At 64.0% G+C, this 57,671-nt stretch carries 42 protein-coding genes and 3 pseudogenes (1 of these 45 running past the window's edge); 9 read left to right on the top strand and 36 right to left on the bottom strand.

All coding sequences use genetic code 11. The features are described 5' to 3' along the window. Positions 1-718: the 5' portion of a peptidylprolyl isomerase gene (locus H3V53_RS24930; RefSeq protein ID WP_054917263.1), read on the bottom strand. It extends 674 nt beyond the left edge of the window; 718 of the gene's 1,392 nt are visible here — the first part of the coding sequence; its start codon is at positions 716-718; its stop codon lies off the left edge, out of view. 68 nt (positions 719-786) lie between these two features. Then, a complete protein-coding gene (locus tag H3V53_RS24925) occupies positions 787-3,156 on the bottom strand; it encodes an LPS assembly protein LptD (protein WP_054917265.1) in 2,370 nt (789 codons plus the stop codon). Between the two features lie 225 nt (positions 3,157-3,381). Here H3V53_RS24925 and H3V53_RS24920 point away from each other — a divergent pair, with 225 nt between their 5' ends. Together H3V53_RS24920 and murU are read left to right on the top strand one after the other, a co-directional pair. Then, positions 3,382-4,470, top strand: coding sequence for an aminoglycoside phosphotransferase family protein (locus H3V53_RS24920; RefSeq protein WP_336600232.1), 1,089 nt, complete (start codon positions 3,382-3,384; stop codon positions 4,468-4,470). A 24-nt stretch (positions 4,471-4,494) separates the two neighbouring features. After that, a complete protein-coding gene (gene murU, locus H3V53_RS24915) occupies positions 4,495-5,193 on the top strand; it encodes an N-acetylmuramate alpha-1-phosphate uridylyltransferase MurU (RefSeq protein WP_336600240.1) in 699 nt (232 codons plus the stop codon). Between the two features lie 43 nt (positions 5,194-5,236). Here murU and H3V53_RS24910 read toward each other — a convergent pair whose 3' ends face one another. Continuing rightward, entirely contained in the window at positions 5,237-7,129 is a 1,893-nt protein-coding gene (locus H3V53_RS24910; protein ID WP_336600231.1) for an ABCB family ABC transporter ATP-binding protein/permease, read from the bottom strand. A gap of 286 nt (positions 7,130-7,415) precedes the next feature. On the opposite strand from H3V53_RS24910, the gene H3V53_RS24905 reads away from it, so the two are divergent. Beyond that, positions 7,416-7,811: a hotdog domain-containing protein gene (locus H3V53_RS24905; RefSeq protein ID WP_054917269.1), complete on the top strand. Its 396-nt coding sequence runs from the start codon at positions 7,416-7,418 to the stop codon at positions 7,809-7,811. A 51-nt stretch (positions 7,812-7,862) separates the two neighbouring features. Here H3V53_RS24905 and H3V53_RS24900 read toward each other — a convergent pair. Together H3V53_RS24900 and H3V53_RS24895 are read right to left on the bottom strand one after the other, a co-directional pair. After that, positions 7,863-10,990, bottom strand: a pseudogene (locus tag H3V53_RS24900) (sensor domain-containing protein). Between the two features lie 170 nt (positions 10,991-11,160). After that, positions 11,161-11,637 (bottom strand): nitrate reductase associated protein, encoded by a 477-nt coding sequence (locus H3V53_RS24895; RefSeq protein WP_336600230.1) that lies wholly within the window; start codon positions 11,635-11,637, stop codon positions 11,161-11,163. Between the two features lie 115 nt (positions 11,638-11,752). Here H3V53_RS24895 and fdhD point away from each other — a divergent pair, with 115 nt between their 5' ends. Continuing rightward, the gene (gene fdhD, locus H3V53_RS24890; RefSeq protein ID WP_054917315.1) at positions 11,753-12,574 is read left to right on the top strand and encodes a formate dehydrogenase accessory sulfurtransferase FdhD; all 822 of its coding nucleotides are present in this window, start codon (positions 11,753-11,755) and stop codon (positions 12,572-12,574) included. Positions 12,575-12,616: 42 nt separating this feature from the next. On the opposite strand, the gene H3V53_RS24885 is transcribed toward fdhD, so the two are convergent. From H3V53_RS24885 to H3V53_RS24800, 18 genes and pseudogenes are all read right to left on the bottom strand, one after another. Beyond that, positions 12,617-13,381: an enoyl-CoA hydratase gene (locus H3V53_RS24885; protein WP_336600229.1), complete on the bottom strand. Its 765-nt coding sequence runs from the start codon at positions 13,379-13,381 to the stop codon at positions 12,617-12,619. A 308-nt stretch (positions 13,382-13,689) separates the two neighbouring features. Continuing rightward, positions 13,690-14,889, bottom strand: a complete 1,200-nt coding sequence (locus tag H3V53_RS24880; RefSeq protein ID WP_336600228.1) for an acetyl-CoA C-acyltransferase — start codon at positions 14,887-14,889, stop codon at positions 13,690-13,692. Between the two features lie 23 nt (positions 14,890-14,912). Then, on the bottom strand, positions 14,913-17,348 hold the full coding sequence (locus tag H3V53_RS24875; protein ID WP_336600227.1) for a 3-hydroxyacyl-CoA dehydrogenase/enoyl-CoA hydratase family protein: 2,436 nt from the start codon (positions 17,346-17,348) through the stop codon (positions 14,913-14,915). 131 nt (positions 17,349-17,479) lie between these two features. Continuing rightward, positions 17,480-19,267, bottom strand: a complete 1,788-nt coding sequence (locus H3V53_RS24870) for an acyl-CoA dehydrogenase C-terminal domain-containing protein (RefSeq protein WP_336600226.1) — start codon at positions 19,265-19,267, stop codon at positions 17,480-17,482. 64 nt (positions 19,268-19,331) lie between these two features. Next, positions 19,332-19,937 carry a TetR/AcrR family transcriptional regulator gene (locus H3V53_RS24865; protein WP_336600225.1) on the bottom strand — a complete coding sequence of 202 codons (606 nt, stop codon included), beginning with the start codon at positions 19,935-19,937 and terminating at the stop codon, positions 19,332-19,334. A gap of 228 nt (positions 19,938-20,165) precedes the next feature. Further along, complete coding sequence (locus H3V53_RS24860; protein WP_336600224.1) at positions 20,166-21,428, bottom strand: phospholipase D-like domain-containing protein; 1,263 nt, start codon at positions 21,426-21,428, stop codon at positions 20,166-20,168. Then, positions 21,425-21,901 carry a dihydroneopterin triphosphate diphosphatase gene (gene nudB, locus H3V53_RS24855; protein WP_336600223.1) on the bottom strand — a complete coding sequence of 159 codons (477 nt, stop codon included), beginning with the start codon at positions 21,899-21,901 and terminating at the stop codon, positions 21,425-21,427. Before nudB ends, H3V53_RS24860 begins: the two co-directional genes overlap by 4 nt. Positions 21,902-22,078: 177 nt before the next feature. Further along, positions 22,079-23,883 (bottom strand): annotated as a pseudogene (aspS, locus tag H3V53_RS24850) (aspartate--tRNA ligase). A gap of 72 nt (positions 23,884-23,955) precedes the next feature. Next, positions 23,956-24,582 (bottom strand): DUF502 domain-containing protein, encoded by a 627-nt coding sequence (locus H3V53_RS24845; RefSeq protein ID WP_336600222.1) that lies wholly within the window; start codon positions 24,580-24,582, stop codon positions 23,956-23,958. Between the two features lie 99 nt (positions 24,583-24,681). Further along, entirely contained in the window at positions 24,682-25,047 is a 366-nt protein-coding gene (locus H3V53_RS24840; RefSeq protein WP_336600221.1) for an FmdB family zinc ribbon protein, read from the bottom strand. Between the two features lie 138 nt (positions 25,048-25,185). Continuing rightward, the gene (locus tag H3V53_RS24835) at positions 25,186-25,827 is read right to left on the bottom strand and encodes a class I SAM-dependent methyltransferase (protein ID WP_336600220.1); all 642 of its coding nucleotides are present in this window, start codon (positions 25,825-25,827) and stop codon (positions 25,186-25,188) included. A gap of 22 nt (positions 25,828-25,849) precedes the next feature. Next, complete coding sequence (gene ubiB, locus H3V53_RS24830; protein WP_054917284.1) at positions 25,850-27,433, bottom strand: ubiquinone biosynthesis regulatory protein kinase UbiB; 1,584 nt, start codon at positions 27,431-27,433, stop codon at positions 25,850-25,852. Positions 27,434-27,448: 15 nt separating this feature from the next. Continuing rightward, entirely contained in the window at positions 27,449-28,093 is a 645-nt protein-coding gene (locus H3V53_RS24825) for a ubiquinone biosynthesis accessory factor UbiJ (RefSeq protein WP_336600219.1), read from the bottom strand. Between the two features lie 108 nt (positions 28,094-28,201). Next, positions 28,202-29,200: a TIM44-like domain-containing protein gene (locus H3V53_RS24820; RefSeq protein ID WP_054917286.1), complete on the bottom strand. Its 999-nt coding sequence runs from the start codon at positions 29,198-29,200 to the stop codon at positions 28,202-28,204. Between the two features lie 37 nt (positions 29,201-29,237). Next, the gene (ubiE, locus tag H3V53_RS24815; protein WP_054917288.1) at positions 29,238-29,969 is read right to left on the bottom strand and encodes a bifunctional demethylmenaquinone methyltransferase/2-methoxy-6-polyprenyl-1,4-benzoquinol methylase UbiE; all 732 of its coding nucleotides are present in this window, start codon (positions 29,967-29,969) and stop codon (positions 29,238-29,240) included. Positions 29,970-30,054: 85 nt separating this feature from the next. Further along, the gene (locus H3V53_RS24810; RefSeq protein WP_054917289.1) at positions 30,055-30,468 is read right to left on the bottom strand and encodes a gamma-butyrobetaine hydroxylase-like domain-containing protein; all 414 of its coding nucleotides are present in this window, start codon (positions 30,466-30,468) and stop codon (positions 30,055-30,057) included. A gap of 7 nt (positions 30,469-30,475) precedes the next feature. Then, positions 30,476-30,904 carry an HIT domain-containing protein gene (locus H3V53_RS24805; protein WP_054917290.1) on the bottom strand — a complete coding sequence of 143 codons (429 nt, stop codon included), beginning with the start codon at positions 30,902-30,904 and terminating at the stop codon, positions 30,476-30,478. Positions 30,905-30,936: 32 nt separating this feature from the next. Next, entirely contained in the window at positions 30,937-35,055 is a 4,119-nt protein-coding gene (locus tag H3V53_RS24800) for an FAD/FMN-binding oxidoreductase (protein ID WP_336600218.1), read from the bottom strand. Between the two features lie 613 nt (positions 35,056-35,668). Between H3V53_RS24800 and ilvA the strand changes: the two genes are divergently transcribed. Genes ilvA through queF form a run of 3 tightly spaced genes read left to right on the top strand, consistent with a single transcriptional unit; the run spans position 35,669 to position 38,928 of the window. Continuing rightward, on the top strand, positions 35,669-37,192 hold the full coding sequence (gene ilvA / locus H3V53_RS24795) for a threonine ammonia-lyase, biosynthetic (protein WP_054917293.1): 1,524 nt from the start codon (positions 35,669-35,671) through the stop codon (positions 37,190-37,192). 12 nt (positions 37,193-37,204) lie between these two features. Then, positions 37,205-38,107, top strand: a complete 903-nt coding sequence (locus H3V53_RS24790) for a 5'-nucleotidase (RefSeq protein WP_336600217.1) — start codon at positions 37,205-37,207, stop codon at positions 38,105-38,107. Continuing rightward, entirely contained in the window at positions 38,104-38,928 is an 825-nt protein-coding gene (gene queF / locus H3V53_RS24785) for an NADPH-dependent 7-cyano-7-deazaguanine reductase QueF (protein ID WP_336600216.1), read from the top strand. The genes H3V53_RS24790 and queF overlap by 4 nt, the downstream gene beginning before the upstream one ends. 702 nt (positions 38,929-39,630) lie before the next feature. On the opposite strand, the gene H3V53_RS24780 is transcribed toward queF, so the two are convergent. The 3 genes from H3V53_RS24780 to H3V53_RS24770 are packed head-to-tail and all read right to left on the bottom strand — an operon-like array spanning position 39,631 to position 42,451. Next, positions 39,631-40,017, bottom strand: a complete 387-nt coding sequence (locus H3V53_RS24780; RefSeq protein ID WP_054917298.1) for a Rid family hydrolase — start codon at positions 40,015-40,017, stop codon at positions 39,631-39,633. 52 nt (positions 40,018-40,069) lie between these two features. Further along, a complete protein-coding gene (locus tag H3V53_RS24775) occupies positions 40,070-41,557 on the bottom strand; it encodes an N-acyl-D-amino-acid deacylase family protein (protein ID WP_336600215.1) in 1,488 nt (495 codons plus the stop codon). A 3-nt stretch (positions 41,558-41,560) separates the two neighbouring features. Continuing rightward, positions 41,561-42,451, bottom strand: a complete 891-nt coding sequence (locus H3V53_RS24770; protein WP_336600214.1) for a MurR/RpiR family transcriptional regulator — start codon at positions 42,449-42,451, stop codon at positions 41,561-41,563. Positions 42,452-42,593: 142 nt separating this feature from the next. On the opposite strand from H3V53_RS24770, the gene H3V53_RS24765 reads away from it, so the two are divergent. Continuing rightward, entirely contained in the window at positions 42,594-43,871 is a 1,278-nt protein-coding gene (locus tag H3V53_RS24765) for an alanine racemase (protein WP_054917326.1), read from the top strand. A gap of 73 nt (positions 43,872-43,944) precedes the next feature. On the opposite strand, the gene H3V53_RS24760 is transcribed toward H3V53_RS24765, so the two are convergent. Together H3V53_RS24760 and H3V53_RS24755 are read right to left on the bottom strand one after the other, a co-directional pair. Then, positions 43,945-44,409, bottom strand: coding sequence for a MarR family winged helix-turn-helix transcriptional regulator (locus tag H3V53_RS24760; RefSeq protein WP_336600213.1), 465 nt, complete (start codon positions 44,407-44,409; stop codon positions 43,945-43,947). Between the two features lie 35 nt (positions 44,410-44,444). Next, positions 44,445-46,040 (bottom strand): MFS transporter, encoded by a 1,596-nt coding sequence (locus tag H3V53_RS24755; RefSeq protein ID WP_336600212.1) that lies wholly within the window; start codon positions 46,038-46,040, stop codon positions 44,445-44,447. A gap of 142 nt (positions 46,041-46,182) precedes the next feature. Here H3V53_RS24755 and H3V53_RS24750 point away from each other — a divergent pair, with 142 nt between their 5' ends. Further along, the gene (locus H3V53_RS24750; protein ID WP_336600211.1) at positions 46,183-47,025 is read left to right on the top strand and encodes an EcsC family protein; all 843 of its coding nucleotides are present in this window, start codon (positions 46,183-46,185) and stop codon (positions 47,023-47,025) included. Here H3V53_RS24750 and H3V53_RS24745 read toward each other — a convergent pair. The 8 genes and pseudogenes from H3V53_RS24745 to H3V53_RS24710 all read right to left on the bottom strand — a co-directional run. Continuing rightward, positions 46,995-47,945 carry an alpha/beta hydrolase gene (locus H3V53_RS24745; protein WP_336600210.1) on the bottom strand — a complete coding sequence of 317 codons (951 nt, stop codon included), beginning with the start codon at positions 47,943-47,945 and terminating at the stop codon, positions 46,995-46,997. The two genes, H3V53_RS24750 and H3V53_RS24745, sit on opposite strands and share 31 nt — an antisense overlap. A gap of 168 nt (positions 47,946-48,113) precedes the next feature. Further along, positions 48,114-48,548 carry a CHRD domain-containing protein gene (locus tag H3V53_RS24740; RefSeq protein ID WP_336600209.1) on the bottom strand — a complete coding sequence of 145 codons (435 nt, stop codon included), beginning with the start codon at positions 48,546-48,548 and terminating at the stop codon, positions 48,114-48,116. A 184-nt stretch (positions 48,549-48,732) separates the two neighbouring features. Beyond that, positions 48,733-53,116: pseudogene (locus H3V53_RS24735) on the bottom strand (ATP-binding protein). 85 nt (positions 53,117-53,201) lie between these two features. After that, a complete protein-coding gene (locus H3V53_RS24730; protein WP_336600208.1) occupies positions 53,202-53,948 on the bottom strand; it encodes an aquaporin in 747 nt (248 codons plus the stop codon). 185 nt (positions 53,949-54,133) lie between these two features. Next, positions 54,134-54,775, bottom strand: coding sequence for a response regulator transcription factor (locus H3V53_RS24725; protein WP_336600207.1), 642 nt, complete (start codon positions 54,773-54,775; stop codon positions 54,134-54,136). A gap of 64 nt (positions 54,776-54,839) precedes the next feature. Further along, positions 54,840-55,550 (bottom strand): response regulator, encoded by a 711-nt coding sequence (locus tag H3V53_RS24720; protein WP_419539570.1) that lies wholly within the window; start codon positions 55,548-55,550, stop codon positions 54,840-54,842. A 116-nt stretch (positions 55,551-55,666) separates the two neighbouring features. Then, positions 55,667-56,320, bottom strand: a complete 654-nt coding sequence (locus tag H3V53_RS24715) for a response regulator transcription factor (RefSeq protein WP_336600238.1) — start codon at positions 56,318-56,320, stop codon at positions 55,667-55,669. Positions 56,321-56,956: 636 nt separating this feature from the next. Next, positions 56,957-57,671: MFS transporter (locus tag H3V53_RS24710; RefSeq protein WP_336600206.1), on the bottom strand; the 715-nt coding region annotated here is incomplete at its 5' end.

The following is a 57,671-nucleotide window of genomic DNA, read 5'->3' as shown; positions in this document are numbered from 1 at the left end:
CCTGCGAGTTCGCCTTCGCGAGTTTCTCGAAATTGCCGCCGTTCATCGCTTCCTGCAGCAGCGAATTCGCCTTCGCCTGCGCTGCCTCGATGTCCGTCTGCGACGCGTTGAGCGGCGCCTTCAGGAAGATGTGCTCGATACGCAGATCGCTCGTGAGGCCGGCCGTCGGTCCGCGCTGGCTGGCGATGTAGTTCGCGACTTCCGCGTCCGACACTGTGACCTTGCTGTCCACTTCCTTCTCGCGCAGACGCGACAGGATCAGCTCCGTCTTCGCGTCGCCCGTGAAAGTCGACCAGGGCACGCCTTGCGCCTCGATGCGCGCGCGGTACATGTCGAGCGGCATGTTGTTGGCTTGCGCGAGACGCTCAAGCGTGCGCTGCACGGTCGCGTCGTCGACGCTGATGCCGTCCTCGCGCGCCTTTTGCAGCTGGATGCGCTCCAGCACCATCTGGTTGAGCACCTGCTGGCGCAGCTGGTCTTCCGGCGGGATCGGCGCGTGCTGCTGATTCAGCCGCTTTGTGATCAGGTTGACGCGCATATCCAGCTCGCGCTGCGTGATGACGCCGTTATTGACGACAGCCGCGATCGTATCGACCGTTTGGGCACTGGTGTTACCGTTCAGCGCCTGCGCGTGCACGGGCGCCGCCAACAGAATGGAAGCGGCCGCAGCGAGGCCGGTCGCGAACGTTGCCAGGCGAAGCTTTTTCATGATTGCCACAGATACTCCAATAATGTCGGGCACGCTCGGCCCGTCTTATCTGTTGCGAACGACGTGGTAGCGACCGGTCATTCGTAATTGTTGAACTGCGATTCGGGCGGCGGCGGCGGCGGAAGCGGCGTGTAGCCCGCCACACTGGCGCGGAACGCCGACATCAGTCCGTTGTCGACGCTCGACAGTCCCTTGAAAGTCAGCTGCGCGAGCACGCGCGTGCCGGAGGTCTGGCTGCCCGTCGTGTTCACCCCGTTGGCATAGCGCTGGAAGCCGACGCCGAGCGTCCAGCAATCCGCGTCGTACTGCAAGCCGAGCAGGGCGTCGACGGCGCGATGGCCCTTCAGGTCGTAGTTGATGCGCCCAACGCCGTAGACGCGATGCATCAGCGGCCATTGCCCGGAGATCAGCAACTGGTTGATCGGCTGGTCGTCGAGTGTCGTGTTGGCGCGCGTGTAGCGGTAGCCGACGTTGATGACCTTGCCCGCTTCCGGGCTGTAGCCGAAGCCGACGCTGGTTTTGACCAGCTGGTTGTTGTCCGCATTATATTGGAACGCTGTTTCCGACGCGAAACCGGCCCCGAGCTTCAACGACGCGCCCAGAATCAGGTCCGAGTGCGTAGCCTGTTCCGACGACTGCGGCGTCTGGTCCAGCGTGACGCGCTGGTCGCGGAAATAGTACTGCTGCGCGATCACGAAGCGCGCGCGCTCGTCGCCCGTCGACGGGTTCAGGAAGCGTGTGGTGAGCGCGGCCGTCAGACGGTTCGCATCGGCGATGCGGTCGTTACCGACGAACGTGTTCGGCGTGAAGATTTCGGCAAGACCGAAGTCCGATTCGGCCGTATCGAACAGCGGCGCGAAGCTCTGGTTGTGATACGGCGTGTAGACGTAGTACAGACGCGGCTCCAGCGTCTGGATATAGTCCTGGCCGAACACGCGCACGGAGCGGTCGAAGATCAGTCCCGTATCGAACGAGAAGGTCGGAATCGACTCGGTGAAATTCTTCGGCTGGTTCGCCGGCGCGCCCGTGCCGATGTTGCTCAGGTCGTACGACGCGAAGTGCCACTGCACCTTCGGCGTGACGAAGTAGCCCGGCCCGACCACCGAATACGCGATGTACGGATTGAAGACGACGCGATCGCCTTCCGTCGAATCGCCCGTCGTGATGCGAAAGCGCGAGTAGTCGGCTTCCGCGCCGAAGTCGAAGCCGCCCACGTTGTACTTCGCGTACTTCACGTTCAACTGCGGCTCGCGTCCGTACGGCGCGGTGGACGGCGACAGCGTCTGCCAATGCTGCTCGCGCGCGAGCACGGACCACGGACCGTTGTTGTACGTGAGACCGGCTTCCTGCTGGTAGAGCAGTTGCGTCCCGTTCAGGAACTGGTTCGTCGACGACGACAGGTCTTCCGGATAGGTGTTGTCCGAGACCTTGTTGTAGTAGATATACCCGCCGAAACCCGAGCCGAAGTTCTGGCTATGCTGGATGTACAGCGCATAGCGGTTCGTATGCGTGATCTTGTCGTCGGGCAGGAATTCGCCCGTGATCGAGCCGCTGTACGTGGGCGACAGATAACGGAAGTTGCCTTGCCACTGCACGCCGCGCTTGGACAGAATGCGCGGCGTCACGGTCAGATCGCGATTGGGCGCGATGTTGAAATAGTACGGCAGCGACAGCTCGAAACCGTTGGTCGAACTGAGCGACGCGGTAGGCGGCAACAGGCCGCTGCGCCGCGCGCCCGACAGCGGAAACGACAGCCACGGGCTCGCGAACACGGGCACGCCCTGGAAGAACAGCACGCCGTTGTGCGCGACGCCGTCGTCGGCGCCCGTGTCGAAATCGAACTCGCTGCCCTTGATGTACCACGCGGGGTCTTCCGCGCACTGGCACGCCGTGTACGTGCCGCTCGTGAACACGGAGCGCTCGTTGTCGAGTATGTCGACACGCGACGCGCTGCCCGAGCCGCCCGTCGCGTTGAAGTGATACTTCGGCGCGCTCATGTAGCCTTCGCTCGACTCGACCTTCAGATGCGCTTCGGGCCCCGTGAACACACTGCCGTTGCCCGACAGATGGACATTGCCGTACGCATCGGCCATGTCCGTATCCTGATCGTAATGGAGCGCGTCGGCCTTGAGCGCCGAGTAGCCGCGACGGACTTCGGCGGAGCCTTTGGCGGCCATGTCCTGGTCGGCCGTGCCCGTGGTGGAGTCGCCGAGCACGAAGGTGGCGGGACTCTGGCCGTTGGGCGCCGAATGTTCTTCGAGTTGCGGGGCGAGCCGCAGGCCCCATGGCGCGTCGATGGGCTGCGCCTGCGCCGCCTCCCCCGCCAGCTGCGCATGCGAAAGCGCGGGCAGCAGACCCGGCACGGCGACCAGCGCCGCGGCGAGCCGCCTTCGGCGCGGCAGGCCGTCAGACGAGGGAGTGGTCGGGAAAAGCTTTTTAGGCGGCATGTATCGGTTGGCTGTCGGCCCTGCTGTCAGTTCATCCGCCCGTTTATCAGTCACGAGTTGCCGCCTGTGCAATCGGGCATCGAATGCACAACTTTTGACGATTCATGCAGCGGTAAGGCGGGCGATTCAGCGAGATGCGCGAGAACTGACGCGAGTCGCGTCAAAAAAGTCGTGGGGTATTATATGGCAAGACGTTGCCCACCCCGATTTTGTCACCCGCAATTCATGACGCTTTCCCCCGCTTCTTCCCTTACAGCCGCTTCATCGACGGCGGACGCCCGCCTCGATCTGCTCAGCGCCTGGCTGCGCACTCACGCGAACCGCTATGGCCTCGATCTGGCCACGCTCCAGCCCGCTTCCGCCGATGCGAGTTTCCGCCGCTATTTCCGTCTCGCGGGCCGTTCCGCGGCGCCTGGCGCGGGCGGCGCGGATAACGCCGCGACGCTCATCGCCGTCGACGCCCCGCCGCCCGAAAAATGCCGCGAGTTCGTGCAGGTGGCGGGCTTGCTGGCCGACGCGGGCGTGCACGTGCCGCGCGTGCTCGAAGTCGATCTGAACGCGGGCTTCATGCTCGTCACCGATCTCGGCACGCAGTCGTATCTGTCGGCACTGAAGGACGGCAGCGCCGCCGACGCGAAGCGGCTGATGCGCGACGCCCTCGACGCGCTGATCCGCTGGCAGCTCGCGTCGCGCGAAGACGTGCTCCCGCCCTTCGACGAAGCCTTCCTGCGTCGCGAAATGGAACTGATGCCCGAATGGTTCATTGGCCGGCATCTGGGACGCGAGGTCGACGAGACGACGCGCGGCGTGCTGGACCGCACGTTTGCGCTGCTGATCGCGAGTGCGCGCGCGCAGCCGCAGGTGTTCATGCTGCGCGATTTCATGCCGCGCAATCTGATGATCGAGAGCCCGAATCCGGGCGTGCTCGACTTTCAGGACGCCGTCTACGGCCCGATCACGTACGACGTGGCATCGCTGTTGCGCGACGCGTTCATCAGCTGGGACGAAGAGTTCGAGCTGGACTGCTTCGCGTACTACTGGGAACGCGCGAAAAAGGCGGGCCTGCCCGTCGATGCCGATTTCGGCGAGTACTATCGCCAGCTCGAATGGATGGGCCTGCAGCGGCACATCAAGGTGCTCGGCCTGTTCTGCCGGATCAACTATCGCGACAGCAAGCCGCATTACATGGCGGACCTGCCGCGATTCTTCGGCTATGCGCGCAAGGTCGCCGAACGCTACCGCCCGCTCGCGCCGTTCGCGAAACTGCTCGATGACCTCGAAGGCCGTGCCGTCGATGTCGGCTACACGTTCTGACGGGTGACGAACTTGAACAAAGCGATGATTTTCGCCGCGGGCCGCGGTGACCGGATGCGCCCGCTGACGGACACGTGTCCGAAGCCGCTGTTGAAGGTGGCGGGCAAGGCGCTGATCGAATGGCAGATCGAGCGGCTCGCGCACGCGGGCTTCGCGACCATCGTCATCAATCACGCGTGGCTTGGCGCGCGGATCGAAGAGGCGCTCGGCGATGGTTCGCGCTATGGCGTCGAACTGCGTTATTCGGCCGAGCACGAAGCGCTGGAAACGGCAGGCGGCATTGCGCACGCGCTGCCGCTGCTCGAAGACGCGGGCAGGCCGGAGGTGTTCGCGGCCGTCGCGGGCGACGTGTACGCGGATTTCGACTATTCGGCGCTGCGCGCGCCTGCCGCGCGCCTCGCTCAAGCCGATCAGCCGGGAATGCATCTCGTGATGGTGCCCAATCCGCCGTTTCATCCGAACGGCGATTTCGTGCTCTCGGGCGACGGCCTGCTCGCGCTCGACGGCGCGCCGCGTCATACGTTCGGCAGCATCGGGCTGTATGACACGCGGATGTTTCGCGATCTCGCGCCGGGCACGCGGCGGGCGCTCACGCCTTACTATCGCGAGGCGATTGCGGCCAAACGCGCGACGGGCGAGCTGTACGAAGGCCTTTGGGAAAATGTCGGGACGCCCGCGCAGCTCGAGGCGCTCGACCGGTTGCTGACGGCGAGGCGCGCTTAAATCAAGCGCTTAGGCCATGCGCCTGGCCGCGCGCTCAGGTCCATTAACGCACGGCGCCGTCGCCGTGCTCTTCGACGGCGGCTTCCTCGGCATGCGCGGCACGCTCCTGCTGCAACGCCCACATCTGCGCGAACAAGCCGCCCGCCTGAATCAGTTCGGCAAACGTGCCGCGCTCGACGATGCGCCCCTTGTCCATCACGATGATCTGCTGTGCATGCACGACCGTTGACAGCCGATGGGCGATGATCAACGTCGTCCGTTCGCGCGCAATCTGATCGAGTTCATGCTGGATCGCCCGCTCGGAACGCGAGTCGAGCGCCGACGTCGCTTCGTCGAATAGCAGAATGGGCGGATTCTTCAGCACCGTCCGCGCGATCGCGACTCGCTGCTTTTCCCCGCCCGACAGCTTCAGCCCGCGCTCGCCGACGGGCGTGTCGTAACCCATCGGCAGGCTTTCGATGAACTCGTGAATGTGCGCCGCACGCGCCGCCGCGATCACTTCGTCGCGCGTGGCCGACGGACGGCCATAGGCGATGTTGTAGTAGATCGTGTCGTTGAAGAGCACGGTGTCCTGCGGCACGATGCCGATCGACGCGCGCAGCGAATCTTGCGTGACGTCGCGAATATCCTGCCCGTCGATGCGGATCGCGCCGCCCGTCGCGCGCTCGAGATCGTAGAAGCGGAACAGCAGCCGCGCGAGCGTCGACTTGCCCGAACCGCTATGACCGACGACGGCCGTCGTCGTCCCTGCGGCAATCGTGAAGCTGACGTCATGCAGAATCGGCCGCGAGGCTTCGTACGCGAAGTTCACATGCTCGAAGCCGACCTGCGCGCCGTGCACCGCGAGCGGCTTCGCATCGGGCGAATCGGGCACTTCGCGCGGCGCGCCGAGCAGCGTGAACATGCGATCCATATCCGTGAGACTCTGCTTTAGTTCGCGATACACGACGCCCAGAAAATTCAGCGGAATATAAAGCTGAAGCATGAAGGTGTTGATCAGCACCAGATCGCCGAGCGTCAGGCGCCCCGCCATCACGCCCTGCGTCGCGCGCCACAGAATGAACACGAGCCCCGTGCCGATGATCGCCTGCTGCCCGAAGTTCAGCGCCGACAGCGAGTTCTGCGACTTGATCGCCGCCGCGCGATAACGCTTCAGGTTGTCGTCGTAGCGCGTGGCTTCCCACTCTTCGTTGTTGAAGTACTTGACCGTCTCGTAGTTCAGCAGCGAGTCGATCGCGCGCGAGTTTGCCTTCGAGTCGAGTTCGTTCATCGTGCGGCGAAAATGCGTGCGCCATTCCGTCACTTTCACGGTGAACGTGATGTACGCAGCCAGCGCGACGAACGTGACGATTGCGTAATACGCCTCGTACTTCACGACGAAAAAGCCGAGCACGAGTCCGACTTCGACGAGCGTCGGCAGGATGCTGTACAGCGAGTACGAAATGAGTTGCGTGATGCCGCGCGTGCCGCGTTCGATATCGCGCGACATGCCGCCCGTCTGCCGCTCCAGATGAAAACGCAGCGACAGCGAATGCAGATGGCGGAACACCTTCAGCGCGAGCTGGCGCACCGCGCTTTCCGTTACCTTCGCAAAGAGTATTTCGCGCAGCTCGGTGAAGAGCGACGTAGACAGCCGCACAGCGGCATACGCGACCACCAGCAGCCCCACGCCGCCGAGCAGCACGATGGCGGGTGCCTGCTCCGCGCGGCCGAGCGCCGTCAGATGCTGGACGGACGCGAGGCTGTCGACGATCCGTTTCATCACGATGGGCACGCCCAAATTGGCGATCTTCGCGCCGATCAGGCAACTGAGCGCGAACACGACGCGCCACTTGTAGGTCGCGAGATAAGGCAGCAGTGAAACGATCGTCTGCCAGTCGTTGCGCGGCTGGTTCGAGATCGGCGACAGTTCGGTCGAAGCGGAAGGGCGGCGCATGATTGTAGGGTGGGAAAACCTGCACGCTTGACGCGTGACTCGTACGGATTGTGACGGGTGGCAGCCAGAATGAGAACGGCTTCAGACGTTCTCAAGCCGCACCGAACGCGGCGCGCCGGCAATAAGTGCGAGCGTGCGCTTTCCCGTACAATTCCTGATCTGCCAAATATTGTCGCAGAAGCCGGCTGGCGCTGCTTTCGCCGCGCTGACTGTCGGAGTCTTTCCGGTCGTGCCGCTTTCTTGAGAGCCGCGATGGTCGGCTCAACTGATTCTCATGGATGCCCCGATGACCCAGACTCTCCACCTCCCACAAAAGCCTTGCGCGCTGCGAGTCGTCCCGCAACCTTCCGATGCGAACATGCACGGCGACGTGTTCGGCGGCTGGATCATGGCGCAGGTCGATATCGCCGGCTCGATTCCGGCGAGTCGCCGCGCGAACGGCCGCGTCGCGACGATCGCGGTCAATTCGTTCGTGTTCAAGCAGCCGGTGTTCGTCGGCGATCTGCTGAGCTTTTATGCCGATATAGTGAAAACGGGCAACACGTCGGTGACGGTCGCCGTCGAGGTCTACGCGCAGCGCATGAGCCTCGCGGAAGAAACGGTGAAGGTGACGGAGGCGACCCTCACCTATGTCGCGACGGACAGCGATCGCCGCCCGCGCGCGTTGCCGGAACTCGAATGAACGTATCGTGAATGACGACGCGCTGGCACGGGGCGCGTCGTCGTCAGCATCTCAGGCGTCGGCCGCCACTGCGTTCTCCGCCGCGTTTTCCACATTCCGCTGCAGCATGCCGGGAATCGCATCGTGCGGCATCGGCTTCGCGAAGAAGTAACCCTGCATCTCGTCGCACGCACGCTCCTTCAGGAAGTCCAGCTGCGTCGACGTCTCCACGCCTTCCGCGATCACCTGCAGATTCAACGAGTGCGCGAGCGCGATGATCGCCGACGTGATCGTCTCGTCGTCCGACGATTCGCCGATATCCGACACGAACGACCTGTCGATCTTCAGCCGGTCCACCGGGAAGCGCTTCAGGTAACTGAGGCTCGAATAGCCTGTGCCGAAGTCGTCGATGGCCAGACCGATGCCGAGCGCGTGCAGCTCGTTGAGCATCGACACGGCCTCTTCCGCGTTGCGCATGATAGTGCTCTCGGTCAGTTCGAGTTCGAGGTATTGCGGATCGAGCCCCGTCTCTTCGAGCACCTGCATCACGAGCTTGGCGATGTCGCGCTGCTGGAACTGCCGCGCCGACAGGTTCACCGATACGCGCGCAGGCGGCAGCCCTTCGTCCTGCCACGCCTTGTTCTGGCGGCACGCTTCGCGCAGCACCCATTCCGACAACGGCCCGATCAGCCCGCTTTCCTCGGCGACGGGAATGAACTGCGACGGCGGAATCAGCCCGACTTCGGGGTCGCGCCAGCGCACGAGCGCTTCCATGCCGACCACCTGGCCCGTTTCGATATCGACCTGCGGCTGGTAGTGCAGCAGGAACTCGTTGTCGCGCAGCGCGCGGCGCAGGCGCCGCTCCAGGTTCAGGCGCGCGCCCGCCGATACGTTCATCTCCGGCTGATAGAACTGGAACGTGTTGCGGCCCATGTCCTTCGCGCGATACATCGCGAGATCGGCCTTCTTCATCAGCGTTTCGGCATCGTCGCCGTCCTGCGGAAAGAGGCTCGCGCCCATGCTGCAGCCCACGTACAACTCGGTGCCGTCAAGCCACACGGGTTCCGAAATCGACGCGCGCACGCGCTCCATCCACGCGATCAGCGACTGCTCGTCGACGGTATCCGTCATCACGATCACGAACTCGTCGCCGCCGTGACGCGCCACCGTATCGCTCGCGCGCGCACAACGCGACAGCCGGTCCGCGACCACCGACAGCAGCCGGTCGCCGACGCTGTGCCCGAGGCTGTCGTTGACGTTCTTGAAGCCGTCGAGATCGATGAACACGACGGCGACGCCCTTGTGATTGCGCTGCGAAATCATCAGCGCGTGCTGCAGCCGGTCGCGCAGCAGATTGCGGTTGGGCAGGCGCGTGAGGCTGTCGTAGTTCGCCTGATATTCGAGCTGTTCCTGATAGCGGATCAGCGCCGTCACGTCGTTGATGACGGCGATGTGATGCGTGGTCTGACCGTCGGCGTCGGGCACGGGCGCGATATACAGCTGGTTCCAGAACAGCGCGCCGTCCTTGCGATAGTTGCGCAGCACCGCGCTCACTTCGCGGTTCGCGGCGAGCGCCTGACGGATCGCCGCGATGCCTTCCTGATCGCGGTCGTCGCGCTGCAACAGGCGGCAGTCCTGGCCGATCACTTCCTGCGGATCGTAGCCCGTGATGCGCTTGAACGCCGGATTCACGTACTCGATCAGATTGCCGTCCTTCGACGGCCCCGTAATCAGGATCGCGTTGACGCTCGCGTCGAGCGCGCGGCTTTGCAGACGCAGCGCGAGATCGGCGCGCTTGCGCTCGGTGATGTCAGTGTACGAGCCGAGCACGCCGATCACGCGGCCGTCGCCGTCGGTGAACGGCAGCTTGCTCGTCACCGTCGTGCGATGGACGCCGTCGATCACCATATCCACTTCGAAGTTCATCTTCGGCACACCCGAGTGCATCACCTCGCGATCGTGCCGATGCAGTTCTTCGGCGAACGCGCGCCACGGCATGTCCTCGTCGCGTTTGCCGATCACCTGCTCCGGGTAAGCCAGGCCCGCATCGCGCGCGAAGGCCATGTTGCAGCCGAGATAACGCAGCTCCTTGTCCTTCCAGAAAATGCGCTGCGGGATATTGTCGATCACCGTTTCGAGCATCTGGTTCGAACGCTGCGCTTCGGCTTCGGCGTTGATCTGCTCGGTGACGTCGTCGGCGAGCACGAAGAGCGCCGGACGGCCCATGAACGTCATCGCGTGATAGGAGATGTCGGCGCTGATCTGCGTGCCGTCCTTGCGCTTGTGATGCCAGATGCCCGCCATCGTGCGCGGACCGCCCGGCGTCGCGTCGCTGCGGAGCAGGTGCGTTTCGAGACGCCCGACTTCAGCGTGCGGACGAATCGCACGCACCGTCATCGCCAGAAACTCGCTCTCGGAGTAGCCGTATTGCTGGATCGCGGCCGCGTTGACGGCCATGAAGCGCAGCGTTTCGCGGTCGAAGATGTACATCGGCACGGGATGCTGCTCGAACAGCCCGCGAAAGCGCTCGTCGTTACGATGCAGCGCCCGCGCGATGCGCAGCTTCTCGCGCGCAACGTTTTCGCGCGCGCCGAACGTGTAAATCAGCAGCGCGCTGCCCGTGAGCATCGTCACGATCAGGAACAGCATCGCGTACTGCGAATCGCGCGTCGACCGTTCGAGCATGGCCTTCAGCGCGAGGTCTTCCTGTTCGCGCAGCTTTTCGGTGCGCGCTTCGAGCCGGTCGACTTCCATGCCCAGACGCGTGTAGGTCTGGGCTGCCCAGACGCGCGAGCCGTCCTGCTCGGGCGCCGTGGTTCTCGCGAGCGCCGTGGCGATGTCCTGCTGGAGCCGGTCGCCGTCGGACGTGATCTGCGCCAGCGAGGCGCCGATCTGCGGCTGGCTGCGAGCTGCTCGCGCAGCGCCTTTTCGAGCTTCGCCAGTTGCGCGGCCATGCGCGGCGCGGCATCCGCGCGCGCCGGCTCTCCCGCCGACTCGTAGCGCCCGAGCACGGCGAGGCCGTCCTCGAGTGTCGCGCGCCAGGCTTCGAGATTCTGGCGAATGGCTGTCGAGCGGACGGTGCGCGCGTCGGCGTCGCGCTGTCCGCAAATCTGCGTCCAGGCGACGAAGGCGTTCGCGCCGACAGCCGCGACGACCACAGCCAGATTGATCAGCAGGCGCTTCGATAGAAAAGAAATCATAGGTTCCGAACGACGTTCGATCCTGCGGGCGGTATGCCGCTCATGGCGGCACCCACGGGCAACACGGACGAATGAGGCCAGGCCGCGCGCAGCGCTTTACGCGCTAACCTGTGGATAACGGCAGCGTTCGGAAGAGATTGAGGGCAAACGCGAAAAATCTTGCGCCGGATTTAGCCGGCGAGACCGAATTCCTTCATTGCCGGCACGAAATCGTGGTTGCTTTCCCGCTTGCGCGCCAGTTTGGCGAGCACGTATCGCTGAAACGGGTTGAGCCGCGCCCACTGCTCAGCGCCCGGCGGGCTGAGGTTCGCGAGCTGCGCCTGGTGCAGGACGGTTTCCGGCACGGCTGCAACGTCCCGCCATGCCGGGTTATCCTCGGGTGTGAACCATTCGGGCTCGACGTTCGCGTGGGTCCGCATCATCTCGAAGAGGGCATGATCGAAGTTCGGCTCGATCGCCGTGTCGTCTTCGACGGGGAAGCGTGCCAGCAAGGCGCGGTCTTCGTGCGGCAGCATTTGCCATTGCGCGAGCGAAATCCGCAGACCGAAGCGATCGAGATTGAATCGGACGACCATCGGTATAAATTTCAGATTCTCCGACGATTCGATCTCGAAGTTGAACAGCAGGGGCGCATCATTGAGTCCCATAACAGATTCCTCTTATTTGGCGGCCAACGCGCAATGCCGGTCTGAGGTATTTTAGAACCTTATTCGCGCCGCGACGGACGTGCTGCCGGCGCGAAGGATGCACAGGAGTCAGCAGGTGAACGAACTGGAAACGGGCGAACAGCCGGGCATCGTCGAGCAGGCGGTGCAGCGGCACCGCGGCGGCAAGGTCGAAAGCGTCGCCGATCATGTGGGCCAGGAATGGCCCGTCGCGCTCGTCTTCAACGGCATTTCGCACGCGGTGATGATGTGCACGCCGCGCGAGCTGGAAGAGTTTGCGGTCGGCTTCGCGATTTCGGAAGGGATTGTCGAACGCGGCGCGCACATTCAGGACATCGAGGTCGAATTTCGCGACGGCGAATTGCCGCACGCGCAAGTGCAGTTGACCGTCGTGCAGCAGGCGTTCGTCGCGCTGAAGGAAAAGCGCCGCGCGCTGTCGGGGCGCACGGGCTGCGGCGTGTGCGGAATCGAAAGCATCGATCTGCTCGACCTCGCGCCCGAGCGCGTCGAGGACACGGGCTTTCTGCAGCGGCTCGCGCCGGACGCCATTGCGCGCGCGGCGAAGGAACTGCCCGCGCACCAGGCGCTGACGAAGATGACGGGCGGCCTGCACGCGGCCGCGTGGTGCGACGCGACGGGCGCGATCCGCTACGCGTTCGAGGACGTGGGGCGCCACAACGCGCTCGACAAGCTGATCGGCCGCCTCGTGCTGGACCGTGTGGATACCAAAGAAGGCTTCGTGTTCCTGTCGAGCCGCGCAAGCTACGAATTGGTGCGCAAGGCCGCGCGCGTCGACATTCCCATGGTCGCGACGATTTCCGCGCCCTCTTCGCTCGCGATCACGATTGCGCGCGAAGCGGGTGTGCGGCTCGTGAGCTTCTGCCGCGAATCGAGCTACGTCGATTACGGCACCGTCTGACTGAGGGCGCCGTCCGGGGCCGCCGCGGCGGGCTCGTCTGTCTCAGCTGAACTGACGGAAGTCCGGCTTGCGCTTCTCGAAGAATGCCTTGAACGCTTCCTTCGCTTCCGGCGCGAGCAGCATTTTGGCGAAATGCACGGCTTCGTCGGTCATCTGCGTCTGCAGTTCGTGCTGCGCGGCGCGCTTCATCAACTGCTTCGTCACGCGCAGCGAGGACGCCGGCAACGCGGCGAGCTTCTGCGCCTGCTGCAGCGCGAACGCGTCGACTTCGGCGGCGGGCAGCAGCCGGTTCACGAAGCCCATGCGCTGTGCTTCTTTTGCATCGAACGATTCGCCGAGCAGCAGCTTTTCCGCCGCCGTCTGATAGCCGGCCACGCGCGGCAGCAGCAGCGACGACGCCGCTTCCGGGCACAACCCCAACTGCGAGAACGGCAGCGAAAAGATGGCGTTATCGGCGGCGTAGACGAGGTCGCAGTGCAGCAGCAGCGTCGTGCCGATGCCGACGGCCACGCCTGCCACCGACGCCACCAGCGGCTTGTCCGCCGAACTGATCGCGCGCAGGAACTGAAACACGGGTGCGTTTTCGCCGACGGGCGGCTGCTTCATGAAGTCTTCGAGATCGTTGCCAGCGCTGAAGATGCCTGCGCTGCCGCGGATCAGGATGGCTCGCACCGAGGCGTCGTTTTGCGCGTCGACCAGCGCGTCGGCCATCGTCTGGTACATCGCGGCCGTGATCGCGTTCTTCCTGTCGGGGCGGTTGAAGGCGATGGTGAGCACGTCTTGCGTGCGGGTGATCTCGATGTCCATGGTGCGTCTCCTTTGTTTCGTCTTTGCCTGCGCGGTGCGCGATGTTGCCTTTTCGCTGGCATCCGCGAGGCCGTGCTTGCTGCGCTAGCGTTGCCCTTTTCGCTGGCATCCGCGTAGCGCCTTCGCGGCGCAGCCGTTGCCCCTGTGCGGGGCGGCCAGCGAAAAGGGCGAGCACACAACTCCAGCATGCGCAGCAAAACACCGCCAGCAAAAAAACGGCCTGCGCAGCAAACCCCACCTCGCGGATGCGAACAAAAGCAACCGCCGCAAAAAAGCTCAGCGGCCCGCAAGCAAAACCCCCAAACCAATCAACACCGCTCCAGAATCCCAGCGGCACCCATGCCCGTCCCCACACACATGGTCACCATCCCGTACTTCAGATTCCGGCGACGCAGGCCATGCACCACGGTAGCAGCGCGAATCGCGCCCGTCGCGCCGAGCGGGTGACCGAGCGCGATCGCGCCGCCCATCGGATTCACCTTCGATGCATCCAGCCCCAGATCATTGATCACAGCCAGCGATTGCGCCGCGAACGCCTCGTTGAGTTCGATCCAGTCGATGTCGTCCTGCTTCAGCCCCGCTGCCTTCAGCGCGGCCGGAATCGCTTCCTTCGGACCGATGCCCATGATCTCCGGCGGCACGCCGCGCACGGCGAAGCTCACGAAACGCGCCAGCGGCGTCAGGTTGAACTGCTTCAGGATCTTTTCCGACACCACGATCAACGCGCCCGCACCGTCCGACGTCTGCGAGCTGTTGCCCGCCGTCACCGAACCCTTGTTCGCGAACACGGTGCGCAGCTTCGCCAGACCTTCCATCGACGTATCGGCGCGCGGGCCTTCGTCCAGCCGCACTTCGCGCGTCTTGACCTTCACTTCGCCCGTCGCGAGATCAGGGAAACGCTCCGTGATCGTGTACGCGGCGATTTCGTCGTTGAATTCGCCCGCTTCCTGCGCAGCAATCGCCTTGCGGTGCGATTCGACCGAGAACAGGTCCTGCTGCTCGCGGCTCACCTTCCAGCGCTCCGCGACTTTCTCCGCCGTCAAACCCATACCGTAGGCGATGCCCACATCTTCATTGCGATCGAAGATGTGCGGCGACAGCGACGGCTTGTTGCCCATCATCGGCACCATGCTCATCGATTCGCAGCCGCCCGCGATCATCACGTCCGATTCGCCGACGCGAATGCGGTCCGCCGCCATCGCCAGCGCCGTCACGCCCGATGCGCAAAAGCGGTTCACCGTCACGCCGCCGACCGTGCTTGGCAAACCGGCGAGCAGCGCGCCCATGCGCGCGACGTTCAGACCCTGCTCCGCTTCGGGAATCGCGCAGCCGATGATCGCGTCTTCGATCAGCGACGTATCCAGCCCCGGCACCTGCGCGACAGCCGATTTGATCGCGTGCACCAGCAGTTCGTCCGGGCGCGTGTTCCTGAACATGCCGCGCGGCGCCTTGCCGATCGGCGTGCGGCTCGCGGCGACGATGTATGCGTCCTGCAATTGCTTGCTCATTTGAAGTCCTTTCTGATCAATCGTCAGTTGCGCACCGGCTTGCCCGTTTGCAGCATGCCCATGATCCGTTCCTGCGTTTTCTGCGTGCCGAGCAGTTCGACGAACGCGCGACGCTCCAGCGCCAGCAGCCATTCCTCATCGACGAGACTGCCCGCTTCGACATCGCCGCCGCACACCGCTTCTGCGATGCGGCTCGCGATCAGGTAATCGTGCTCGCTGATGAAGCGGCCATCGCGCATGTTGACGAGCGATGCCTTGATCGTCGAAATCGCCGAGCGTCCGGCGACGGGCACCTGAGTCACGCGCAGCGGCGGACGATAGCCCGCAGCCGCCAGCGCGCGGGCTTCCTTCTTCGCGGTGTCGAGCAGTTCGAATACGTTGAAGACGATCGTGTCCGACGGCTTCAGATAGCCCATCGCGCGGGCGTCGAGCGCCGAGGCCGAGACCTTCGCCATCGCGGCGTTTTCGAACGACTTCTGCAGGAACTTCAGCAGATCGTTGGTCGCGCCGACCTGCGCCGCGGCTTCGGCTGCGCGCAGTGCCGCTTCCTTCAGACCGCCGCCCGCCGGCACCAGCCCGACACCGACTTCAACCAGACCGATGTAGCTCTCGATATGCGCCACACGCTTCGCGCTATGCAGCAGCAGCTCGCACCCGCCGCCCAGCGCGATGCCGGACACGGCCGCGACCACAGGCACGTTCGCGTACTTCACGCGCAGCATGCCTTGCTGGAACTTCTTCACGAACGGCTCGATGCCCTTCGCGCCGCCCATCATGAACGCAGGCATCGCTTCTTCGAGATTCGCGCCCGCCGAGAACGGACCGCCCGGCGCGCCGAGCTTCAGCGAAGTGGGCTGCCAGATCACGACGGCCTTGTAGTCCTTCTCGGCCGTTTCGATGGCCTGCGTCAGACCGTCGATCACCGACGGCCCGATCGTGTTCATCTTGCTCTTGAACGACACGATCAGGACGTCGTTCTCGCCAGCACGATCGTCGACCCACGCACGCACGGCATCCGTTTCGAACACGGTCTTGCCGTAGGTCTTCGGATCGGCGCCCGTTTCGCCTGCGAGCGGCGCGCGGAACACCTGCTTGTCGTAGACGGACAGCGACGAGCGCGGCACGAAGCGCTTTTCCGCCGGCGACCACGAGCCTTCGTTCGTGTGCACGCCGCCCTTTTCGGCGACGGCGCCTTCGAGCACCCACGCGGGCAGCGGTGCATTCGACAGCGCCGTGCCCGCCGCGATGTCTTCCTGCACCCACTCGGCGATCTGCCGCCAGCCCGCCGTCTGCCAGCCTTCAAACGGACCTTCGTTCCAGCCGAAGCCCCAGCGGATTGCGAGATCGACATCGCGCGCGTTGTCGGCGATCGACTCCAGATGCACGCCGATGTAATGGAACACGTCGCGGAAAATCGCCCACAGGAATTGGGCCTGTGGATGCTGCGATTCGCGCAGCAGCTTCAGGCGCTCGGCAGGCGGGCGCTTCAGGATACGGCCAACCAGTTCGTCCGCCTTCCCGCCGCCGTCGACATAGCTGCCCGTCTTCGCGTCGAGCACCTTGATCGACTTGCCTTCCTTCTTGTAGAAGCCCGCGCCCGTCTTCTGGCCGAGCGCGCCCTGCTTCACCAGTTGGGCGAGCACGGCGGGCGTTTCGTAGACCGGGAAGAACGGATCGTCCGCGAGGTTGTCCTGCATCGTCTTGATGACGTGCGCCATCGTGTCGAGACCCACGACGTCCGCCGTGCGGAACGTCGCCGATTTCGCACGGCCGAGGCGGCTGCCCGTCAGATCATCGACTTCGTCGAAGCGCAGACCGAACTTCTCCGCTTCCTTGATGACGGCGAGGATCGAGAAAATGCCGACGCGGTTTGCGATGAAGTTCGGCGTATCCTTCGCGCGCACCACGCCCTTGCCGACCACGCTGGTCAGGAACGTCTCGAGCTGATCGAGGATTTCCGGGCGCGTCATTGCCGTCGGAATCAGTTCGACGAGGTGCATGTAGCGCGGCGGATTGAAGAAGTGCACGCCGCAGAAGCGCGCCTTCAGCTCGTCGGAAAAGCCCTTCGACAGTTCCGTGATCGACAGGCCCGACGTGTTCGTCGCGAAGATCGCGTTCGCGCCGATGTGCGGCGACACCTTCTTGTACAGGTCGTGCTTCCAGTCCATGCGCTCGGCGATCGCTTCGATCACCACGTCGCATTCGGCGAGCTTTTCGATGTCGTCGTCGTAGTTGGCGGGCTGAATGTATTGCGCGTCGTCCTTCACGCCGAACGGCGCGGGCGACAGCTTCTTGAGGTTTTCGATGGCCTTCAGAGCGATGGCGTTCTTCGGGCCTTCCCTGGCCGGCAGATCAAAAAGAAGCACAGGCACCTTGGCGTTGATCAGGTGCGCAGCGATCTGCGCGCCCATCACGCCGGCGCCGAGCACGGCGACCTTGCGAATGATCAGATTGCTCACGTCGTTCCTCCGGGGCGTTTTGCGGTGTCGCGAGTTGCCGCGCGCAGGCTGTGCCCGCGCGGCGTGTGCGAAAGAGTGGGACGGCGGCGCATGGCTTGCAAAACGATGCGCCGCCTGCGTTGCATTGGCGCTTAGAACAGCGCCTCGTCGATTTCCATCAGCGTCTTCGAGCCGGCGCGCGCGGCGCGGATCGTCGAGGCCGTTTCGGGCAGCAGCTTCGCGAAGTAGAAGCGCGCGGTGGCGAGCTTCGACTTGTAGAACGGATCGCCCGACGCTTCGTTGTCGAGCGCGATGCGCGCCATGCGGGCCCAGAAGTACGAGAACACGAGGTGCCCGACCGTGCGCAGATACGGCACGGCGGCGGCGCCGACTTCGTCGGGGTTCTGCATGGCCTTCATGCCGATTTCCATCGTCAGCTTCTGCACCTTGTCGCCGATGTCCGCGAGGGGATTCACGAACTCCTGCATTTCCGGCTTGATGCCTTCTTCCTCGACGAATTCCGTGACGAGCTTGCCGAACTTCTTCAGCTTCGCGCCCATGTCGCCGAGCACCTTGCGGCCCAGCAGATCGAGCGACTGAATCGAGTTCGTGCCTTCGTAGATCATGTTGATGCGCGCGTCGCGCACGTACTGCTCCATGCCCCACTCGGCGATGAAGCCGTGGCCGCCGTAAATCTGCATCGCCATGTTGGTGCCTTCGAACGCGTTGTCCGTCAGGAACGCCTTGATGATGGGCGTGAGCAGCGCGACGAGATCGGCGGCTTCCTTGCGCACGGATTCGTCCGCGTGCGACAGCTCCTTGTCGATATGCAGCGCGGCCCAGTACGTGAACGCGCGCGCGCCTTCGGCATATGCCTTCTGCGTGAGCAGCATGCGGCGTACGTCGGGATGCACGATGATGGGGTCGGCGGCCTTCTCAGGCGCCTTCGGGCCCGTCAGCGAACGCATCTGCAGACGCTCTTTCGCGTACGCCAGCGAATTCTGATACGCAACCTCCGTCAGCCCCAGACCCTGCATGCCGACGCCCAGACGCGCGGCGTTCATCATCACGAACATCGCGTTGAGGCCCTTGTTCGGCTCGCCGACGAGCCAGCCCTTCGCGCCGTCGAGGTTCATCACGCAGGTCGCGTTGCCGTGAATGCCCATCTTGTGTTCGATCGAGCCGCACTTCACGCCGTTGCGCTCGCCGGGATTGCCATTCGCATCGGGGATGAACTTCGGCACGACGAAGAGCGAAATGCCCTTGGTGCCCTGCGGCGCGTCCGGCAGGCGCGCGAGCACCAGGTGAACGATGTTTTCGGCGAGATCGTGCTCACCGCTGGAGATGAAAATCTTCGTGCCGCTGATCGCGAACGAGCCGTCGCCGTTCGGTTCCGCCTTCGTGCGCAGGATGCCCAGGTCGGTGCCGCAGTGCGGCTCGGTCAGGCACATCGTGCCCGTCCATTGACCCGACACGAGCTTCGGCAGATACGCCTGCTGCAGTTCCGGCGTGCCGTGCGCGTGCAGGCATTCGTATGCACCATGCGACAGGCCGGGATACATCGTCCACGCCTGGTTCGCCGAGTTCATCATCTCGTACAGCGCGTTGTTGACGAACGCGGGCAGGCCCTGGCCGCCGTACTCGGGATCGCAGCCGAGCGCGGGCCAGCCTGCCTCGACATACTGCCGATACGCTTCCTTGAAGCCCTTCGGTGTGGTGACGACGCCGTCGCCTTCGTATTTGCAGCCTTCCTGGTCGCCGCTCTGGTTCAGCGGGAACAGCACTTCCGAGCAGAACTTGCCGGCTTCCTCCAGCACCTGATTGATCGTCTCGGCGTCGAGATCGGCGTGCTTCGGCATCTGTTTGATCTCGGCTTCGACGTTCAGCAGCTCGTGCAACACGAATTGCATGTCGCGCAGCGGCGCGGCGTACTGTCCCATGAGTCTCTCCAATCAATCCAAAGGTGTTCGCTCGAGCGCCGCTGCCAGTTTTTTGCCGGTCTGGCTAGCTGCTGGCGCTCTCGCTTTGATACGAAACGATCAATTTTTCCAGCGCGGCCCACGTGAGGCGCACGGCATCGGGCAGATGCAGGAAACGTGCGTCATGATGCAGGCCGAGCGTGAAGCTATACAGTTCGAAGAGCATCAGTTGCGGATCGGTTTCCGCGCGCAGATGCCCTTCGTCCATCGCCTGCGAAATGGCTCGCGTGAGCGCCGCGCGCCACATCGTGACGCTCGCGACCAGCTGCTCGCGCACCGCGCTGTCCGCGCGATCGTCGTACTCGACCGCGCCGCTGATGTAGATGCACCCCGTCGTGACTTCCTGGATGCGCTTCTCGATCCAGCGCGAGATCATCGCGCGCAAGCGTGGCAAGCCGCGCGGCTCGCGCAGACTCGGGAAAAACACCTCGTCTTCAAAACGACGGTGATATTCGCGCACCACCTCGACCTGCAGGTCTTCGCGCGACCCGAAATGCGCGAACACCCCGCTTTTGCTCATCTGCATGCGCTCGGCAAGCAGGCCGATGGTCAGACCTTCCAGTCCGTCGCGGCTTGCCAGATCAAGTGCTGCATCGAGAATCGCGGCTCGCGTTTGTTCGCCTTTTCGCATAGCTGTGTACCGTCTGATTTGTGACTGAAGGAAAATCGAACGGTCGTACCATTATTGTGGCCGACCGTCCGCGAAACAAGGACTTTATTAGAAACGGGTTTCTAACCACGCTCCGATTTTCCGTCATTCGTCTATCGGACGATGCGGAATTTTTAGAATCATTCGCCAGAAAGTGCGTTGGGGTTGTCTCGGATTGCCGAAGGCTGTTTTAAACGCCTGGTCTGCTTTTTAATCGTAGCCGCCGACCGTCAGCAGCTTCATGGCGATCCGGTAGGTGTTGTACGCAATCCAGTTCAGCAGGCGCTCGCCAGCGGGTCGCGCCTCGTAATGCTTTTCGTCGATACGGCGCGACTCGTTGAACGCGTTCAGAATGCCCTGACGCAACTGGTCGATTTCGGGATGCAGCACCAGCACGACATTGGCTTCGTTGTTCAGCATCAGGCTGAGCGCGTCGAGATTCGACGAGCCCACGGTGCCCCAGTTCGAATCGACGACAGCGACCTTGCCGTGCAGCATCGTCTTTTCGTACTCGGAAATCTTCACACCCGCCTTCAGCAGCGTCCGGTACAGAAACGGCACCGCGTAGTCGAGCATCGCGAACTCCTTCCTGCCGATCACCAGCCGCACGTCGATGCCGCGCTCCGCCGCGTAGATCAGCGCGCGCCGCAGCTTGCGCCCGGGCATGAAGTAAGGATTGGCGAGCAGCACTTCGGAGCGCGCCTGGCCGATCGCCGTCAGATACGCCTTCTCGATCGTGCGACGGTTGACGAAGTTGTCGCGCGCAACGAATGCGACGCACGGCTCGGCCAGCGCGCGCATGTCGCCCGCGCGTGCGCCGCGGCGCACGCGCACGAAACGCGTGGTCGCGGCCTGCGGCGTCGCGCCGCCGACGGCGGGCCGCGTCAGCGCCGGCCGATGGCCGATGCGGATGCGCTCCCACTGCACATCGAACGCGTCGCGCACGTCGGCCACCACCGGACCGTTCAGTTCGACGGCGAAATCCCAGCGAGGAAACGGCAGGCGCGTGCCGTTCTGGTCGTAGTCGTCGACGATATTGATACCGCCGCAATACGCGTAGGCGTCGTCGACGCAGGCGAGCTTGCGGTGCGTGCGCGAGAACCCGAACCGGCCGAACAGATGCGGGTTGTAGATGCGATGCTCGATGCCCACCGCTTGCCAGTCGGCGAACAGGGGCAGGCGCTGGGTGCCGATGCCGTCGGTGATCACGCGCACGCGCACGCCGCGCGACGCGGCGCGAATCAGGGCGTCCGAGACGGAACGGCCCGCAGCGTCGTCGCAAAAGATATAGGTTTCGAGCGCGACATCGGTTTTGGCTGCTTCGATGCGCTCGATCAGCGCCGCAAAGTACGCCGCGCCCGACGTGAACAGGCGCACCGCGTTGCCCGAACAGAAGCGGTATGTGGACCCGTAGCGCCGACCGGGCAGATGCTGCGCCAGTCGGGCGAAATGGCGGCCGCGGCCGCCGCTCATCGGCAGCGCTCCTTCACGCGCTGCGGCAGTTGCAGGATCGCATCGCGGTTGGACCACGAGAAGCAACGCTCGGCGGCTTCCTGCCACGGCAGCCACAGATGCGACGTGTGCTCGAGCGGCGCGAGCGTCACTTCGAGACGCCGCGGCACCTGCAGACTGAACCAGTGCTCGGTGTTATGCGTGACACCTTCCGCGTAACGATGGCGCCAGGTCGGGAAAATTTCGAACTCGATGTGATGTTGCCAGTCGCAAAGGGCTTCGCGCGGCACCATCTCGCTGCCGACCACGATGCCCGTCTCTTCCGCCACTTCGCGGATCGCCGTCTCGATGAGCGGCTCGTCGATCCGTTCCTTCGAGCCCGTCACCGATTGCCAGAAGGCCTCGCGGTCGGCTCGTTCGATAAGCAGCACGTCGAGTTCGGGCGTGTGAATGACGACAAGAACGGATTCCGGAATCTTCGGCGGTTTCGGCATGGTGATAAAACGGGCGCGGTTTTGCTGATTCGACGGCGCGGTGTATGTCGGACGGCAGAGCTTACAGCGACTGTAACGCAAAAAGCGAAAAAGGCGCGTGACGCGCCTTCTTCGTGGGTTGTTTCGCGCACGCGCCGTTGTTTTAACGACGCACCGCGCGGGTCGAAGCCCTTGTCGTCACATTGACGCCTTCTGCTCGGGCTGGCGCAAACGGATGTGCAGTTCCTTCAACTGACGCTCGTCGACTTCGCTCGGCGCCTGCGTGAGCAGGTCTTGCGCGCGTTGCGTCTTCGGGAATGCGATCACGTCGCGGATCGAGTCGGCGCCCGCCATCATCGTGACGATGCGGTCCAGACCGAACGCGATACCGCCGTGCGGCGGCGCGCCGTACTGAAGGGCGTCCAGCAGGAAGCCGAACTTCAGGCGCGCTTCTTCCGCACCGATCTTCAGCGCGCGGAACACCTTGCTCTGCACGTCTTCCTGGAAGATACGCACGGAACCGCCGCCGATTTCCCAGCCGTTCAGCACGATGTCGTACGCCTTGGCGAGGCAGCGGCCCGGGTCCGTCTCGAGATATTCCAGGTGCTCGTCCTTCGGGCTCGTGAACGGGTGGTGCGCGGCGACGTAACGGTTTTCCTCTTCGTCGTACTCGAACATCGGAAAGTCGACGACCCACAGCGGCTTCCAGCCCGTTTCGACCAGACCGTTCGCCTTACCGAACTCCGAATGGCCGATCTTCAGACGCAGCGCGCCCAGGCTGTCGTTGACGACCTTCGCGCGATCCGCCGCGAAGAAAATGATGTCGCCGTCTTGCGCGCCCGTGCGCTCGATGATCGCGGCGATCGACGCGTCGTGCAGGTTCTTCACGATCGGGCTTTGCAGGCCGTCACGGCCCTTCGCCACTTCGTTGACCTTGATCCACGCGAGGCCCTTCGCGCCGTAGATGCGCACGAATTCGGTGTAGCTGTCGATATCGCCGCGCGACAGTTCGGCGCCCTTCGGCACGCGCAGCGCCGCGACGCGGCCGTCCTTCGTGTTCGCGGGCGTGCTGAACACCTTGAAGTCGACGTCCTTCATCGCGTCCGTCAGTTCCGTGAATTCGAGCTTCACGCGCAGGTCCGGCTTGTCCGAACCGAAACGGCTCATGGCTTCCGAATACGGCATCACGGCGAACTTCGCGTCCAGCTCCACGCCGATGGTTTCCTTGAACACGTGACGCGTCATGTCTTCGAACAGATCGCGGATCTCCTGCTCGCCCAGGAACGACGTTTCGCAGTCGATCTGCGTGAATTCCGGCTGACGGTCGGCGCGCAGGTCTTCGTCGCGGAAGCACTTGGTGATCTGGTAGTAACGGTCGAAGTTCGCGACCATCAGCAGCTGCTTGAAAAGCTGCGGCGACTGCGGCAACGCGAAGAACTGGCCGGCGTTCACACGCGACGGCACGAGGTAATCGCGCGCGCCTTCGGGCGTGCTCTTGGTCAGCATCGGCGTTTCGATGTCGATGAAGCCGCGCGAGTCGAGGTACTTGCGCACTTCCATCGCGACGCGGTAACGCAGGCGCAGGTTGTGCTGCATCTGCGGACGGCGCAGGTCGAGCACGCGATGCGTGAGCGCGTGGTCTCCGACAGGTTGTCGTCGTCGAGCTGGAACGGCGGCGTCACCGACGCGTTCAGCACGTTCAGTTCGTGGCACAGCACTTCGATCTTGCCGCTCTTCAGGCCGGCATTGGTCGTGCCTTCCGGACGGTTGCGCACGACGCCCTTGACCTGCACGCAGAACTCGTTGCGCACGCCTTCGGCCGTCTTGAACATCTCGGCGCGGTCCGGGTCGCAGACGACCTGAACGAGGCCTTCGCGGTCGCGCAGGTCGATGAAGATAACGCCGCCGTGGTCGCGGCGCCGGCTCACCCAGCCGCACAGCGAGACGGTTTGACCCAGCAGGTGTTCGGTCACCAGACCGCAGTATTCAGATCTCATCGACATGATGTTTGTCTTTCGTTTTGCATTGGTTGATCGGCGCGCGCCGCACAGCGTGGCGGGCGGCGCGCGCCGGCATTACAGCGGTGGCTCGACGGGCGTGCGGCGCTCCGGCGCCGGCTGATTCGTGGGCGGAGCAACAACGCCCATCGAGACGATGTACTTGAGTGCGGCGTCGACGGTCATGTCGAGCTCGATCACTTCGCTTTTCGGCACCATCAGGAAGAAGCCGGACGTCGGGTTCGGCGTGGTCGGCACATAGACGCTGACGTGGTCTTCCTTCAGGTGGTTGACGACGTCGCCGCCGGGAATGCCCGTCAGAAACCCGATGGTGTAGGAGCCTTTGCGCGGATACTCGATCAGCAGCGCCTTGCGGAACGCATTGCCGCTCGACGACAGCAGCGTGTCGGACACCTGCTTGACGCTGGTATAGATAGGACCGACGACGGGAATGCGCGCGACGATCAGTTCCCACCAGCCGACCAGCTTCTGCCCAACGAAGTTCTGCGTCAATAGCCCGACGACAAAAATGAACGCGAGAGTCAGCACGGCGCCGAGGCCGGGCAGACGGAAGCCGAACAGGCGCTCCGGCTGCCACGCGGACGGTAGCAGCAGCAGGGTCTGATCCATCGTGCCAATGATCAGACCCAGCACCCACAGCGTGATGGCAAGCGGCACCAGCACCAGCAGGCCCGTCAGAAACACCGATTTGAGCGTCGTTTTTTTTCGTCGTCATGTGTACCGCCAGAAATCCGCGCGAACCCCTTGCGCGGCGTCTACGTCACTTTGCAAGTGGCGAAACCGCTAGCTGCCCGAACTGCTGGCGGGCGCCGCCGCCGCGGTGGGCGCGGCTGCGGGCGCGCTCGCCGGGGCGCTCGCGGGTTGGCTCGAAGAGGCAGCGCTGTCGGACGAGGCCGTTTCGGGCTTGCTATCCGTCTTGCCGGCTGCGGCACCCGCGCCGTTGTTGCCGGAAGCACCGCCCGAACTGCCGCCGCGGAAATCCGTGACGTACCAGCCCGAGCCCTTCAGCTGGAAGCCGGCAGCTGTGACCTGCTTGCGAAATGCATCGGCATTGCACTCTGGGCATTGCGTCAGCGGTGCGTCGCTCATTTTCTGGAGCACGTCCTTCGCGAAGCCGCATGACTCGCAACGATAAGCGTAGATCGGCATGACCTTGTCCCTACAGAAATCTCTTTGAACGCTTGCAAAGCCTTGAATTATAGCCGCAAACGATGGCTCGCCCCGGAATTCGGGGGAAACGGCCGGCGCAGCCGTCACCCAGTTAGATAAGGGCGCAGACGCCCGAGATCAAGTCCTTGCTGCACCGCGGCGACGCCACGTCAGCCAGCGCTCACGCCCGGCGAAGACGGGAATCGAATCGGTAACAGGCTCATCTTCGAGCAGTTCGAAATGCGGCAGCAGCAGCGCATCGAGATCGGCGCGCTCGATACCGAACGGCGGACCTTTCGGCGTCGCGCCGACGAAAAAGAAGCCTGCCAGCAACGTGCCGCCCGGCAGCAAGGCCGCCATGTGCGCCGCATAGTCGTCGCGCCGCTGAGGCGGCAGCGCGCACAGAAACGCGCGCTCGTAGATCCAGCCGGGCTCGAACGGTGGCCGGTATGTGAAGAAATCAGCCTCTTTCACCACGCCGGCATGCGCTCCCAACTGGGCGCGCGCCGCTTCGACCGCCTTCGGCGCAAAGTCGATCGCGCGAACCAACCACCCTTTTTCCGCCAGCCACCATGCCTCATGCGCGCTACCGCAGCCGGGAATCAGGACGGGCATTGGCGTATGCCGTTCGACGAACGACTTGAACGCGGACGGCACGCCCGCTTGGTCCCACGGCGTGAAACCGCGCTCGAAGCGCTCATCCCAGAAGCCGGGCGCGTTCGGATCGCGCGTCTCGAAGTCGGGTACGGCGGGAGGAACAGTTGGCTTGGAGTCGCTCATCGGCATGCCTTTTTCGACGCGTTCAGTAACCGCCGTATGCAATGGCCAGCCACGCGCGAGCCAGCACCGCGCCAACGCCCACCGCCACGCCGAACATCAGCAGCCCCTGCAACAGCCGGTTGGTGCGCTTCTGCTCCAGCAGGATCTGGCGGATGGTTTCGTCGTTGATGCCACGCTGCTGCACGTCGTGACGTTGCGCCAGCGCGTGATGGATGAGGCGCGGCAACTGCGGCAGCGTCTTGCTCCACTGCGGCGCTTCAATCTTGAGCCGTTCATACCAGCCTTTCGCGCCGATCTGCTCATTCATCCAGCGCTCCAGATACGGCTTGGCCGTCTTCCACAAGTCGAGCTCCGGATCGAGCGAACGGCCCAGGCCCTCCACGTTGAGCATCGTCTTTTGCAGCAGCACCAGTTGCGGCTGGATTTCGACGTTGAAGCGGCGCGACGTCGAGAACAGCCGCATCAGCACCTGGCCGAGCGAAATGTCCTTGAGCGCGCGATCGAAATACGGCTCGCAGACCGCGCGGATCGCGCTTTCGAGTTCTTCTACACGCGTCGTGGCGGGCACCCAGCCCGACTCCAGATGCAGCGTCGCGACGCGGTGGTAGTCGCGCTTGAAGAACGCGAGAAAATTCTGCGCCAGATAGTTCTTATCGAAATCTGACAACGCGCCGATGATCCCGAAATCCAGCGCGATGTAACGCCCGAAATGCGCCGGATCGAGACTCACCTGGATGTTGCCCGGGTGCATGTCCGCATGGAAAAACCCATCGCGGAACACCTGTGTAAAGAAGATTTCGACACCCTCGCGCGCGAGCTTCGGGATATCGACGCCGGCCGCACGCAGCGTGTCGACCTGACTGATGGGAACGCCGACCATCCGCTCCATGACGAGCACATTGGCCGTGCAGTACTCCCAGTACATTTCGGGCACCAGCAGCAGATCGAGGCCGGCGAAGTTGCGTCGCAGCTGGCTGCCGTTTGCCGCCTCGCGCATCAGGTCGAGTTCGTCGTGCAGATACTTGTCGAATTCAGCGACCACTTCACGCGGCTTCAGGCGCTTGCCGTCGGCCCACAGGCGCTCGGCCCACACGGCAATGTCGCGCAGCAGCGCGAGATCGGAATCGATCACGGGCAGCATGTTCGGCCGCAGTACCTTCACGGCGACCTGTTTTCCGGCGTGCTGACCGGTTTTCAGCGTCGCGAAGTGCACCTGCGCGATCGACGCGCTCGCTACGGGCACGCGCTCGAAATCGTTGAAGATGGTATCGACGGGCGCGCCCAGCGATTTTTCGATGATGGCAATAGCGACGGCCGAGTCGAACGGCGGGACCTGGTCTTGCAGCTTCGCCAGTTCGACGGCGATGTCGGGGCGCAGCAGGTCGCGGCGCGTTGACAGCACCTGGCCGAACTTGACGAAGATCGGCCCCAGGCTTTCGAGCGCCAGACGCAGCCGCTCGCCCGGCGGCTGTTCGAACTTGCGGCCGATCGTGGTGATACGCAGCAACAGACGCACGCGGCGATCGTTGACGCGGCTCAGCATCATCTCGTCGAGGCCGAAGCGGATGACCGTAAAAAAGATCTTGAGGAAACGCAGAAAACGCATGGTTGAGCCCGGTGACTAGCGCGTGCCGCGCGACGTGGCGGCGCCGCCCGGCGCGTCTGCGCCTCGGGCTTCGACCTTCTGTTCGAGACGCTCGACGCGCTTTTCAACACGCGCGAGTGCATCGCGGGCGCGCGCCAGTTCGGCATTGAAGTCGTCGAGCGCGGCGCGCCGCACGAGTTGCGGGTTTTCGTCCAGCAGATACTCGGCAACCGATTCGACCAGATTTCGACCTGTACGCAGCGCGTGATCGCCGACCGTGCGCGCAACTGTCGCGATGCGCCAGGCGGGCCCGTCGCCAATCAGCCTGGCCAGATCTTCTTCCGGCTCCCAGCGCAGATGTTCGGCCAGCTTCGCGATGGCCGTCGCGAACTCCGCGTCGCCTTCGATCTTCACGTGCTTCATCACGGCCGCCTGGCCGCCCTGCACAAACGCAGGTACGGCGTCGGCGGGCACGGCGACGGTGACGTCGAATGCGTGCGCTTCGCTTTCGTCGACGGCGCTCAGATAACCGTCCGGCTGCACCAGCAGGATCAGCGTGACGGGTGGACAGGCGAGCCGCGCGGTCTTGCCGGCATATGGGGTGAGGCGTTCGCGCGCCCACGATTCGCGAGCGAGCAGATGGTTGACGGCAGCAGCGAAGGGCTTGGCGGCAAGGGTCATCGGCAGTGGAAAGAGAAAACCCGCGCCGGCGAGTGCCGACGCGGGTTCCCATTGTAACGTCCGTTCGCTTCGGGACTGCCTCTGCCGAACGGCTAATCCGTTACGGGATCAATGATGATTGACCTGCTGGATGCCCGCGAGCAGCCAGCCTTCACCCGTACGCTTGCTGAGGTTCCAGATTTCCTCGAACGGCTCGGCCGCGCCGCCCGACGTTTCGCGGATCAGGCCGTGGAAACGCACGCTCGCGAGGTACTCGTTGCCGCGATCCTCGACGCCCAACAGGTCGGCGTCCAGTTTGACGACGTCGGTCTGGTTCTTCTCGGCGCCGCGCGAAGCCAGGTCCACGCGCACTTCGGCGAACATTTCAGGCGTGGTGAATTCGCGGATATCGTCCATATTGCCCGCGTCCCAGGCGGCCTGCAGGCGCACGAAGTACACCTTTGCGTTGCGCAGGAAGGACTCGGAATCGAAGCCCGCCGGAACGGTCGGCGTCGCGGCGACGTCAGGCGTGGTCAGCGGATTGCCTTGCGGCCCGAGGTACGAACCCGAGGGCGGCGCCGTGTAGCGCGGCTCCTGCGAGTAGCCCGTGCCGCCCGCATTCAGCGTCGGTGCACTGCCGGCGTAGGCGGGCGACTGCGTGTCGCGCTTGCGGCCGAGGAACTTGCGGATCAGCCAGATTGCGACGAACGCGATCAGCGCAATCACGATCATGTTCGCCATCATGCCGGCGAACGCTTCGCCCAGACCGAAGTGCGACAGCAGCGCCGCGATGCCGAGCCCCGCCGCGAGACCGGCGATCGGCCCCAGCCAGCGCGAGCGGTTAGGCTGCGCGGCGGGCGTGGGCGGCGGCGTGGCGGGACGCTGCTGCTGCATTGCCTGCGACGGCGCGCCGGGCGATTGCGACGGCGACGGCGCCGTCTGCTGATGAGGCTGCGTAATGTTCGACTGCTGGCGACCGACGCTTCGGCCGCCGCCCATGCGTTTCGCTTCGGCGTCGAACGACGCGAGTGTGCTGACGGAAATCAGGCCGACCATCGCGATCAGTCCGATTCTCCTCGCCCACGCACCTCTAACATTACAACGAGATAACAGATTCGAACCGGACATTTTTGCAATTTCCTTTAAAAACGAGAGGTTAGGGACGTCAGTATTTTGTCCCCACGTGTAAAGCTACCACACCAGCTGACAAATTGTAATATTTGACGGCGTCGAGGCCAGCTTGTTCCATCATCGTTTTTAAAGTTTCCTGGTCCGGATGCATGCGGATCGATTCGGCCAGGTAGCGGTAGCTGTCGGCGTCCTTCGCAAAGCGCTCGCCGAGCCACGGCAGCACCTTGAACGAATACACATCGTAGGCTTTTTTCAGCGGGTCCCACACCTTTGAGAATTCCAGCACGAGCAAACGCCCAGCCGGTTTCAGGACGCGCCGCATTTCGGCGAGCGCCATGTCCTTGTGCGTCATGTTGCGCAAGCCGAATGCCACCGTCACCACATCGAAGTAATTGTCCGGGAACGGGATCTTCTCCGCGTCGCAGAGCAGCGTCGGCGTGATGATGCCTTTGTCGATCAGGCGGTCGCGGCCCACGCGCAGCATCGATTCGTTGATGTCCGTGTGCCAGACTTCGCCCGTGTCGCCCGCCTGCTTCGCGAAGGCTTTAGACAGGTCGCCCGTGCCGCCCGCGATGTCGAGCACCTTGTAGCCCGGCCGCACGTTCGCCTGCGCGATCGTGAACGCCTTCCACGCGCGGTGCATCCCGCCCGACATCAGGTCGTTCATCAGGTCATAGTTGGAGGCGACCGAGTGGAACACGCCGGCCACTTTCTTCGCTTTTTCCTGTTCGTCGACTGTCTGATAGCCGAAGTGGGTTTTGGTCATCGCGCTTCGTCCTTTCGCTTATTCTGTGAAATTTGTTTCGCCGCGTCGGGCGGCCGCCCCGCGGTCGGCCGCCCCGCGGATCGTATCAGTGTCTGTGGCCGTGCGCAGGGCCGGACGCGGGCATCGGCGCGTCCCGGTCGACGCCTGCCGCATTCAGTTTGGCGAAATAGTCGGCCCAGAGTTCATCCTGACGGGTCGCCAGTTCCCAGAGCAGATCCCAGGAATAGATGCCCGTGTTGTGGCCGTCGGAGAACGTGGGTTGCAGCGCGTAATTGCCGACGCCTTCCAGCGCGACGATCGACACGTCGCGCTTGCCCGTCTGCAGCGTTTCCTGCCCCGGACCATGGCCGCGCACCTCCGCCGATGGCGAATACACGCGCATCAGCTCGAACGGCACGCGGTAACTGTTGCCGTCCGCGTACTGCAGTTCGAGCACGCGCGAGACGGCATGAACGACGACGCCGGTCGGGACCGGCGTGTCGGGTTTCAGTCCACTCATGATGACCTCAGGCGAGAGCGGTTTCGATTTCGCCGCGCACCGCTTCGCGCAGCAACGTTGACTTCGCGCGGCGCTGCGACAGCATCGCCTCGGACACCGTGCGCTGACGCGGCGCCCAGATGGGCAGCGGGAAATGCGCGTCGTTGGAAAACCGCGGAATGACATGCCAATGCACGTGCGGCACCTGGTTGCCGAGGCTCGCGAGGTTCACCTTGACGGGTTGCAGGATGCGCCGGATCGCGCGCTCGACGGCGTAGACCACGCGCATCACGTGATCGCGCTCGCGCTCGCCGAGATCGGAAAATTCGGCCACGTGCGTGTTCCAGATGACCCGGCAAAAGCCGGGATAGTCGTGTTCGTCGGCAAGGACGACACGCAGCGTGTCGTCCTGCCACAGTATGTCGCCGCCGTCTTCGCGGCAGAAGATACAGTCCATCGTCGTCCTCGGGCGGGTACCTTATCGTGCCATTAGACCAGCACGCGCTCGATTCCGCCATTGTTCGCGCGCTGCACGTAGTCGGCCATCCAGTTCTCGCCGAGCACGTGCCGCGCGATTTCGACCACGATGTAGTCCGCTTCGACGTTCGCGTCTTCGTTGTAGCGCGACAGGCCCTGCAGGCACGATGGGCAGCTCGTCAGGATCTTGACGTCGGTCGGCGAGCCGTTCGCACCATTCGCGCCGTTCGGCTGCGGGCCGTCGCCCGCCTTCAGCACCGAGCCGGCGGGTGCGCCCGCCGCGCCTGCCGCCGCGTTCGCCATGTTGATCGCGTTCGCGCCTGCATCGGCGACGACGGGAATGCCGCGCAGCTTCGCCGCGCCCTTGCGGATTTCCTCTTCCTTGCGAAAGCGCACCTGCGTCGAAATGTCGGGACGCGTAACCGCGAGCGTGCCCGACTCGCCGCAGCAGCGGTCGTTCTTCTCGATGCGGTAGCCGTCGTTCTTCTCGGTGCCCATCAGTTCGTTGACGAGCTTGACGGGGTCCATCGTCTTGATCGGCGTGTGGCACGGGTCGTGGTACATGTAACGCGTGCCCGTCACGCCGTCGAGCTTGATGCCTTTCTCCAGCAGGAACTCGTGGATGTCGATGATGCGGCAGCCGGGGAAGATCTTGTCGAATTCGTACCCGGCGAGCTGGTCGTAGCACGTGCCGCACGACACCACCACGGTCTTGATGTCGAGATAGTTCAGCGTGTTGGCAACGCGATGGAACAGCACGCGATTGTCGGTCACAATCTGCTCGGCCTTGTCGTACTGGCCCGAGCCGCGCTGCGGATAACCGCAGCACAGATAGCCCGGCGGTAGCACCGTCTGCACGCCCGCTTCCCACAGCATCGCCTGCGTGGCGAGACCGACCTGCGAAAACAGCCGTTCGGAGCCGCAGCCCGGGAAGTAGAACACCGCTTCCGAATCGACGGTCGTCGACTTCGGGTTGCGGATGATCGGGACGATCTTGTTGTCCTCGATGTCGAGCAGCGCACGCGCCGTTTTCTTCGGCAGATTGCCCGGCATCTTCTTGTTGACGAAGTGGATCACCTGCTCGACGACGGGCGGCTTGCCCGTGGTGGCGGGCGGATGCGCCGTCTGCTTCTTGACGATCTTCTTCAGCAGGTCGTTGCCGAAGCGCTGCGCCTTGTAGCCGACGCCCATCATCGCGGTGCGCGCGAGGTTGATGGTCTGCGGATTGGTCGCGTTCAGGAAGAACATGCCCGCCGCGTTGCCCGCGTTGAACTTCTTCTTGCCCATCTTGCGCAGCAGGTTGCGCATGTTCATCGTGACATCGCCGAAGTCGATCTTCACCGGGCACGGCGTGGCGCACTTGTGGCAGACCGTGCAGTGATCGGCGACGTCGTTGAACTCGTCCCAATGCTTGATCGACACGCCGCGGCGCGTCTGTTCTTCGTACAGGAACGCCTCGACCAGCAGCGACGTGGCGAGAATCTTGTTGCGCGGGCTGTACAGCAGGTTCGCGCGCGGCACGTGGGTCGCGCACACGGGCTTGCACTTGCCGCAGCGCAGGCAGTCCTTCACGGAATCCGCGATCGCGCCGATGTCGGACTGCTGCATGATCAGCGATTCGTAGCCCATCAGCCCGAACGACGGCGTGTACGCGTTGCGCAGGTCCGCGCCTTCGAGCAGCTTGCCCGCGTTGAAGCGTCCTTGCGGATCGACGCGCTGCTTGTACGCGCGGAATTCGCCGATTTCGTCGTCGGTCAGGAATTCGAGCTTGGTGATGCCGATGCCGTGCTCGCCGGAAATCACGCCGTCCAGCGAACGCGCGAGCTTCATGATGCGCGCCACGGCGGTATGCGCATCCTGCAGCATCTCGTAGTTGTCGGAGTTGACGGGGATGTTCGTGTGAACGTTGCCGTCGCCCGCGTGCATGTGAAGCGCGACGAACACGCGGCCGCGCAGCACGTGCTTATGGATGGCCTGCGCTTCGTCGAGGATCGGCTTGAACTCGCCGCCGTTGAAGATCTGGCGCAGTTCGGCGCGAATTTCCTGCTTCCACGACACGCGCACCGTGCGATCCTGGACGATATGGAACACGTTCGCGTCCGGCTGATCGTCGACGCGGTCCGCGAATTTCTCCGCGAGGCCCGCGTAGCCGAGTCCAACCAGATAGTGCTGCGCCTCGCGCAACGACAGATCGAGCTTGTCGCGCAGGAATTCCCAACGCTTCTTCACGTGGCCAAGCAGTTCGAGCGCCTGATGCACGCGGTCTTCGAGCAGCTCCGCGCTGGGGATTTCGTTCGCGTCGTCGGTCTTGCCGAGCGGCAGCTTGCCCGCCTTGAAGAACGCTTCGAGCGCATCGACCAGTTGCAGCTTGTTCTTGATCGACAGTTCGATGTTGATGCGCTCGATGCCGTCCGTGTACTCGCCCATGCGATTGAGCGGAATCACCACGTCTTCGTTGATCTTGAACGCGTTCGTGTGCTTCGCGATTGCCGCCGTGCGGCTGCGGTCGAGCCAGAAGCGCTTGCGGGCCTCGGCGCTGACCGCGACGAAACCTTCGCCGCTCTTGCCGTTGGCCATGCGGATCACTTCCGAGGTCGCGGCGGCCACGGCATCGGCATTGTCGCCGACGATGTCGCCGATCAGCACCATCTTCGGAAACGCGTTGCGCTTGCTCTTGGTCGCATAGCCGACGGCGCGCAGATAACGCTCGTCGAGGTGTTCGAGGCCCGCGAGAATCGCGCCGCCCTCTTTCGACGTTTCGAACAGATAGTCCTTGATTTCGACGATGCTCGGAATCGCTTCGCGCGCCTGGCCGAAGAATTCGAGGCAAACCGTGCGCGTGTGCGCGGGCATCTTGTGCAGCACCCAGCGCGCCGACGTGATCAGGCCGTCGCAGCCTTCCTTCTGCACGCCCGGCAGACCCGCGAGGAATTTGTCGGTGACGTCCTTGCCGAGACCTTCCTTGCGAAAGCGCCGGCCTTCGATTTCCAGCGCTTCCGTGCGCAGCAGCTTTTCACCCGGCGCATATTCGCCGTCGAACCACTTCAGCTCGAAGCGCGCGACGGGAATGTCGTGAATCTTGCCGAGATTGTGATCGAGACGCGTGACTTCGAGCCAGTTGCCTTCCGGATCGACCATCCGCCACCAGGCGAGGTTATCGAGCGCCGTGCCCCACAGCACGGCCTTCTTGCCGCCCGCGTTCATCGCGACATTGCCGCCGATGCACGAAGCGTCCAGCGACGTAGGGTCGACGGCGAACACATAGCCCGCCTGCTCGGCCGCTTCCGTCACGCGGCGCGTGACGACGCCCGCGCCGGAGAAAATGGTCGGCACCTTGTGCGCGACGCCGGGCAATTCGGTCAGTTCGACCGCGCCGAGCTGTTCGAGCTTTTCGGTGTTGATGACGGCCGAGAACGGCGTGAGCGGCACCGCGCCGCCCGTGTAGCCCGTGCCGCCGCCGCGCGGAATCACGGTCAGGCCGAGTTCAAAGCACGCCTTGATGAGACCGGCGATCTCCGCTTCCGTGTCCGGCGTCAGCACGACGAACGGATATTCGACGCGCCAGTCGGTCGCGTCCGTCACGTGCGACACGCGCGCCAGGCCGTCGAAGCGGATGTTGTCCTTCTGCGTCTGGCGGCCCAGCACTCGGGTCGCGCGGCGGCGCAACTCGGCCATCTTGTCGAATTCGCCCGCGAATGCATCGACGGCGCGCCGCGCCGCCGCGACCAGCGTCTCGACGCGCGCGGCGCGATCGACGCCCGCTTCGTCGCCATGTTCGACGAGGTCGGCGCGGCGGCGTTTTTCGATTTCCGCGAGACGGTGATTCAGCGCTTCGATCAGCAGCGCGCGGCGCTTCGGATTGTCGAGCAGATCGTCTTGCAGGTAGGGATTGCGGCGCACGACCCAGATGTCGCCCAGCACTTCGTACAGCATGCGCGCCGAGCGGCCCGTGCGGCGCTCGTTACGCAGTTCGTCGAGCGCGGCCCAGGCTTCGTCGCCGAGCAGCCGGATGACGATTTCGCGGTCGGAAAACGACGTGTAGTTATAGGGAATTTCGCGCAGACGCGGTTCGGCATCGGCGGCGACGGTGGCGGCAGCGCCGTTCGGATCGAAAACTTGAGGTGCGTTCATGTTCGGACGATTCGGTAGGTCAGCGATCCGCGCTCATCGCATGTGCGTAACGAGGCGGGCGGATGATCGCTGACAAAGCGCGCGTGGGGCGCAATGCTGGAAATCTTCTAGTGTGCGAAGCCTCGACCGGCGGCCACTGCCCGGGATCGCCGGGGACATGGCAAGGAAGTAAGGGGCCGGTCGCGTCGCGGCGCTCAGATATAGCTACACGATCGTGCATGCCGCACGTGCCGCTGCGCCGCGGGGCGAGCCTCACGCGGGACGGGCATCAAATGGGCGATCCGAGGCTGCCAATGCATCATCCGATCCTTGTTCCAAAATAAGATTCTACCGCATGATCCGCGCGCGCGTTGACGCCGGAATGTCCGTGCGACAAGCCTTTGCGCGTTGGCCTGCCGAAATTCGTCACGAAAATGCCCACGGGCGACCGGCGCGCGCCGGACGCTCGACGCAAGCCGGCGGCAGCGGATTTCTCGACCGTCCGGTCGGCTGGCCGGGTCGCGCGGCGCGCCTTGTCCGTATGGCCGATTGCCGGATCAGGCGCGTCCGGACGAGCGGTTGGCGCTATCATTGATCTTTTCCCGTCCGAAATAGCGCATCGCGCGTGATCCGCATGGCTTCCCACGACTATCTGAAGAAAATCCTCACCGCCCGCGTCTACGACGTCGCGCGTGAGACCGAACTCGAACATGCGCGGAATCTGTCCGCACGGCTGCGCAACCCGATTTACCTGAAGCGCGAAGACAATCAGCCCGTCTTCTCGTTCAAGCTGCGCGGCGCATACAACAAGATGGCGCACATTCCCGCCGACGCCCTCGCGCGCGGCGTGATCACGGCTTCGGCGGGCAATCATGCGCAGGGCGTCGCGCTGTCGGCGGCGCGCATGGGCGTGAAGGCGATCATCGTGGTGCCCGTGACCACGCCTCAAGTGAAGGTCGACGCCGTGCGCGCGCACGGCGGCCCGACCGTCGAGGTCGTGCAGTCGGGCGAATCGTATAGCGACGCCTACGCGCACGCGGTGAAGCTGCAGGAGCAGCACGGCCTGACATTCGTGCATCCGTTCGACGATCCGTACGTGATCGCGGGCCAGGGCACCGTCGCGATGGAAGTGCTGAGCCAGCATCAGGCGCCCATTCACGCCATCTTCGTTCCGATCGGCGGCGGCGGTCTCGCGGCGGGCATCGCGGCGTACGTGAAATCGGTGCGCCCGGAGATCAAAGTGATCGGCGTGCAGACCGACGACTCCTGCGCGATGGCGCAATCGCTGAAGGCGGGCAAACGCGTGACGCTGAACGAAGTTGGCCTGTTTTCGGATGGCACGGCGGTGAAACTGGTCGGCGAAGAGACCTTCCGGCTTTGCCAGGAATATCTCGACGAAGTGCTGACGGTGAACACCGACGCCCTCTGCGCCGCGATCAAGGACGTCTTCCAGGACACGCGCAGCGTGCTGGAGCCGGCCGGGTCGCTGGCCGTGGCGGGCGCGAAACAGTATGCGGAGCGCGAAGGCATCGAGAATCAGACGCTGATCGCCGTGACGTCGGGCGCGAACATGAATTTCGACCGCATGCGCTTCGTCGCGGAACGCGCGGAAGTCGGCGAGGCGCGCGAGGCCGTGTTTGCCGTGACGATTCCCGAAGAGCGCGGCAGCTTCAAGCGCTTCTGCGAACTGGTCGGCACGCGCAGCGTCACCGAGTTCAACTACCGCATCGCCGATTCGAAGTCGGCGCATATCTTCGTCGGCGTGCAGATCCGCAATCGCAGCGAATCCGCGCAGATTCTGGGCGCACTAGAGGCGCATCGCTTCGCGACCGTCGACCTCACCGGCGACGAACTGTCGAAGCAGCACATCCGTTACATGGTCGGCGGACGCTCGCCGCTCGCGCACGACGAACGCCTGTTCCGCTTCGAGTTTCCCGAGCGGCCGGGCGCGCTGATGAAGTTCCTGTCGTCGATGGCGCCGAACTGGAATATCAGCCTGTTCCACTACCGGAATCAGGGTGCCGACTACAGTTCCATTCTTGTCGGCATTCAGGTGCCGTCGGCGGAAGATGCCGAATTCGCGCGCTTTCTCGCGACGCTCGGCTATCCGTACTGGGAAGAGACGGCGAACCCCGTGTACCGCCTGTTCCTCGCGTAACGCGGCGCGCGCATGGCCTTTTCACTCGACGACAAACTGGTGGTGGCGATCTCTTCGCGCGCACTGTTCGATTTCGAAGAAGAGAATCGCGTCTACGAGAAAGGCGATCTGCGCGCGTACGAAGCATTGCAGCGCGAGCGGCTGAACGTGCCCGCGAAGCCGGGCGTCGCGTTTCCGCTGATCCGCAAACTGCTGGCGTTGAATGCGGGCACGCATCGTGTGGAAGTCGTGATCCTGTCGCGCAGCGATCCCATCAGCGGCCTGCGCGCGTTCAGTTCGTGCCGCGAGCACGGGCTTGCCATCGAGCGCGGCGTGTTCACGCGCGGACGCGCGCCGTTCGAATATCTGAAGCCGCTGAATGCGTCGCTGTTTCTGTCGGCCAATCAGGACGACGTGCGCGATGCGCTCACGGCGGGTTTCCCGGCTGCGCGCGTGTTGCCGGAATCGGCGAAAATGGCGAGCAAGTACCCCGACGAAATCCGCATTGCGTTCGATGGCGACGCCGTGCTGTTTTCCGACGAAGCGGAGCGCGTGTTCCAGAACGACGGACTGAGCGCGTTCGTCGGTCACGAGATCGACAACAAGCATTTGCCGCTCGCCGACGGACCGCTGAAGCCTTTGCTGCAGGCGCTGCATCGTCTGCAGACACTCGCCGACGAAGCCGCGCCGATGCACATTCGCACCGCGCTGGTGACGGCGCGCTCGGCGCCTGCGCACGAGCGCGCGATTCGCACGCTGATGGCCTGGAACATCGAAATCGACGAAGCGATGTTTCTTGGCGGACTCGACAAAAGCGCGTTTCTGCGCGAGTTCGAGCCGGACTTTTTCTTCGACGACCAAATTCGCCACTGCGAATCGGCCCGCGTCGTGACGGCGACGGGCCATGTCGTGAGTGGCATCGTGAACGCATCATGACACCCGAACAATCACCGCTGGGCAAGCCAGCTGCCTATACCGAGCAGTACGACGCATCGCTGCTCTTTCCGATCGCGCGCAAGAACGCGCGCGATCAGATCGGCATCGGCGCGACGCTGCCGTTTTTCGGCACGGACATCTGGAACGCGTACGAGCTATCGTGGCTGAACGCGCGCGGCAAGCCGCAGATCGCGATCGCCACGTTTTACATTCCCGCCGAATCGCCGAATATCGTCGAGTCGAAGTCGTTCAAGCTGTACCTCGGCTCGTTTGCGCAGACTTCGTTCGATTCGATCGAGACGGTGCGCGACACCATCAAGCGCGATGTGTCGGCGGCATGCGGCGCGTCCGTGTCGCTGCATCTGTATCCGCCCGCGGAGTTTCCGAAGCTGGCGCTCGACGAGTTCGAAGGGACGTCGCTGGATCGGCTCGATCTGGACACGGATGTGTATCAGCCGGACGCATCGTTGCTGAAGGCGGCGCTGGATGAAGCGCCCGTCGAGGAGACGCTGTTCTCCAATCTGCTGAAATCGAATTGTCCAGTGACGGGTCAGCCGGATTGGGGCTCGGTGCAGATCCACTACGTCGGGCCGCAGATCGATCAGGCTTCGTTGCTTCGATACATCATTTCGTATCGGACCCATACGGGGTTTCATGAACAGTGCGTCGAGAAGATTTTTCTCGATGTTCTGCAGGCTTGTCAGCCTGTGAAGCTCGCTGTTTATGCGCGCTATACGCGGCGCGGAGGACTCGATATCAATCCGTTTCGGACCAATTTCAATCTGCCGATGCCGGATAATTTGCGTACTGCGCGGCAGTGATTTTTTGGTTTTTCTGTCTTTTTTCTGTTTGTTTGCAACGCTGATTTTTTGCGGGCATCCGCTCTTTGCCTCTGGTTTATTGGCGTTGCCCCTGTGCGGGGCGGCACCTACTTTTCTTTGCCGCGGCAAAGAAAAGTAGGCAAAAGAAAACCGCTCACACCGCCAGCCCTCGTTCCTACCCACGGGCTCTCAACGTCCCCACACTTCACGCGGCAATGTTCTCACCCAGGTTCGTTGCCTGCGTTCTCTCCATTGGCCTCACCCGCTTCACGCACCCGCAGCAGAGCTAACCACGTCCGTGGGGCGATGTCCTCATGCGGCAAACTATGTGTAGGTTGTCCCGCCGTTGGAGACTGCGCACGACGAAAACCCCCGCGCACCGAGGGTTTCCTGTGTGGCGCGAGGGTCGACACAGAGTTTGCCGCACAAGGGCTCAAATCATCTGGCGTGGCTGTTTGTTGTACCGACGTACGAAGCGTGTGAGGCGCTGTTTAGCGCGCTGGCAACTTACGCGAGCCGAAGCGGGAAGGCGTGAAGGATGGGGCGTTGAGAGCCCGTGGGCACACGTCAAGCGGCTCGGTGTGAGCCGCTTTCTTTTGCCTACTTTTCTTTGCGGCTGCAAAGAAAAGTAGGTGCCGCCCCGCACAGGGGCAACGCTAATAGACCAGAGACAAAAAGCGGATGCCACCAAACAAAAAAACCTTAAGCCGCAGGCTTCTTATACGCGACGCAGTCAACTTCAACCTTACAGTCGATCACCATCGACGACACCACACACGCCCGCGCAGGCGGATTCGCGCCAAAGTACTCCTTGAACACCTTATTGAACGAAGCAAAATCACGCGCATCGTCGAGCCACACGCCACACCGCACGACGTGCTCCGGCCCATACCCGGCCTCGGTCAGAATGGCGAGAACGTTCTGAATCGCCTTGTGCGACTGCTCGACGATCCCGCCGTTGATCACCTCGCCGTTCTCCATCGGCGTCTGCCCCGACACGAACAGCCAGCCATCCGCCTCGACCGCGCGCGCAAACGGCATCACCTGACCGCCCGTGCCCTTGCCACCTTCAACGCCATAACGCTTCATCGTTCAACTCCTGTAACGTAAGCGCGCCCGCAACCCCTGCGGGCGCAAAAATTCAGAATGCCTGCGCAAGCTCCGCACGCGACGCCGCCGTCGCACCGCGCGCGACAAACCGGCCCGCGCGCTCACCCGTCAGCTTGCCCTCCCGATACGACAGCACGCCATTCACCCACACGGCATCGATGCCGTCGGCGGCCTGTTGCGGCTTGTCGAACGTTGCCGCGTCGCGCACGCGCGCCGGGTCGAACAGCACGAGATCGGCGTGATAGCCGATATGCACTTCGCCGCGCTCTTTCAGGCCGAAGCGCCGCGCGGACAGGCTCGTCATCTTGCGAATCGCTTCTTCGAGCGGAATCAGTTTCTGGTCGCGCGCATAGTGGCCGAGCACGCGCGGAAACGCGCCCCACAAGCGCGGATGCGGCAACGGATCATTCGGCAAGCCGTCGGAGCCGACCATCGTCGCGGGATGCGACAGGATGCGCCGCACGTCGTCCTCTGACATGTTGTGATACACCACACCCGCCGGTTGCAGGCGCTTGCCCGCCTCCTGCTGCGTCACGCCCCATTCGGCGGCGATGTCCTTGATCAGCTTGCCCGCCATCTCCGGATGCGGCGTCGACCACGTCACCGTGATGTCGATATCGCCCGTCACCTGCTTCAGATCGAGCGTCGACGAACTGCGGTTGTACGGATAACAGTCGCAACCGACAGGATGAAACTGCCGCGCGCCTTCGAGCGACGCGAGCACCTCCGCACTGCGTCCCCAGTTCGACGGCCCCGCGCACTTCAGATGCGAAATCACGACAGGCACGCGCGCGTGCCTGCCGATCCGGTACGCCTCGTCCATCGCATCGAGGATCGCGTCGAACTCGGTGCGCATGTGTGTCGTGTACAGCGCGCCCGCCGCCGCGAGCGGCTCCGCGAGCGCCATGACTTCTTCCGTCGGCGCAGCGAAGGCCGAGCCATACGCGAGCCCCGAACTCAAACCGAGCGCGCCGTTCGCGAGCGCCTCTTCGAGCTGCGCGCGCATGCCTTCGATTTCCTGCGCCGTCGCCGCGCGATCGAGCCGGTCCATGTGGTTGTTGCGCAGCGCCGTATGGCCGATCAGCGCGCCGACGTTCACGGAAGGCTGCGCCGCGTTCACAGCCTCGACATAGGCAGCGAAGGTCGGATACGCGAACGCGTCGCGCTCGCCGAGCAGGTTCATCGGATCGGGCGGATCACCCTTGAGCGCAACAGGCGACGCGCTGATCCCGCAATTGCCGACGATCACCGTCGTCACGCCCTGCGTGATCTTCGGCAGCATTTGCGGCGAGCGGATCACGTGCGTGTCGTCGTGCGTGTGCACGTCGATGAAGCCGGGCGCGAGCGCGCGGCCGTTCGCCTCGATCACCTCTTCGGCGAGCCAGTTCGACAGATTGCCGATCGCGGCGATCTTCCCATTTCGCAGCGCGACGTCGCGCTCGACAGGCGGCGCGCCCGTGCCATCGTACAGTTGCGCGCCGACGATCAGCGTATCGGCGGCTTCGGGATGCGAATGCATGGATCAGTCTCCTAGCGGTTGTCGGTCGCCGCCGCCGCGATGCGCATCGAGCGCATGCTTCATGCGGCGCAGCAGTTCGCGGCTCTCGTCGCCGAGGCTCACGGCCAGTTCGGTGACGAGCACGTCGAGCGCCATCATCATTGCGTAGCGCGATGACGACGGCTTGTAGATGAAATCGGTTTCGAACGCGACGATGGGGATCACCCAGTCCGCGAGCTTCGCAAGCGGCGACGCGGGCGCCGTCACCGTGATCAGCGTCGCGCCGTAGCTGCGCGCGATGCCGCAACTGTCCACCATCTCGGGCACGCGGCCTGTCGTCGACAGTGCGATCACCACGGTATCGCGGGAAACCGTCGATGCCACCATGCGCTGCAACAGACCATCCTGATACGTCGCGACGGGCCGCCCCAGACGCACGAGCCTAAAACGCATCTCGTCGGCGAGCGCGGTCGAGCCGCCGCCCATGCCGAACACGTAAATCATGCGCGCTTCGCGCAAGGCGGCCGCGGCCTGCGCAACGGGCGCCTGGCACAGCAGCTGATGGTTGTGCGTAAGCGCCGTTTGCAACTCGTCGAACACGCGCGTGGCAAGCGGCTCGGGCATGTCGGCCTGCGCGCTGGTTTGCAGGAACCGCTGGCCGACTGCCGCTGCCTGCGCGAGCCGCAGCTTCAGCTCGCGCACATCGCGGCAACCGACGGCCTTTGCAAAGCGCGTCACCGTCGCGACACTCACTTCCGCCTGCTCGGCGAGCGCGCCGATGCTCGCGCGCGACGCGCCCGTCAGATCGTCGAGAATCAGCGCCGCGACCTTGCGCTCGGCCGAGCGCAACCCGGGCGCGCATTCGGCAATGCGTGCGACGATGTCGAAGGCGACGGGCTCGGCAGACGTATTCATGGCTCATACTTGCCCACGCGCCACCGCTAACATCGCTCGCGGCGGCCGTGGTACTAAATAACATTTCATCGAACATCGTACTTTCGGTAACATATGGAAGTCAACTTCGATTCGATTTAACTGGACGATGGAGCAGGATGACATGAAAGTTACAAACTATCAGGGAGCCACGATTGACCCGTACAGCAAGGGTTTGGGCAACGTGCCGGGGACGAGCATCCAGCTGGCGGACGCAGCGCGACTCGAATGGAATCTGCTCGACGAGGACGTGAGCCTGCCCGCGGCCGTTCTCTACGCGGACCGTATCGAACACAACCTGAACTGGATGCAGAAGTTCGTCGCTGAATACGGCGTGAAGCTCGCGCCGCATGGCAAGACGACGATGGCGCCGCAACTGTTTCGCCGCCAGCTCGAAACGGGCGCATGGGGCATCACGCTTGCCACCGCGCATCAGGTGCGCGCCGCGTATCACGGCGGCGTGTCGCGCGTACTGATGGCGAACCAGCTGGTCGGCAAACGCAACATGCTGATGATCGCCGAACTGCTCAGCGATCCCGATTTCGAGTTCTTCTGTCTGGTGGATTCCGTCGAGGGCGTCGAGCAACTTGGCACGTTCTTCGGCTCGGTGAAGAAGCAGTTGCAGGTGCTCGTCGAACTCGGCGTGCCGGGCGGCCGCACGGGCGTGCGCGACGAATCGCAGACGCAGGCCGTGCTCGATGCGATCGCGCGCTATCCCGATTCGCTGAAGCTCGCGGGCGTCGAACTGTACGAAGGCGTGCTGAAGGAAGAACAGGAAGTACGCGACTTTCTGCGCAGCGCGGTGAAGCTCACGCTCGAACTGTCGGACAAGGGACGCTTCGCACGCACGCCGGCCGTGCTGTCGGGCGCGGGCTCGGCTTGGTACGACGTGGTCGCCGAAGAGTTCGCGAAGGCTTCGCGCAAGGACCGCATCGAGATCGTGCTGCGTCCGGGCTGCTATCTGACGCACGACGTCGGCATCTACAAGAAGGCGCAGACGGATATCTTCAAGCGCAATCCTGTCGCGAAGCGCATGGGCGAAGGCCTGTTGCCCGCGCTGCAATTGTGGGCATACGTGCAGTCGATTCCCGAGCCGGATCGCGCGATCATCGGTCTCGGCAAGCGCGATTCAGCGTTCGACGCCGGCCTGCCCGAACCCGCGAAGCACTATCGCCCCGGCACGCAAACGCCGCGCGATATCGCCGCAGATGAAGGCTGGGAGATTTTCGGTCTGATGGATCAGCACGCGTATTTGCGGATTCCCGCAGGCGCCGATCTGAAAGTCGGCGACATGATCGCGTTCGACATCTCGCATCCGTGCCTGACGTTCGACAAGTGGCGTCAGGTGCTCGTGCTCGATCCGTCGTATCGCGTGACGGAAGTGATCGAAACGTTCTTCTGATTGTTCTTCGATCGGGGCGGCGCCGCTCGTATTCCGATCAGATGCCGGTCGGCGCCGTCTTCTCGCGCGTAGTTCAGCGCCCGGCTTGCGCCGCTTCGCCTGCGCCCGCCGCGGCCACTTCGCCGATACGCGCCTCGAGCATCGTCAGCGCGCCCGACAATCCCGCCAGCACATCGTCCGGCAACGCTGCCATCGTGTCGTGCAGAAACGCGTTGCGACTCGGCAGGCTCGATTCGATCGCGGCGCGGCCCGCCTCCGTCAGCTTCACGTTCGTGATGCGGTTGTCGCGTTCATCCATGCTGCGCGCGATCCAGCCCATCGCTTCGAGCGATTTCAACTGACGCGTCAGCGCGCCGGGATCGATGCGCAAGCGCTCGACCAGCTTCTTCTGCGACGATTCGCCTGCCTGCTCGTACAGCGCGAGCAGAATGCGCCAGCGCGGCATCGGATGACCGACGCGTCCTTCGAACGCCGACATGAACGCCCGGTAAGTACGCCCGAACTGATGCAGGATAGCGACGCGGTCCTGTTCTTCCATGATGTTTCTTTGATTTCAATGCGCGAAGACGCCGGTCAATCCGCGTGGATGACGGGCTCGATCTGCTTGCGCAGTTTAACGGGCGGCACGCGCCGGCTCTGCCAGATCGCGAACAGCGACACCAGCGCGCCGAGCGCGAGGCCAATATGGATCGCGCCGACCAGCGACTCGCGCGCCGATTCCAGCAGCACGGCGCCATTGTGCCCTGCTTGCGCCAGCTCGTTCAAAAGCGTGTGCTGCGCGTCGCGATTGACGAGGATCTGCGGATCGCCGAGATCGGCGAACCACTGGCTCGCGCGGTCGGCCTCGAGCGCGTCGCGCACGCCGCTCGCATACATGTGCGTGACGAGCGTGCCCGTCAGCGCCGTGCCGATCATCCCGCCGATCATCCGCAGCGATTGCAGCAGCGCGGTCGCGATGCCGAGATGCTCCCGGCCCGCCGTCTGCTGCGCGAACACGGTGAGATTGGGCAGCACGAAGCCGAGTCCCAGACCGCCCAGCGTCATGAACAGCATCAGCAGCCAGTGCGGCATCGTGCGCGTCGCGACCACCACGCCGAGCGACGCCGCCGCGAACAGCGCAAAGCCGACGTACAGCATCACGTTCGGATTCGGAATGCGCGACACGATGCGCCCGTTCGCAATGCTGCCGATCGTAATGAACACGACGAGCGGCGTGATCACGAGGCCCGCCTCGTTCGGCATCATGCCGAAGCCGCCCTGAAACAGGAGCGGCGCGTAGAACAGCAGCGAGAACATCGCGAAGCCGCCGAGCACGGCAAGCACGAAGAGCGCGGCGAGGCTCGGGTTGCGGAACATGTCGACGGGAAGAATGGCCTGCGCAAAGCGCTTTTCCCAGTGCCACAGCGCAATCGCGCATGCGGCGCCGACGAGCAGCAGCACGCCCGCCGACGCCGTCACGCCATGCTTCGGCAGCATTTCGACGAACATCTGCAGGCTGCCGAGCGACAGCGCGATCAGCAGCGCGCCCGGCCAGTCGAGCCGCATCTTGCCTTCATGGACGACATGCCGCAGATGCGGCAGGTAGCGCCACACGAAGAACAGCGACAGCAAGCCGACGGGCAGATTCACGTAGAACACCGAACGCCAGCCGTAGTACTGCGTCAGAAATCCGCCGAGCGACGGCCCGACGGCATTCGCGATGCCGAACGCCGAACTCATCAGCACCTGCCAGCGCAAGCGCACGACGGAATCGGGAAACAGGTCGGGAATGCAGGCGAACGCGGTGCCGACCAGCATGCCGCCGCCGATGCCCTGCAGCCCGCGCGCGATCACCAGAAACAGCATGTTGTTGGCCGCGCCGCACAGCACGGAAGCCGCCGTGAACACGATGATCGACGCGATCACGAAGGGCTTGCGTCCGTAGTAATCGCCGAGGCGCCCGAAGATCGGCACCGTGATCACCGACGTCAGCAGATACGACGTCGCGACCCACGCGTACAGCTCGAAACCCTTTAGATCGGCCACGATGGTCGGCAGCGCGGTGCCGACCACGGTCTGGTCGAGCGCGACGAGCATCGAGACAAAAGAGACGCCGAGCATCGCCAGCAGCGACTCCCGGAACGGCAAAACTTGCCCACTCGAATGATGGGCGGCGGTATGGACGGCCATTTTTGATGGAACAACAGTTGACGAGTCAACGATATGGAATCATACCACGCTGAACGGTTCTAAACCGGGTGCGTCCGAACGCTGGTTTGCGCATTGCTCTTCGGTGGACGCGTCCGAAAAAATCCGAAATTCAGGGAGATTCATGGATCAGACCACCCTTGCCGCCGTGCCGCTTTCCGCCGACGATCTCGCGGCGCTGCGGCGCGCCAAACACGAGCTGGAAAGCCCGGCCCTGACGATGAAGCTCGCCAGCATCGTCGGCGCGCCGATGGAGAAGCTGATTGCGCGGCTGCCGTCCATTGCCAGCGACAAGGTCAACGACGCGACGCAGGTCGCGCTGCGCAAATGTCTGCAGATCGCGCTGCGCACGCTCGGGCGTCCGATGGGCGGCGCGCCGCTCGGCGTCAGCGACCGGCCGAGCAATCTGCTGCACAAGTTCGCCGTCGCCACCACGGGCGCGGCGGGCGGCGCGTTCGGACTGTTCGCGCTGCCCGTCGAGTTGCCCGTCACGACGACGCTGATGTTCCGCTCGATCTGCGACGTCGCGCGAAGCGAGGGCGAGGACCTGACTTCCGTCGATACGCAACTGCAGTGTCTGAGCGTGCTCGGCATGGGCGGCACGTCGAAAGCCGACGACGACGCCGACTACGGCTACTTCATCATGCGCGGCGCGCTGGCGCAGGCGGTCTCGAAGGCATCGTCGGAGATCGCGACGAAGGGGTTCACGACGCACGGATCGGCGGCGCTGCTGCGTCTGTTGAGCACGATCGCGGCGCGTTTCTCCGTGCAGGTCAGCGAGCAGATCGCCGCGAAGTCGATCCCGGCGATCGGCGCCGTGCTCGGGGCGATGGTCAACACCGTGTTCATCGACCACTTCCAGCAGGTCGCGCATGGCCACTTCACGGTGCGCCGGCTCGAACGGCAATACGGCACGCAAGTCGTGCAGGCCGCCTATCAGACGATCGACGTTTCGCTCGACGGTTGAACGGCGCGCGCGGCGCCTGTCACGCGCAACGCGAAGCGCGCGGCGAGATCGAGTGAGCGACGCGCCTCGGGAATGAACGGCGCCCACAGTTGCCACACGTGCGGCATCTTGCGCCAGACGTCCAACTCGACTTCGACGCCCGCCGCGCGCGCCTTGTCGGCCACGCGTCGCGAATCGTCGAGCAGCACTTCCGTGCTGCTCACCTGGATGAAGAGCGGCGGCAAGCCTTTCGGGTCCGCGTAAAGCGGCGACGCATACGGATGCGTGGCGGGCGTATCGGCGAGATAGAGCTTCGCGGCCCGCGCAATGGACGGGCCGTGGAACATCGGATCGATGCCGTCGTTGGTTTGCAGCGATGCGCCCGTCGCCGCAAGATCGGTCCACGGCGAAAACAGGATTGCGCCGGCGGGCAACGGCCCGCCTGCATCGCGCAACGCGACCAGCGTCGCGAGCGAAAGCCCGCCGCCCGCCGAATCGCCGGCAATCACGATCGATTCCGGCTTCGTTCCCTCTTCGAGCAGATGTCGATAAGCGGCGAGCGCATCGTCGAGCGCAGCGGGAAACGGATGCTCGGGCGCGAGCCGGTAGTCGAGCGAAAACACGCGCGCGCCGCTGCGCGCGGCAAGGCCGAACGAAGCCGCGCGATGCGTCTGCGGCGAGCAGAAGTAATAGCCGCCGCCATGCAGATAGAGGATCGTGGCCGCATGCTTGCCGTCGACTCGCGTCAGCCACTCGCCGCGCAACGGCCAGTCATGTGCGCCGTATCGTTCGTGCAGGGTCCAGCCCGACGGCACGCGCGGCGTGTACGCGCGCTTCGCGGTCAGGTTGCGGGCGCGTTCCGCGCTGATCGTCGGATGCCGCGTCTGCGGATGAAACTGACGGCGCAAGAACCAGCATGCCAAAGCGCTTTGCCAACTCATCGGAACACTCTCCGTCGACGGTCATCCAGCAATGGTACTTGGCTTTGGCTCGGGTTCGGTCGAAAGCGGCTTTCCACTGATGACGCACAACCCACTCGCCGTCAGAAAAGAAAATGGCCCGAACCGCCACTGACGGTTCCGGCCACCAAGTTCGACGCGCGCGAACGTTTAGTTCGCCGGCAGCAACTGACCGCGAATCTCGCCCGTCGGGTTCTGCGCCGTGTGAATGTTGAAGTACCACTGCCCCGCCATCAGGTCCGTAACCTGTTGTTCCGTCAGCGTCACGGAACCCTTGATCGGACTGCCGAGCGCGTTCTTGTCGATGGGCACCTGCACCTTCGCGTTCTGCCCGACAGGCGCTGGGCCGTGGAAGTGCGCCATCGTCGCTGCACCCGACAGGCCTTCGTACGTCGCCGTCCACTTCAGCATTCTGGTCGACGTATCGAACGTGGCATCCAGCGCGCCGTGACCGCGGCTCACGCGCGGCGGCACTTCGCTCGACGGTTCGAGGTCGGCCTTCATTTCCACCGTATCCGCAAGCGCGACACCCGATGCCAGCGCCCACAACACGACCATCATGCTCAGCTTTCGAATCGCAATCATTGTTCTCTCCGAGTCTTTTTGCGCGCGCGCCGCGACCGCTGCCATCGCCGCAAGGTTGAAGCGTCTTCCGACTGACGCACGGGCCATCGCCAGCACATGCCAGCACATACTATTGCAAATCGATGCACCGCGCGTGACGCATGCGCAGTCGCGCCAGACGTTGCGAAGTGCGCAGAGATTCCGTTCAGGCAAGCAACGCCGCCTGCTCTTCGATGCCGTCGAGCATCGCGTTGCACGCGCGCACGAGCGCGTGGCCTTCGCTACGCAATGTGTCCGGCGCAGAACCGTTGAATAGCCGCCGGTAATCTTCGAGCGCGCGCAGCAGCGGCGGATACTGCAGCACGCCCGCCGCGCCAGCGACGCGATGGTGCCATTGCCGCAAGGCGGCAACATCCGGATAGCGCAGCAGCGGCGAGAGCGCGCGCATATCGTCGCGCACAGCCGACACGAATGCATCGAGCAACGACTTGACCGTCGATTCGCTGCCCCATATCTGCGTCAATTGACTGAGATCGACGGGAACGAAGGCGGTGTTGTCGACGCTCTGCGCATGCAGGTCCGACATGGCGGCGCCCGACGCGTCGCCTTGCACGGCCGGCCGCGCGTGATCGGCACCGAACCAGCGGTTCAGGTATTCGCGCAACGTGGCGAGCCGCGTCGGCTTGACGAGACAATCGTCCATTCCCGCTTCGCGGCACGCCTTCAGATCTTCCGGCGCGGTGTTCGCTGTGATGCCGAGGATGGGCAGCCGCGCGCCCGTCGACCGTTCCCGTTCTCGCACGGCACGCGCGAGATCGTAGCCGGACAGTCTCGGCATGTGGCAATCGGTGATGAGGAAGCCGTACGGCGTCGCTTCGAGCGCTTCGAGCGCTTCGACGCCGTCGTTGACGACGTCGCACGCGAAGCCCAGCAGCGCGAGTTGATGACGGATCAATTCCTGGTTGACGGGATGATCCTCGGCGACGAGCACGAGCCGCCCCGTCGCGATCGCGCGTTCGCGGTCCGGCGGCGTGACGCTGGCTTCCGCTTCGCGTTGCTGCTGCGCGCGCGTCGGCGACAAGCCCGTCAGCGCGGCGGCGCACGCTACGCCCAGTCCGCGCCACGAAATTGGATTGGTGCTCACGCGCACGGCATTGTCGACGATCCGATAGCCGGTCGGCTTCGGCTTCTCGGTCAGCACGACCACTTTCGCGCCCGACTGCGCGACGGCGTCGGGCACTTCCATGCCTTCGCCGACGAAGATCAGATCGACATCGCGCAATGCCTGCAGATCAAGCAGTTCGCGCCGGTCGCGCGCCGTGCAGCGAGTCTCGATGCCGAGCGCCGCCGCGAAGTGCGCGAGCGCGTGCGCGACGGGCACATCCGCCGTGACGACGAGGCCGCGCTTGCCGCGCAGTCCGCCTGCCCTGTAATGCTGCGCTTCGACGGGCATCCGCAGCCGCAGCGTCATGCAGGTGCCCTTGCCGGGCGCGCTCGACAGCGACAACGTGCCGCCCATCAATGCAACCAGCTTGCGGCAGATCGTCAGGCCGAGGCCGGTGCCACCGAAGCGCCGCGTCGTCGACGACTCCGCCTGTACGAACGGTTCGAACAGCCGCGCCTGCACGTCGGGCGCGATGCCGATGCCCGTGTCGTCGACGGAAATTTCGACCATCTGGGCCGCCTCGTTCTGCTCGACCACTTTCACCTGGACGTCGACCTCGCCTTGCGGGGTGAACTTGATGGCATTGCCAAGCAGATTGAATAGGATTTGTCGCAAGCGGACGCTATCGCCACGCAGCGTCGCGGCCACTTGCGGCTCGATATCGACGCGCACCTTCAGACCTTTCTCGTGCGCGCGACCTGCCAGCAGACCCACAGCGGTATCGACGAGATCGCGCAAGTCGAAAGGCTCGGATTCGATCGTCAGGCGCCCGGCCTCAATTTTCGAATAGTCGAGCAGATCATCGAGAATCTGCAGCAGCGCGCCCGCCGACTCGTGAATCATCCCGAGCATTTCGCCCTGGTCGGCATCGAGCCGCGTGCGCTCCAGCACTTCGACGAGACCCAGCACGCCGTTCATTGGCGTGCGGATTTCGTGGCTCATCATCGCGAGGAAATCGTCTTTGGCGCGCGAGGCCGCTTCCGCCAGATCACGCGCGCGCGCCAGTTCGTCGGCGCGCAGCCGCTCGATGTCGCTCGACCCAATAGCCGCTCCAGACCGTGGCGCCCGACGGCTCGCGACGCGGCACGAGCGCCGCGCGCACCCAGCGCTGCTCGGCCGCGCCGTCGATCCGGAACTCGAGCCGCACCGGCTCCGACAACTGCGCCGAGTGCTCGAGCGCGGCCACGACGCCTGCACGGTCGTCGGCGCAAATCGTGCCGAAATCGAGCGCGCCGCTGCGCATCAGCGCGGCACTGTCGTAACCGAACAGATGCTCCGTGTCGCCGCCGACGTACGGGAACGTGTACTTGCCGTCGAGCCCGCGGCGCAGCTGGAACACGACGGCCGGCAGCGAACCCGTCACGTCGGCGAGCCGCCGCTGCGTTTCGCTCGCGAGCCTTTCGGCGCGACGGATATCGGTGATATCGACAACCGTGCCCAGCACGCAGACGGGCGCGCCTTCCGGTCCGTTGCACACGTTCACGCAAAAGAGGCCGTGGCGGCTGTCGCCGTCGGCGTCTTCGAACTCCAGCTCGATCTCTTTGGGTGTGGTGCCCGTCAGCACGTCGCGGGTCAGTTGCTCGAGCCGCAGGCCGTTGTTCTCACCCCACGCGCGCACCCCAGCGCTCGTTCGACCGATGACGGCGTCGCGGCCGAGCCCCGTTGCCTGCTCATAGGCCCGGTTGACGGCGATATAGCGTCCAAGCAGATCTTTCGCGACGAGCGGATACGGCACCATCTCCATCACGGTCTGCTGGAAGTTCAGCTGCGATTCGAGCTCGCGCTCCGTGCGTTCGCGCAACGCGACTTCGCGCTGCAGCAGCATGTAGGCGCGCAGCGTCACTAGCAACACGACGCCAATGCCGATGAGCACGGGCAACAGCCGCAGCGCCGTCACGCTCCAGCCGCTGCGCGTCGGCGCATCGCCCGTCACCCATTTCTGGCGGATGTGCTGCCGCTCCGACGCCGGCATGGCGAGCAGCGCGCGGTCGATCAGCTCGGCAAGCGGCGCAAGATCGGGACGCACGGCGAAGCCGACGGCCTCTGGCTCGCGCACCGTACCGACGATCTTTAGTACGCCTGAGTATCGCTGCGTGAGCTCGGCGTCGACCTCGGCGACGTTGCCAACCAGCGCGTCGGCGCCGCCCGCCGCGAGCCGGTTCAGCGCCGCGCTCACGTTCGTCACGATCTGCACGTGCTCGGGCGTCACGCCGTACTGATGGAACGGCACCGACCCCTGACTGTGCGCGGATACCACGACGCGCCGCGCCGCGAAATCGGTCAGGCTGCGCGCGGCAGGCTCGCTCTCGCGCGCGACGATGACAAGCGGATAGGTTTCGTAAGGTTGCGTGAAGGTTGCCTTCGACAGCCGCGGGTCGCTACGCGTGGCCGTGGCGAGAAGCGCGACATTACCGCGGCCGAAATCGGCGATGGTCGTCGGCCAGTCCTTCGCCGGCACGCGATGGAACGTGAGCCCCAGCGTGCGGCTCAGATAGTCGAGATAGTCGGCGGCGACGCCCGACAGGCGGCCCAGATCGTCGAGCGTGCTGAAAGGCGTCCAGTCGCTGTCGAAGCCGATGGACAGCGGCGGCAGCGACGCGAGCCACGCACGCTCGTCCTGGCTCAGCACGAGATTCGCGCTAGACGGCGCCGAGCGCGCGCCGATGCTGCCGCCAAGCCAGCGCGCGCGAATGCGAGCCTGGTCTTCGAGTGGCATCGCGTTCAGTCCGCGATCAAGCTCGTCGCGCAAGTCGCTTTTTGCCACGGGGACGCCAAAACGCATGTCGCTGATGGGCCCCGTCTCTTCGAATGCAATGCCGAGGCTCATGAAATCCGGACTCGCCAGATACCGGCGCACGGCGGGCGTGAAGCCGAAATATACGTCGGCCTCCCCCTGCTTGACGGCGCGCAATGCGGACGGCGTGTCGGCGAACGTGTCGATTTGCGCGCGCGGAAAGCGATTGCGCAGGCTGGAGATAAGCGCGAATCCGCGTTCCACCGCGATGCGCGCGTTTTGCAACTGCTCGGGAGCGGACAAGGCCAGCGCGTTGCCGGCGAGCGTCACGGCCGACGTCGACCCGCGGAAATACGGCATCGTGAACGACAGGCAATGCTCACGCTCAGGCGTGCGCGCCATGCTCGTCAGAACGTCGACGCGATTCGCGCACGCCGCTGCCAGCAATTGCTCCATGTCCGGAAAGGCTTTCGTCTCGATTTCGACATTCGGACCGATGACAGCCCGCAGATAATCGGCGCTCAATCCGGTGAGCTTGCCCTCGTCGAGCATCTCGAACGGCGACCAGCCACTCGCGAGCACACCGACGGTCACCTTCGGCGGCACCGGGCGGGGCACGGCGCCAGGCGCCGCGTTCGCCAGCGGAACGCCCGAAAGCGCGACCAACACCGCGAAGGCTGCTGCCAGCATGTGGCGAATAGCGGACGCTAAGGCGTGGCTTGTGAAACAACGGGAAAAGAATGCGAAAGCGCGCGAAAAATACATGGGAGCGCACTCAAGCCGATTCGCCGCGCCGGCTCTTGGGGTGCTGGCGCGCGAACGCACGCTGGGCGCCGTTGAAGAGACGCGAATGCAGCAAACCGGCAAGCACGCCTCCAGCGAGCGGCGCCGCCCAGAAAAGCCAGAGCTGGTCGAGCGCCCAGTCACCGACAAAGATGGCCGGTCCCGTAGACCGCGCGGGATTCAGCGAGGCGTTGGTCACCGGCAGCGCGACGACGTAACTGAGCGTCAGCCAGACCCCTTCGATGACAGGACCGATCAGCGTCCCCGACTTGCCCTTGGAGACCAGCAGGCGCGCCATCACGAAAGCGAAGGTCATTGTCACTTCCACCGTCAGGGCGGAATGCAGCCGATAGTCGGCGGGAGAGTGATCGCCGTATCCGTTGGCGCCGAATTCGCTCGCCGCGAGCTCGAAGCCGGGACGCCCGCTTGCCACGAACGCGAGCAGCGCGGCACCCGCTACCGCGCCGAGGATCTGCGCGGCGATGTACGGCGCGAGATCGCGCACCGGGAAGCGTTGCGCCGTCACGAGCGCGACGGTTACGGCAGGATTGAAATGCGCGCCCGAAAAGCGCCTGAGTACATAAGTGGCCGTTGCCAGCGCGAGACCGAACGCCAGGGGGATCGCCAGCACGCAGTTGCCTTGCGCGCCCGTGTCGAGCACTGTCGTGCCGCATCCGACGAACACGAACCACGCCGTCCCCGCACCTTCGCTGACCAATCGCCTTCCCAGTCCTGACATGCGTCCTCCGCTAGCTGCGCCGCCCGGAGAGCCTTCCCGGACGGACTTACCATGTCGCGCCCGGTGTCGATTGATCTGCGTATCGAATCAATTGCAAGGCGCCGCGCTCCCACGAGCCGGGAGTCCAACAGAACATTGTTGGTTTAGCGAGCTAAACGGGGAATCGGATAACTCCGAAAAAGCGGTCACGTCAGTCCAATCTGACACGCGTAGTCGATCACGTCGGCTTCCGTTTCTAGACCCAGCTTGCGCATCGCATTGCGCTTCTGTGTGCTGATGGTCTTCGCGCTTCGATTCAGTCTGAGCGCGATCTGGCTGATGGTCATGCCGCTCACATACATCGTGAAAACCTTCCATTCACCGGCGCTCATCACGCCTGCGCGCGGTTGCGGCGAACCGGCGGCTGCGATCGCGGCGCGAGCGTGATCAGACAGGTAACCTTGGCCCGTCAGCGCCGCGTCGATTGCGTGAAGCAGCGATGCGGTGATATCGCGCTTGTCGACGACGGCCGCAATGCCGTACTGCATCAGCCCCAACAGGCTCGAAGCCTGATGGATCATGGTGAGCACCACGACGGGCAGTTGAGGCGCGTGATGCAATAGCTGCCGCAGAAACTGGATCGCGTTGCTCTCGCCATCGATCCCCGGCATGCCGATATCCGTGACGACGACGTCACAGGTGCACGAATCGAGCAACGCGGCGAGCGATTGCGTATCGACCGCCTCGCCGACTACCGAGACGTGGGCGATTATGCCTAGCAGGTGCCTCACGCCTTCGCGCACGCACGCGTGATCGTCCGCGACGATGACGCGGATCTTGTTTTCCATCTTGTTGTGTTCTTGTTCCAGGGCTGTCGCCAACATACCGTGCCGCATGTGCAGACTGGCAGCGTCAGCCCCCCGCGCTGATCCTGCTTGCGGCGTTGCTCGGATCGTCCGGCACGAGACCATGCTCGACGGCGAACCTGAACAGGTCGGCGTCGCTTTGCAGCGACAGCTTGCGCATCGCCGTGCATTTCTGCGCACTGATCGTCTTCACGCTGCGGCCTAGCCTTAACGCGATTTCCGTCACGCCCCGCCCCGTTGCGTAGTGCGTCAGCACCTCGAGTTCGCGCCGCGACAGCACCTGCCTGACATGGTCGATCCGGCGCGACAGCGTCGCATCGGCAAGCAGCGTGCGGATGGCGGGGCCGATGTAGCACTCGCGCGCCAGCGCGGTGATGATCGCCACGTGGATCAGGTCCATCCGGTCGCGCTTGCTGACAACGGCGCCCACGCCGACACCGATTACCTTCTGCAGCAAGTCGGCCGAGGTCTCCATGGTCAGAACGACGACCACGACTTCAGGATGCCGCTCCTTGAACTGACGGATCATGTCGATGCCATCCCCGTGCACGCCGCCGGGCATGTGCAGATCCAAAACGACGAGTTCGCATTTCACGCGCTGCGCTTCGGCGAACAACTCAGACGAATCTGCCGCTCGCCCAACAATCTCGATGTTCGGGAATCCAGACATCAGATTCTCCATCGCGAGCAGGACCAGCGGATGGTCGTCGGCGATGATGGTGCGGATTGGCAGCGCCATGTCTTTCCTGATATTCACGCGAGGTCTCTCCCTGTGCCTTGCGGCATTGCTATGCTCGGTGAGCACCCTTGCCGGCGAGAATCAGACCTTCGACATCTCGCACGCAAAAGTGGTCTCCGAACTTCACCTGTTATTCAGCTACCCGTTCTTTCTCCGAGCGCGAGCCCGTACGCCCTCACGAATGCGAACAGCCCGGGATCGTTGCTGACGCCCAGCTTCGCCATTGCGTCCCGCTTTTGCCGGCTGACCGTCCGGACATCGCGCCCGAGGGTGCGAGCTATCTCCGAGATCGACTTGCCTCGCACGAACATGTCGATCACCTCCGCCTGGCGCGGCGACAGGTGACGCATCGGCGACATGCCCAGCGGCTCGCCGCTCGCTTCGGCAAGTGTCTGCAGGATGGACTGGCTGACAAACGATCGCCCCGCGCCCGCCGCGCGGATGGCGGCGGCGAGTTCGTCCATGGGTTCGCTCTTGTTCAGCATGCCGGTCACGCCGTCGGACATGATTGACCGGAGAATGGCGGCGTTGGTCAGACTGGTCAGCACGACGACGCGTACGTCGGGCCAGCCGCTGCGTATGCGCCGGATGAGCCGCAGCCCGTCGTCGGCATCGCCTGACGCACCCGGCATGGTCAGGTCCGTTACCAGCACGTCGCATGATGTTTTCTCCAGCAGTTGAACCAGCGACGACGGACTCGTTGCCTCGCCGACGACCGTGAATCCCCCTTGCGCGACCAACGTGGCCCGGATACCGAGCAGGACAAACGGATGATCGTCTGCCAGCATGATTCGAAGGTTCACTGTTGCCGCCTTGCTATTGAATGGTGTTGGTCGACGCCGAAAAGCCCATTCGAAATAGCTGGAAACGAGTCCGTTTTTCAGCACCCCTCGCAATATTTAACGAATCGCGCTCCGACAAATTGAATGAAAACATCCAGAGAAAAAACGGAATATCAGAGAGTTCCGAATCAATGACCGATTCACGACCATTTCGAGTATTTTCCCGAAGAATTACCCGATGCCTGTTTCGCTTATCGGAAAGCTAACTTCCGCATTTCCTCGCGCGATTTCCGAATTTTCCTGATGGCGGTTAGGAAATCGCGTAACGGCTGCGGTCGCCGCATGGAAGCTATTGGGCGGACGTTGAGTTCGTCGCATTGTCTATCGAATGATCTCGGATTCAGATGAGAAGATTAATGACGCCTTCAGCCGATGAAAATTCCATTATTCTTAAAATGAGAAATTTGCCTAGAGCGCTAAACCGCAAAAATCATTTTTAAAATTATTCTGACGCCTCGCGCAGAAAAATCAGACGCTACAGGTCGATTTTTCGGCACAAGGCTAAGTGGATCGATTTTCGGAGTGAAAATCCGACCAGAAAATACAACGGCTTTCGGCATGTCGGAAGTCGCGACTGCGCGTTCACGCCCTCGCGCGCGACGAATAGGGCGCGACACGCGGCGGCCGAGGGAAGATGGGCAGCGCGATCAGCGCGCAGACGCTGGCGATGGCCCACACGGCCGGCCACGAGGTGGCCGCGAGCAGCGGCGCAATGGCCAGCGGCGTGACGAACAAGGTCATGAATGCACACGTATTGCCCATCGCGAGCGCCGTGCCCGCGCGCCGCGTCCCTGCGAGCGTTGCAAGCTCCGTGTACGCGACGCCGTGCCACGCAGACGCGCTGACGCCGCCAAGCACCACCATCGCCGCTAGCAGGATCGTGAGCGTGCCGTGCGTAGCGCCCAGGCTGGCCACGCCCGACGTGCTCACCGCCCCCGCAGCGCCCGCGGCACGCGCCGCGACCAGCGCGAGCGACGCGAACAGCAGCGCCGTCAGCACGCTGCACGCGCGCATGTATTGCCGCCGGTTGCCGTGCCGGTCCGTCCATCGTCCGCTCCAGACTCGCGCGATTGCCGCGCCCGTCTGCACGGCCGCCATCGTCGCGCTGATGCCGGCCACGCCCACACGGCCGAAGTCGTGCAGAAACACGGTCGCGAACGTGACGACGGCGAGTTGCGGCACGCACAGCACGCCGATGCCCAACGCGACGCGCCAGACGCCGGCGTCGCGCAACGGCGAGACCGGGGCGTCGTGTGAGACCGCGCGAGCCGCGTGCGCCTCCGCTGGCGCCAGCGCG

It is taken from the genome of Paraburkholderia bengalensis, assembly GCF_037126505.1.
In the GTDB taxonomy this organism is placed as follows: Bacteria; Pseudomonadota; Gammaproteobacteria; order Burkholderiales; family Burkholderiaceae; genus Paraburkholderia; species Paraburkholderia bengalensis.
The sequence above is the reverse complement of the archived record's forward strand: the minus strand, read 5'-3'. Positions and strand labels throughout refer to the sequence as shown.

Excerpts from the sequence above, each read along its gene's own strand:
- nudB (WP_336600223.1), bottom strand. The coding sequence starts at position 21,901 with ATGCCGAAACCGCCGAAGATTCCGGAATCCGTTCTTGTCGTCATTCAC.
- H3V53_RS24725 (WP_336600207.1), bottom strand. The coding sequence starts at position 54,775 with ATGGAAAACAAGATCCGCGTCATCGTCGCGGACGATCACGCGTGCGTG.
- H3V53_RS24730 (WP_336600208.1), bottom strand. The coding sequence starts at position 53,948 with ATGTCAGGACTGGGAAGGCGATTGGTCAGCGAAGGTGCGGGGACGGCG.
- H3V53_RS24775 (WP_336600215.1), bottom strand. The coding sequence starts at position 41,557 with ATGCATTCGCATCCCGAAGCCGCCGATACGCTGATCGTCGGCGCGCAA.
- H3V53_RS24925 (WP_054917265.1), bottom strand. The coding sequence starts at position 3,156 with ATGCCGCCTAAAAAGCTTTTCCCGACCACTCCCTCGTCTGACGGCCTG.
- H3V53_RS24920 (WP_336600232.1), top strand. The coding sequence starts at position 3,382 with ATGACGCTTTCCCCCGCTTCTTCCCTTACAGCCGCTTCATCGACGGCG.
- H3V53_RS24820 (WP_054917286.1), bottom strand. The coding sequence starts at position 29,200 with ATGTCCGGTTCGAATCTGTTATCTCGTTGTAATGTTAGAGGTGCGTGG.
- H3V53_RS24860 (WP_336600224.1), bottom strand. The coding sequence starts at position 21,428 with ATGAGCGGCGGCCGCGGCCGCCATTTCGCCCGACTGGCGCAGCATCTG.
- H3V53_RS24825 (WP_336600219.1), bottom strand. The coding sequence starts at position 28,093 with ATGACCCTTGCCGCCAAGCCCTTCGCTGCTGCCGTCAACCATCTGCTC.
- H3V53_RS24895 (WP_336600230.1), bottom strand. The coding sequence starts at position 11,637 with ATGGGACTCAATGATGCGCCCCTGCTGTTCAACTTCGAGATCGAATCG.
- H3V53_RS24805 (WP_054917290.1), bottom strand. The coding sequence starts at position 30,904 with ATGGACTGTATCTTCTGCCGCGAAGACGGCGGCGACATACTGTGGCAG.
- H3V53_RS24745 (WP_336600210.1), bottom strand. The coding sequence starts at position 47,945 with ATGAGTTGGCAAAGCGCTTTGGCATGCTGGTTCTTGCGCCGTCAGTTT.
- H3V53_RS24905 (WP_054917269.1), top strand. The coding sequence starts at position 7,416 with ATGACCCAGACTCTCCACCTCCCACAAAAGCCTTGCGCGCTGCGAGTC.
- H3V53_RS24750 (WP_336600211.1), top strand. The coding sequence starts at position 46,183 with ATGGATCAGACCACCCTTGCCGCCGTGCCGCTTTCCGCCGACGATCTC.
- H3V53_RS24865 (WP_336600225.1), bottom strand. The coding sequence starts at position 19,937 with ATGCGAAAAGGCGAACAAACGCGAGCCGCGATTCTCGATGCAGCACTT.
- queF (WP_336600216.1), top strand. The coding sequence starts at position 38,104 with ATGACACCCGAACAATCACCGCTGGGCAAGCCAGCTGCCTATACCGAG.
- H3V53_RS24770 (WP_336600214.1), bottom strand. The coding sequence starts at position 42,451 with ATGAATACGTCTGCCGAGCCCGTCGCCTTCGACATCGTCGCACGCATT.
- H3V53_RS24840 (WP_336600221.1), bottom strand. The coding sequence starts at position 25,047 with ATGCCGATCTACGCTTATCGTTGCGAGTCATGCGGCTTCGCGAAGGAC.
- H3V53_RS24790 (WP_336600217.1), top strand. The coding sequence starts at position 37,205 with ATGGCCTTTTCACTCGACGACAAACTGGTGGTGGCGATCTCTTCGCGC.
- H3V53_RS24765 (WP_054917326.1), top strand. The coding sequence starts at position 42,594 with ATGAAAGTTACAAACTATCAGGGAGCCACGATTGACCCGTACAGCAAG.
- murU (WP_336600240.1), top strand. The coding sequence starts at position 4,495 with ATGATTTTCGCCGCGGGCCGCGGTGACCGGATGCGCCCGCTGACGGAC.
- H3V53_RS24780 (WP_054917298.1), bottom strand. The coding sequence starts at position 40,017 with ATGAAGCGTTATGGCGTTGAAGGTGGCAAGGGCACGGGCGGTCAGGTG.
- H3V53_RS24755 (WP_336600212.1), bottom strand. The coding sequence starts at position 46,040 with ATGGCCGTCCATACCGCCGCCCATCATTCGAGTGGGCAAGTTTTGCCG.
- H3V53_RS24715 (WP_336600238.1), bottom strand. The coding sequence starts at position 56,320 with ATGCTGGCAGACGATCATCCGTTTGTCCTGCTCGGTATCCGGGCCACG.
- H3V53_RS24800 (WP_336600218.1), bottom strand. The coding sequence starts at position 35,055 with ATGAACGCACCTCAAGTTTTCGATCCGAACGGCGCTGCCGCCACCGTC.
- H3V53_RS24910 (WP_336600231.1), bottom strand. The coding sequence starts at position 7,129 with ATGCGCCGCCCTTCCGCTTCGACCGAACTGTCGCCGATCTCGAACCAG.
- H3V53_RS24885 (WP_336600229.1), bottom strand. The coding sequence starts at position 13,381 with ATGGACATCGAGATCACCCGCACGCAAGACGTGCTCACCATCGCCTTC.
- H3V53_RS24880 (WP_336600228.1), bottom strand. The coding sequence starts at position 14,889 with ATGAGCAAGCAATTGCAGGACGCATACATCGTCGCCGCGAGCCGCACG.
- H3V53_RS24760 (WP_336600213.1), bottom strand. The coding sequence starts at position 44,409 with ATGGAAGAACAGGACCGCGTCGCTATCCTGCATCAGTTCGGGCGTACT.
- ubiB (WP_054917284.1), bottom strand. The coding sequence starts at position 27,433 with ATGCGTTTTCTGCGTTTCCTCAAGATCTTTTTTACGGTCATCCGCTTC.
- ilvA (WP_054917293.1), top strand. The coding sequence starts at position 35,669 with ATGGCTTCCCACGACTATCTGAAGAAAATCCTCACCGCCCGCGTCTAC.
- H3V53_RS24870 (WP_336600226.1), bottom strand. The coding sequence starts at position 19,267 with ATGGGACAGTACGCCGCGCCGCTGCGCGACATGCAATTCGTGTTGCAC.
- H3V53_RS24810 (WP_054917289.1), bottom strand. The coding sequence starts at position 30,468 with ATGAGTGGACTGAAACCCGACACGCCGGTCCCGACCGGCGTCGTCGTT.
- H3V53_RS24740 (WP_336600209.1), bottom strand. The coding sequence starts at position 48,548 with ATGATTGCGATTCGAAAGCTGAGCATGATGGTCGTGTTGTGGGCGCTG.
- ubiE (WP_054917288.1), bottom strand. The coding sequence starts at position 29,969 with ATGACCAAAACCCACTTCGGCTATCAGACAGTCGACGAACAGGAAAAA.
- H3V53_RS24835 (WP_336600220.1), bottom strand. The coding sequence starts at position 25,827 with ATGAGCGACTCCAAGCCAACTGTTCCTCCCGCCGTACCCGACTTCGAG.